At 38.0% G+C, this 57,671-nt stretch carries 57 protein-coding genes and 1 pseudogene (1 of these 58 running past the window's edge); 37 read left to right on the top strand and 21 right to left on the bottom strand.

The window, feature by feature from the left end:
• Window positions 1-465 carry the beginning of a DUF1822 family protein gene (locus tag F6K23_RS01640; RefSeq protein WP_293149906.1) on the bottom strand. It extends 471 nt beyond the left edge of the window, so 465 of the gene's 936 nt are visible here — the first part of the coding sequence; the start codon lies at window positions 463-465; its stop codon lies off the left edge, out of view.
• Window positions 466-684: 219 nt separating this feature from the next.
• Between F6K23_RS01640 and F6K23_RS01635 the strand changes: the two genes are divergently transcribed.
• The 3 genes from F6K23_RS01635 (at window position 685) to F6K23_RS01625 (ending at window position 2,011) form a co-directional block, all read left to right on the top strand.
• Window positions 685-930 carry a hypothetical protein gene (locus F6K23_RS01635; RefSeq protein ID WP_293149904.1) on the top strand — a complete coding sequence of 82 codons (246 nt, stop codon included), beginning with the start codon at window positions 685-687 and terminating at the stop codon, window positions 928-930.
• Window positions 931-1,193: 263 nt separating this feature from the next.
• Complete coding sequence (locus F6K23_RS01630) at window positions 1,194-1,571, top strand: hypothetical protein (protein WP_293149902.1); 378 nt, start codon at window positions 1,194-1,196, stop codon at window positions 1,569-1,571.
• A 68-nt stretch (window positions 1,572-1,639) separates the two neighbouring features.
• Window positions 1,640-2,011, top strand: coding sequence for a hypothetical protein (locus tag F6K23_RS01625; protein ID WP_293149900.1), 372 nt, complete (start codon window positions 1,640-1,642; stop codon window positions 2,009-2,011).
• Between the two features lie 116 nt (window positions 2,012-2,127).
• On the opposite strand, the gene purB is transcribed toward F6K23_RS01625, so the two are convergent.
• The gene (gene purB / locus F6K23_RS01620) at window positions 2,128-3,423 is read right to left on the bottom strand and encodes an adenylosuccinate lyase (protein WP_293149898.1); all 1,296 of its coding nucleotides are present in this window, start codon (window positions 3,421-3,423) and stop codon (window positions 2,128-2,130) included.
• Between the two features lie 810 nt (window positions 3,424-4,233).
• A complete protein-coding gene (locus F6K23_RS01615; protein ID WP_293149896.1) occupies window positions 4,234-5,001 on the bottom strand; it encodes a proteasome-type protease in 768 nt (255 codons plus the stop codon).
• 763 nt (window positions 5,002-5,764) lie between these two features.
• On the opposite strand from F6K23_RS01615, the gene F6K23_RS01610 reads away from it, so the two are divergent.
• The 9 genes from F6K23_RS01610 (at window position 5,765) to F6K23_RS01570 (ending at window position 17,632) form a co-directional block, all read left to right on the top strand.
• The gene (locus F6K23_RS01610) at window positions 5,765-6,721 is read left to right on the top strand and encodes an RNA polymerase sigma factor, RpoD/SigA family (protein ID WP_293149894.1); all 957 of its coding nucleotides are present in this window, start codon (window positions 5,765-5,767) and stop codon (window positions 6,719-6,721) included.
• A gap of 1,295 nt (window positions 6,722-8,016) precedes the next feature.
• Window positions 8,017-8,358, top strand: coding sequence for a DUF760 domain-containing protein (locus tag F6K23_RS01605; RefSeq protein ID WP_124144411.1), 342 nt, complete (start codon window positions 8,017-8,019; stop codon window positions 8,356-8,358).
• Between the two features lie 72 nt (window positions 8,359-8,430).
• On the top strand, window positions 8,431-8,832 hold the full coding sequence (mutT, locus tag F6K23_RS01600; protein ID WP_293149891.1) for an 8-oxo-dGTP diphosphatase MutT: 402 nt from the start codon (window positions 8,431-8,433) through the stop codon (window positions 8,830-8,832).
• A gap of 571 nt (window positions 8,833-9,403) precedes the next feature.
• On the top strand, window positions 9,404-10,630 hold the full coding sequence (locus F6K23_RS01595; RefSeq protein ID WP_293149889.1) for a hypothetical protein: 1,227 nt from the start codon (window positions 9,404-9,406) through the stop codon (window positions 10,628-10,630).
• A 519-nt stretch (window positions 10,631-11,149) separates the two neighbouring features.
• On the top strand, window positions 11,150-13,762 hold the full coding sequence (gene priA / locus F6K23_RS01590; RefSeq protein ID WP_293149887.1) for a primosomal protein N': 2,613 nt from the start codon (window positions 11,150-11,152) through the stop codon (window positions 13,760-13,762).
• A 453-nt stretch (window positions 13,763-14,215) separates the two neighbouring features.
• Window positions 14,216-14,794: a Uma2 family endonuclease gene (locus tag F6K23_RS01585; protein ID WP_293149885.1), complete on the top strand. Its 579-nt coding sequence runs from the start codon at window positions 14,216-14,218 to the stop codon at window positions 14,792-14,794.
• A gap of 452 nt (window positions 14,795-15,246) precedes the next feature.
• Window positions 15,247-16,062 (top strand): hypothetical protein, encoded by an 816-nt coding sequence (locus F6K23_RS01580; RefSeq protein ID WP_293149883.1) that lies wholly within the window; start codon window positions 15,247-15,249, stop codon window positions 16,060-16,062.
• A 136-nt stretch (window positions 16,063-16,198) separates the two neighbouring features.
• Window positions 16,199-16,420, top strand: coding sequence for an FG-GAP repeat protein (locus F6K23_RS01575; protein WP_293149881.1), 222 nt, complete (start codon window positions 16,199-16,201; stop codon window positions 16,418-16,420).
• 447 nt (window positions 16,421-16,867) lie between these two features.
• Entirely contained in the window at window positions 16,868-17,632 is a 765-nt protein-coding gene (locus tag F6K23_RS01570; protein ID WP_293149879.1) for an alpha/beta fold hydrolase, read from the top strand.
• 376 nt (window positions 17,633-18,008) lie between these two features.
• On the opposite strand, the gene F6K23_RS01565 is transcribed toward F6K23_RS01570, so the two are convergent.
• Complete coding sequence (locus tag F6K23_RS01565; protein WP_293149877.1) at window positions 18,009-18,227, bottom strand: hypothetical protein; 219 nt, start codon at window positions 18,225-18,227, stop codon at window positions 18,009-18,011.
• Here F6K23_RS01565 and F6K23_RS01560 point away from each other — a divergent pair.
• Window positions 18,215-18,376 (top strand): universal stress protein, encoded by a 162-nt coding sequence (locus tag F6K23_RS01560; RefSeq protein ID WP_293149875.1) that lies wholly within the window; start codon window positions 18,215-18,217, stop codon window positions 18,374-18,376. The genes F6K23_RS01565 and F6K23_RS01560 overlap by 13 nt on opposite strands.
• Before the next feature lie 810 nt (window positions 18,377-19,186).
• Window positions 19,187-19,852, top strand: coding sequence for a hypothetical protein (locus F6K23_RS01555; RefSeq protein WP_293149873.1), 666 nt, complete (start codon window positions 19,187-19,189; stop codon window positions 19,850-19,852).
• On the opposite strand, the gene F6K23_RS01550 is transcribed toward F6K23_RS01555, so the two are convergent.
• Window positions 19,841-20,194: a four helix bundle protein gene (locus tag F6K23_RS01550; protein ID WP_293149871.1), complete on the bottom strand. Its 354-nt coding sequence runs from the start codon at window positions 20,192-20,194 to the stop codon at window positions 19,841-19,843. The two genes, F6K23_RS01555 and F6K23_RS01550, sit on opposite strands and share 12 nt — an antisense overlap.
• A 584-nt stretch (window positions 20,195-20,778) precedes the next feature.
• On the opposite strand from F6K23_RS01550, the gene F6K23_RS01545 reads away from it, so the two are divergent.
• The 4 genes from F6K23_RS01545 to F6K23_RS01530 all read left to right on the top strand — a co-directional run bounded on the left by F6K23_RS01545 (window position 20,779) and on the right by F6K23_RS01530 (window position 24,325).
• The gene (locus F6K23_RS01545; RefSeq protein ID WP_367267586.1) at window positions 20,779-21,348 is read left to right on the top strand and encodes a ThiF family adenylyltransferase; all 570 of its coding nucleotides are present in this window, start codon (window positions 20,779-20,781) and stop codon (window positions 21,346-21,348) included.
• Between the two features lie 208 nt (window positions 21,349-21,556).
• Complete coding sequence (locus tag F6K23_RS01540; RefSeq protein ID WP_293149869.1) at window positions 21,557-22,945, top strand: AAA family ATPase; 1,389 nt, start codon at window positions 21,557-21,559, stop codon at window positions 22,943-22,945.
• 2 nt (window positions 22,946-22,947) lie between these two features.
• Window positions 22,948-23,865: a DUF4435 domain-containing protein gene (locus F6K23_RS01535; RefSeq protein ID WP_293149867.1), complete on the top strand. Its 918-nt coding sequence runs from the start codon at window positions 22,948-22,950 to the stop codon at window positions 23,863-23,865.
• Between the two features lie 223 nt (window positions 23,866-24,088).
• Window positions 24,089-24,325, top strand: coding sequence for a hypothetical protein (locus tag F6K23_RS01530; RefSeq protein ID WP_293149865.1), 237 nt, complete (start codon window positions 24,089-24,091; stop codon window positions 24,323-24,325).
• A gap of 202 nt (window positions 24,326-24,527) precedes the next feature.
• Here F6K23_RS01530 and rd read toward each other — a convergent pair whose 3' ends face one another.
• A complete protein-coding gene (rd, locus tag F6K23_RS41355; protein ID WP_367267578.1) occupies window positions 24,528-25,241 on the bottom strand; it encodes a rubredoxin in 714 nt (237 codons plus the stop codon).
• Window positions 25,242-25,441: 200 nt separating this feature from the next.
• Here rd and F6K23_RS01515 point away from each other — a divergent pair, with 200 nt between their 5' ends.
• From F6K23_RS01515 to F6K23_RS01505, 3 genes are all read left to right on the top strand, one after another.
• On the top strand, window positions 25,442-25,837 hold the full coding sequence (locus F6K23_RS01515; RefSeq protein WP_293149863.1) for a Fur family transcriptional regulator: 396 nt from the start codon (window positions 25,442-25,444) through the stop codon (window positions 25,835-25,837).
• A gap of 131 nt (window positions 25,838-25,968) precedes the next feature.
• On the top strand, window positions 25,969-26,151 hold the full coding sequence (locus F6K23_RS01510) for a hypothetical protein (RefSeq protein ID WP_293149861.1): 183 nt from the start codon (window positions 25,969-25,971) through the stop codon (window positions 26,149-26,151).
• A 376-nt stretch (window positions 26,152-26,527) separates the two neighbouring features.
• On the top strand, window positions 26,528-26,914 hold the full coding sequence (locus tag F6K23_RS01505) for a VOC family protein (RefSeq protein ID WP_293149859.1): 387 nt from the start codon (window positions 26,528-26,530) through the stop codon (window positions 26,912-26,914).
• Window positions 26,915-27,088: 174 nt separating this feature from the next.
• On the opposite strand, the gene F6K23_RS01500 is transcribed toward F6K23_RS01505, so the two are convergent.
• Window positions 27,089-27,223, bottom strand: coding sequence for a hypothetical protein (locus tag F6K23_RS01500; protein WP_293149857.1), 135 nt, complete (start codon window positions 27,221-27,223; stop codon window positions 27,089-27,091).
• 22 nt (window positions 27,224-27,245) lie between these two features.
• Here F6K23_RS01500 and F6K23_RS01495 point away from each other — a divergent pair, with 22 nt between their 5' ends.
• The 8 genes and pseudogenes from F6K23_RS01495 (at window position 27,246) to F6K23_RS01460 (ending at window position 37,649) form a co-directional block, all read left to right on the top strand.
• Complete coding sequence (locus F6K23_RS01495; protein WP_293149855.1) at window positions 27,246-28,511, top strand: tetratricopeptide repeat protein; 1,266 nt, start codon at window positions 27,246-27,248, stop codon at window positions 28,509-28,511.
• 705 nt (window positions 28,512-29,216) lie between these two features.
• Complete coding sequence (locus F6K23_RS01490; RefSeq protein ID WP_293149853.1) at window positions 29,217-29,555, top strand: RNA polymerase sigma factor; 339 nt, start codon at window positions 29,217-29,219, stop codon at window positions 29,553-29,555.
• A gap of 15 nt (window positions 29,556-29,570) precedes the next feature.
• A pseudogene (locus tag F6K23_RS01485) lies at window positions 29,571-30,161 on the top strand (RNA polymerase sigma factor); the annotation flags it as partial.
• A gap of 309 nt (window positions 30,162-30,470) precedes the next feature.
• Complete coding sequence (locus F6K23_RS01480; protein WP_293149851.1) at window positions 30,471-30,884, top strand: hypothetical protein; 414 nt, start codon at window positions 30,471-30,473, stop codon at window positions 30,882-30,884.
• Window positions 30,885-31,133: 249 nt separating this feature from the next.
• The gene (locus F6K23_RS01475; protein WP_293149849.1) at window positions 31,134-31,280 is read left to right on the top strand and encodes a hypothetical protein; all 147 of its coding nucleotides are present in this window, start codon (window positions 31,134-31,136) and stop codon (window positions 31,278-31,280) included.
• A 696-nt stretch (window positions 31,281-31,976) separates the two neighbouring features.
• The gene (locus tag F6K23_RS01470; protein WP_293149847.1) at window positions 31,977-34,715 is read left to right on the top strand and encodes a DUF4347 domain-containing protein; all 2,739 of its coding nucleotides are present in this window, start codon (window positions 31,977-31,979) and stop codon (window positions 34,713-34,715) included.
• 52 nt (window positions 34,716-34,767) lie between these two features.
• Window positions 34,768-34,962 (top strand): hypothetical protein, encoded by a 195-nt coding sequence (locus F6K23_RS01465; RefSeq protein ID WP_293149845.1) that lies wholly within the window; start codon window positions 34,768-34,770, stop codon window positions 34,960-34,962.
• Window positions 34,914-37,649 (top strand): hypothetical protein, encoded by a 2,736-nt coding sequence (locus F6K23_RS01460; protein ID WP_293149843.1) that lies wholly within the window; start codon window positions 34,914-34,916, stop codon window positions 37,647-37,649. Before F6K23_RS01465 ends, F6K23_RS01460 begins: the two co-directional genes overlap by 49 nt.
• 280 nt (window positions 37,650-37,929) lie before the next feature.
• Here F6K23_RS01460 and F6K23_RS01455 read toward each other — a convergent pair whose 3' ends face one another.
• The 3 genes from F6K23_RS01455 to F6K23_RS01445 form a co-directional block, all read right to left on the bottom strand.
• Window positions 37,930-38,817 (bottom strand): aldose epimerase, encoded by an 888-nt coding sequence (locus tag F6K23_RS01455; RefSeq protein ID WP_293149841.1) that lies wholly within the window; start codon window positions 38,815-38,817, stop codon window positions 37,930-37,932.
• A gap of 197 nt (window positions 38,818-39,014) precedes the next feature.
• Window positions 39,015-39,218 carry an isopentenyl pyrophosphate isomerase gene (locus F6K23_RS01450; protein WP_375340720.1) on the bottom strand — a complete coding sequence of 68 codons (204 nt, stop codon included), beginning with the start codon at window positions 39,216-39,218 and terminating at the stop codon, window positions 39,015-39,017.
• A gap of 4 nt (window positions 39,219-39,222) precedes the next feature.
• Complete coding sequence (locus tag F6K23_RS01445) at window positions 39,223-40,473, bottom strand: histidine kinase (RefSeq protein WP_293149837.1); 1,251 nt, start codon at window positions 40,471-40,473, stop codon at window positions 39,223-39,225.
• A 445-nt stretch (window positions 40,474-40,918) separates the two neighbouring features.
• On the opposite strand from F6K23_RS01445, the gene F6K23_RS01440 reads away from it, so the two are divergent.
• On the top strand, window positions 40,919-42,589 hold the full coding sequence (locus F6K23_RS01440) for a DUF2079 domain-containing protein (RefSeq protein ID WP_293149835.1): 1,671 nt from the start codon (window positions 40,919-40,921) through the stop codon (window positions 42,587-42,589).
• 419 nt (window positions 42,590-43,008) lie between these two features.
• Here F6K23_RS01440 and F6K23_RS01435 read toward each other — a convergent pair whose 3' ends face one another.
• Window positions 43,009-43,404 (bottom strand): hypothetical protein, encoded by a 396-nt coding sequence (locus F6K23_RS01435; RefSeq protein ID WP_293149833.1) that lies wholly within the window; start codon window positions 43,402-43,404, stop codon window positions 43,009-43,011.
• Between the two features lie 201 nt (window positions 43,405-43,605).
• Here F6K23_RS01435 and F6K23_RS01430 point away from each other — a divergent pair, with 201 nt between their 5' ends.
• Entirely contained in the window at window positions 43,606-43,890 is a 285-nt protein-coding gene (locus tag F6K23_RS01430; RefSeq protein WP_293149831.1) for a hypothetical protein, read from the top strand.
• Between the two features lie 736 nt (window positions 43,891-44,626).
• Here F6K23_RS01430 and F6K23_RS01425 read toward each other — a convergent pair.
• The 4 genes from F6K23_RS01425 to F6K23_RS01410 all read right to left on the bottom strand — a co-directional run bounded on the left by F6K23_RS01425 (window position 44,627) and on the right by F6K23_RS01410 (window position 48,332).
• Window positions 44,627-46,336 carry an NAD(P)/FAD-dependent oxidoreductase gene (locus F6K23_RS01425; RefSeq protein WP_293149829.1) on the bottom strand — a complete coding sequence of 570 codons (1,710 nt, stop codon included), beginning with the start codon at window positions 46,334-46,336 and terminating at the stop codon, window positions 44,627-44,629.
• Between the two features lie 172 nt (window positions 46,337-46,508).
• On the bottom strand, window positions 46,509-47,105 hold the full coding sequence (locus tag F6K23_RS01420; RefSeq protein WP_287242281.1) for a proprotein convertase P-domain-containing protein: 597 nt from the start codon (window positions 47,103-47,105) through the stop codon (window positions 46,509-46,511).
• Window positions 47,106-47,701: 596 nt separating this feature from the next.
• Window positions 47,702-47,953 carry a hypothetical protein gene (locus tag F6K23_RS01415; RefSeq protein ID WP_293149826.1) on the bottom strand — a complete coding sequence of 84 codons (252 nt, stop codon included), beginning with the start codon at window positions 47,951-47,953 and terminating at the stop codon, window positions 47,702-47,704.
• 58 nt (window positions 47,954-48,011) lie between these two features.
• A complete protein-coding gene (locus F6K23_RS01410; protein ID WP_293149824.1) occupies window positions 48,012-48,332 on the bottom strand; it encodes an NAD(P)/FAD-dependent oxidoreductase in 321 nt (106 codons plus the stop codon).
• Between the two features lie 41 nt (window positions 48,333-48,373).
• On the opposite strand from F6K23_RS01410, the gene F6K23_RS01405 reads away from it, so the two are divergent.
• The gene (locus tag F6K23_RS01405) at window positions 48,374-48,565 is read left to right on the top strand and encodes a hypothetical protein (protein ID WP_293149822.1); all 192 of its coding nucleotides are present in this window, start codon (window positions 48,374-48,376) and stop codon (window positions 48,563-48,565) included.
• Window positions 48,566-48,935: 370 nt separating this feature from the next.
• Here F6K23_RS01405 and F6K23_RS01400 read toward each other — a convergent pair whose 3' ends face one another.
• Window positions 48,936-49,802 carry a nidogen-like domain-containing protein gene (locus tag F6K23_RS01400; RefSeq protein ID WP_293149820.1) on the bottom strand — a complete coding sequence of 289 codons (867 nt, stop codon included), beginning with the start codon at window positions 49,800-49,802 and terminating at the stop codon, window positions 48,936-48,938.
• A gap of 1,289 nt (window positions 49,803-51,091) precedes the next feature.
• Between F6K23_RS01400 and F6K23_RS01395 the strand changes: the two genes are divergently transcribed.
• Both F6K23_RS01395 and F6K23_RS01390 read left to right on the top strand, forming a co-directional pair.
• Window positions 51,092-51,220, top strand: a complete 129-nt coding sequence (locus tag F6K23_RS01395; RefSeq protein WP_293149818.1) for a hypothetical protein — start codon at window positions 51,092-51,094, stop codon at window positions 51,218-51,220.
• A 405-nt stretch (window positions 51,221-51,625) separates the two neighbouring features.
• Window positions 51,626-51,769, top strand: coding sequence for a hypothetical protein (locus F6K23_RS01390; protein ID WP_293149816.1), 144 nt, complete (start codon window positions 51,626-51,628; stop codon window positions 51,767-51,769).
• On the opposite strand, the gene F6K23_RS01385 is transcribed toward F6K23_RS01390, so the two are convergent.
• The 4 genes from F6K23_RS01385 to F6K23_RS01370 form a co-directional block, all read right to left on the bottom strand.
• Window positions 51,760-52,065, bottom strand: coding sequence for a hypothetical protein (locus F6K23_RS01385; RefSeq protein WP_293149814.1), 306 nt, complete (start codon window positions 52,063-52,065; stop codon window positions 51,760-51,762). The genes F6K23_RS01390 and F6K23_RS01385 overlap by 10 nt on opposite strands.
• Window positions 52,066-52,251: 186 nt before the next feature.
• Window positions 52,252-52,449 (bottom strand): hypothetical protein, encoded by a 198-nt coding sequence (locus F6K23_RS01380; RefSeq protein ID WP_293149813.1) that lies wholly within the window; start codon window positions 52,447-52,449, stop codon window positions 52,252-52,254.
• Window positions 52,450-52,816: 367 nt separating this feature from the next.
• Window positions 52,817-53,005 carry a cyanobactin biosynthesis PatC/TenC/TruC family protein gene (locus tag F6K23_RS01375; protein WP_293149811.1) on the bottom strand — a complete coding sequence of 63 codons (189 nt, stop codon included), beginning with the start codon at window positions 53,003-53,005 and terminating at the stop codon, window positions 52,817-52,819.
• A 75-nt stretch (window positions 53,006-53,080) separates the two neighbouring features.
• The gene (locus F6K23_RS01370) at window positions 53,081-53,281 is read right to left on the bottom strand and encodes a cyanobactin biosynthesis system PatB/AcyB/McaB family protein (protein WP_293149809.1); all 201 of its coding nucleotides are present in this window, start codon (window positions 53,279-53,281) and stop codon (window positions 53,081-53,083) included.
• A gap of 305 nt (window positions 53,282-53,586) precedes the next feature.
• Between F6K23_RS01370 and F6K23_RS01365 the strand changes: the two genes are divergently transcribed.
• The gene (locus tag F6K23_RS01365; RefSeq protein WP_293149807.1) at window positions 53,587-55,734 is read left to right on the top strand and encodes a PatA/PatG family cyanobactin maturation protease; all 2,148 of its coding nucleotides are present in this window, start codon (window positions 53,587-53,589) and stop codon (window positions 55,732-55,734) included.
• Between the two features lie 492 nt (window positions 55,735-56,226).
• Here F6K23_RS01365 and F6K23_RS01360 read toward each other — a convergent pair whose 3' ends face one another.
• Entirely contained in the window at window positions 56,227-56,601 is a 375-nt protein-coding gene (locus F6K23_RS01360) for a hypothetical protein (protein WP_293149805.1), read from the bottom strand.
• Between the two features lie 928 nt (window positions 56,602-57,529).
• Between F6K23_RS01360 and F6K23_RS01355 the strand changes: the two genes are divergently transcribed.
• Together F6K23_RS01355 and F6K23_RS41350 are read left to right on the top strand one after the other, a co-directional pair.
• Window positions 57,530-57,637, top strand: a complete 108-nt coding sequence (locus F6K23_RS01355; protein ID WP_293149803.1) for a helix-turn-helix domain-containing protein — start codon at window positions 57,530-57,532, stop codon at window positions 57,635-57,637.
• Window positions 57,624-57,671, top strand: a 48-nt coding sequence (locus F6K23_RS41350; protein ID WP_367267585.1) for a hypothetical protein, incomplete at its 3' end; no start/stop codon positions are given. The genes F6K23_RS01355 and F6K23_RS41350, both read left to right, overlap by 14 nt.

The following is a 57,671-nucleotide window of genomic DNA, read 5'->3' as shown; positions in this document are numbered from 1 at the left end:
TTCCTTTAATTCTCCTGCTTGAAACAGAGATTCAATTCGTGTCAATCCTTCATTAGAACCATCTATAATTATAATGACACTACCTGGTTTTATTATGCGTATAGTTATTGTTTTATCCCCCGATGTTTTTCTTAATAACTCAAGTATTTCATCTAGTTGTGGTTTAACTTCATCAATCTCACCACTCAAGGTAATTTGCGTTCCATTTTGATGATAATCTTCTAGATCGACAACTTCAGCCAATTTTAAACCTAGTGTTTCACAGATAAGTTCAGCATTCTCTGTAAAAACTTTCTCTCCTCTAAAAAAACGCTTGACTGTGGTTTCTTCTACATAAATTTGTTCAGCTATTTTCGGATAACTTAAACGTCCTTCATTTTTAGCTCGTCTATCTTTCTGTGCTTGTTTAAGTTGTTCTATTCCTTGGTAATTTGCCCTAACGCTACGAGGTCTATTTTTTTTCATAATCTAATCCTGAAAAAATGGCATTAATAACATTTTAAATCATTATTACTTTTCCACCAGGGCAGATAAAGCATTTGATTTTTGGAATAGTTTATTAACTAAATTATACTTTTTCGTCAAGGGCAGTTAGGGCAGTATTAATGCTATCAACTGCCCTTTCTTTTCACTAATAAACGATAGAAAATGAGTTCATAACAAATTCAAAGGAGTAATGTTTTTATGAGCTATCATCATATCGCAGCCGCAGGTAGCGCATTAGCTGGAGCAGCAACAAGAGGCGGTACATTAGCAACCCTTACCGGAACAACTGCTACGGGTATCGCTACCACAACTGGTGGTGTTGGTATCACAACTCTGGCCACAACAGCAGGTACGGCAACTTCAGTAGCGATCGCTCCAGTAGTTGCAGTAGCAGCACCAGCAGTAGCTGTTGGTGCATTAGCTTGGTATTTACTGCGTGATTAATTTTCACTAGACGATATTTAGATTTTTAGGGTGCGCCCAATGCGCCCTACAACAAAAAAATTCAATGTAGTTATTTAAGAGAAAATCATCCAATGGAATTTTTAGTAGCAGTCTGGATTTGTTGTGGTGTCTGCTGTGCAATCATTGCATAAAAAAATACCGAGACCAAACTCTCTGGTTCTTTTTAGGTATCCTCTTTGGCATATTTGCTATCGTCACTATTGCTCTATTACCGTCAGCTTAAAAAAAGGAGTCATTCTATAATGAACAAAAATTTGTCAACTATTCTTGCTGTGTTTGTAGCTATTTATTCTACTCTAATTACTACTTCACCTGCAATATCTTCAAGTACCAGTGATCTACAGACTATCCAAGTCACCCCAGAAAATTTACCAAAAAATACCATTGCTCAGACAGGAAGATATGCCTTTAGTATTATCTGGTTGTCTTCTACTAGAAGAAGAATTACGCTGAAGAGCGTTTCTACAGGCAACAGGTTTGACGTTTATTATGCCAGTCCAATTAGTCCAAAAGTTGGTGATATGATTACTGTAATTATGGATAACGGTAGATGGAATACTCTCATCAATGAACGCACAGGTAAATCTTCAGCGGTGAGCAGCGTTCAAAGGAAATACTAAACTAAAACGAAGATTGCCATAGACAGTGGTTCGGGACTTACGGACTCAAAAAGAAACCTGATTTCACCTTGAGTGGTATAGACATTCTAGCATTAGAGCCAAAGTTTTTTTTAAAAGGTGATCGCTTACTACTGATCGCCCATACCAATAATATCAAATCTGAGGAATTTAGATTATGTCTGCATCTAAAATCTTTATACATCAGATGTTTGCTGAAGCTGTTGCCCACTATCACCCCCTTTGCTGAATATCTTGGATATCAAGAGGCCGCAGATGGATTTATTATCTGTTATGAAGGCACGAATGGTCAACAATATATAGCAATAGATACAGAAGGAAATGTCCTTGGGGATACGACCTTGGGAACAACCAGAACAATTGGAGCTTTCGCGGCGGGAGCTGCAATTTTTAATAGTTTCTTGGGAGGTTCTTCTTCCTAGTTTTCTTCATCAAGATATTGGTTAAATGGCAAAGTCTTTACAACTTTGCCTACCGCTCAACATTTGAAAGTCACTATCAAGGGAGAAAAAATCTCTATATACTCAAATATCAAACTTCAAATACCTAATCTTTGATACACATCATCCAAATGTTTCAAATGATGTTTCGGGTCAAAACAAGCTGCAATTTCTGCCTCAGATAACTTACTTTTAATTTCTTCATTCTTGCAAATAAAATCCTGGAAATTACCATTAGGTTGATTCCAAGCTTGATGAGCGCAAGACTGCACAATTTGATAAGCATCCTCTCGAATCATACCTTTTTCTACTAAAGCCAAAAGCACTCGCTGACTAAAAATAACCCCTCCATAAACATTCATATTTCGCTTCATGTTTTCTGGGTAAACTAACAAATTTTTGACTAAATTAGTAGTTTCTTTCAGCATAAAATGAGTTAAAATGCAAGCATCTGGCAAAATAACCCTTTCAACCGAACTATGAGAAATATCCCGTTCGTGCCAGAGAGCAACATTTTCCAAAGCAGCAACAGCATGACCCCGCACAATTCTCGCCATTCCCGTTAACCTTTCCGAACGAATGGGGTTACGTTTGTGAGGCATAGCACTCGAGCCTTTTTGACCCTTAGAAAAATATTCCTCAACCTCCAAAACATCAGTACGCTGGAGGTTACGAATTTCCACAGCAAAACGTTCTATAGAAGCAGTCAGCAACGCTAAAATTTGCACATACTCAGCATGGCGATCGCGTGAAATTACTTGAGTAGATGCAGTATCCGGTTGAAGTCCCAGTTTTTGGCAAGCGATCGCCTCAACTCGTGGGTCAATATTTGCATAAGTTCCCACTGCTCCAGAAATCTTACCCACAGCAATATTATCCCGCATTTGCACTAATCTCTGGCGGTTGCGACAAACCTCTGCCAACCATCCTGCCAACTTAAAACCAAAAGTCATAGGTTCCGCATGAATACCATGGGAACGACCCACCATCACAGTTTCCCGATGCTGTTGTGCCTGATAGCGAATTGCTTGTCCCAACTCTTCAACACATGACAACAACAGATCCAGACTCGCAACCATCTGCAATGCTAATGCAGTATCCAAAACATCGGAACTTGTCAACCCCAAGTGAATATACCGCCCAACATCACCAACATATTCATTCACATTTGTCAAGAAAGCAATCACATCATGGCGCACTTCTGCCTCAATTTCCAGAACCCGCTTTGGGTCAAAATTAGCCTTGGCCTTGATTTCTTCTACAGCCTCAGTAGGTATATAACCAAGTTCTGCCTGAGCTTCACACACAGCTATTTCTACTTGTAACCAAGTTTTTAGTTTGGCATTATCAGTCCAAAGTTCACCCATTTCGGGCAAGGTGTAACGTTCAATCACACTCTATAATAAAACTAAAACAACCGTTACATTGTACTACTGGCAACCACAAATGGGGAAAACTTGAAAATTATAGCCTACGCGCTAGGGAATAGGGAACAGGGAATAGCAAACTTTCAATAATTGATAATTGATAATTACCTCTCCCTAAAAGGAAGAGGATTGAATAAAAGGAAAATTAATTTATTGTTTCTCCACGGCGAGTGAGAGGATTTTTACCTTAATTATTCGGTAAGAAGGATGTTAGGATTGAAAAATGTCCGTGCCCAATTCTTGTAGTGCTATAACGTATGTGAATGTTTTTAACCAACGATCGAGATTTATAGCCCAAGAAGGTACTCCCCCATAGGGGTGAAGCTACATAAGAGGAATAGAATACTCTTCTACTTGCGCGATCGCTTAATTCCATCTAAATTTATACCAATTACCATGTATTAATGCTTAACTTTAGGTAGCACTTCAATTATCAGGAGTTACGCAAATTGACTGTTAAACCACCATCTGTAGGGGCGAATGGTATTGGCGTTCCGCCAAGCTCCGAATGGCGCCCTCCCCATAAGTAGAGTCTCTGCGTAAGTCCTGTTATTAAGTAATTAATACAGACAGAATTACCTCTTTGATAATTAGCACCCTAGGAGCGCATTAATTATTCTTATGTTTACTTCTCGCTCTCGGACGTTCCATGCAACGTCCCTACCCACTCCCCCACTCCTGTACGGGCGAACGGCCGTTTGCTTCGCATACTCCTCTACTCCCCTACTCCTCTACTCCTCTACTCCTCTACTCCCCTACTCCCCTACTCTCCCACATTCAATCAATCAAAATATCTTCCTGAGATTCTTGAGAGTCATGTAACCAGTTTAAATCTGGCATTTCATCAAGAGCTTGCTTAATAGACTCCTCCCATAACTTTCGCACTTTAGCTAAATAAGGATCGCCCAGACGCATTTGCAGGCGATGCCGAATTTGAAAACTATCCTTTTCATACATCACCAAATTAATCGGAGGTCCCACAGAAAGATTAGATTTCATTGTAGAATCTAGAGAAACTAAAGCACATTTAGCAGCAGCTTCTAGAGAAGTAGAGAAACTCAAAGCACGGTCTAAAATTGGTTTGCCATACTTAGTCTCACCTATCTGTAAAAAAGGTGTTTCTTTTGTAGCAGAAATACAATTCCCTTGAGAATAAATCAAAAATAATTCTGGGTCTTGTCCTTTAATTTGACCCCCCAGTAAAATACTGCATCCTGTGTCAATTCGATCTTTTTGTAGCCAAGAGCGGTCTTTTTCTTGAATCTGTCTAATTTTACCTCCAATGTAGCGAGCAATTTCGTAAAGGGTAGAAATAGTATGAAGATTAGTATCCTCAGAAATCTTGAAGTCTTTTTTTAATTCAGTGATTACTCCTTGAGTAATTGACAAATTTCCAGAAGTGCTGATGAGGATAACCCGCTCTCCAGTCAGAGAAAAATCAAATAGCTTCAGGTAAGTGGAAATATAGTCTACTCCCGCATTAGTACGAGAGTCAGAGGCCATTACAATACCAGATTCAGTAATAATACCAAGGCAATAAGTCATATATTAAGTAACTCAACCGCTTCGCGGAAGCCAAAAACGAGTAAGTAATTCTGAGGAAACTTTTCAGTGCGAAATGTTATGCAAACAGAATAATGACAATCTCAAGATAGTCAAAAGTTGAAAATTGAAAGTCAAAAGTCAAGTAAATATACTTCATAGTACTCTTTTTTTGACCTTGTTCAGTATTTTTGCAAAATTTTTGTGATTTTGTTGTGCAGGATGCAATTTTTTTAAGAATTTATGATTACCCTCTTATAGATAATTTAACTAATTTAGGTAATTAAACTCATTCATCCGAAAAATCATCCTTTAGGTATAGCCATAAGACGTAATAAATGTTAACATTTCTAACATAGTATTGAGTAGTGTAAAGGCCATAGTAATTATCTGAATAGATAAGAAACGAAAAAGCTCTACTTTAGGCCAATCGAATCTGGATTCTGTACTAAAGCACTTGAACCTTAGTCAAAATCTAAATCTAAATTCTCAAAAAATAGTAAAACTTCTTTTATTGTCCACAAATTCTTACAAATAGATTCAAAAGATAAAAGATAATTTGGTTTTTTGACCAGATATAAAATCTCAGAAATCTCAAATTTATAATTTAGAATTTCTGTCGGCCAGATCAACTAGATCAAATGGCCATAAAATAAACTTCTTAAAAAAAATCCAAGGAAAGCGCAATACCCGCCCGCTTTTCTTGCTAACTCAAAACATGGGCCTCGAAACCCTACCAGTAGAGATATCTAGCGGGAGAAGAGTTATGAAGACAAAAACCTCAGACACCGATTCTGTACGCACTTACCTCAGAGAAATTGGCCGTGTACCCCTATTAACCCACGAAGAAGAAATTCTTTATGGAAAACAAGTACAACGCTTCACAGCTTTGCATGAAGTAAATAAGACCCTCACGGAAAGTTTAGGCCGCCAACCGACAATAGTAGAATGGGCAGAGGCAACAAACTTATCGACTTATGAATTGCAGCGAATTATTCGCGAAGGTGAAAGAGCCAAACGAAAAATGGTGGAGGCCAATCTACGATTGGTAGTATCTGTTGCTAAAAAGTATATCAAACGAAATGTAGATTTGCTTGACTTAATACAGGAAGGCACTATCGGTATGCAGAGAGGGGTAGAAAAATTTGACCCTACCAAGGGCTATAGATTTTCCACTTATGCTTATTGGTGGATTCGCCAGGCCATAACTAGGGCCATAGCAGAAAAAGGTCGTACAATTCGTTTGCCGATCCACATTACAGAAAAGCTGAATAAGATAAAAAAAGCCCAACGCCAACTAACTCAAGAGTTAGGACGCTCTGCCACTACCCATGAAATAGCAGAAGAACTAGGTTTCACTCCAAAACAAATTCGTGAATGTTTGGAACGCGCTCGCTTACCTCTTTCTCTGGATTTACGAGTAGGGGACAATCAAGATACGGAGTTAGGAGACCTACTTGAAGATACAGGAGCTTCTCCAGAAGATTATGCTCTCCAATCTTCCATGCGTACTGATTTAGAATCAATTATGACTGACCTGACTCCCCAACAAAAGCAAGTTTTGGCCTTAAGATTTGGCTTAGAGGATGGACAAAGTATGACTCTCTCAAAAATTGGCGATCGCCTAAATATTAGTCGTGAAAGAGTACGACAAATAGAAAGAGAAGCTCTAAGTAAACTTCGTAAAAGAAAACAAGATATGAATGATTATTTAGCTAGTTAACTTTTCTGGCGGAAAGTCCTCACGCTATAATATTTGATTCAGGACCCTATGGGAGAGCCATAACATGGAATACTAATGGACACAGGGGGAAGACATTACCTCTATACAAGCTGCAACTCTTCTGCGGGTTGAATAATCCCGCGTTGTCTTGTCGCTTAAGTGTAGCGTCGGGAGTTTATCAAAACCTATCTAAAATGAAGCTAGAGGACTCCCGGTATAATCTTAGATTTACCGAAAAATTGGGTTTAAAGCCTCGCCCTTGTAGGGCGACTTTTTATTTGAGCATGCAAGTGAATTGAATATATGCTATTGTGTCATTAGTTGCCGGGGGGCACTCGGAAACTCGTGCGCGGACGTGGAGGGAAGCGTTAGACTACCGCCAAGGAAGCAGCACCCTGTGTTAGCGGTAGCTATGCGAAGCAAAGCGTCAACCCGCCGAGGAGCTACGGCTTAGTAGGAATCCCCGTGCCTTTAGGCCGGGGAGGATGTCAAAGATAGTGGTTCAACAAATTGACTGTGTAGGCGCACTGTCGGGGGTTGGAAACAATCTAGGTAAGTGCCACTCAAGCAGTAAACCTAAATCATGAGGTTTGGGAATTCCTCGTTATAATCGAGCGATTTAACGAGGGAGGATGTCAATAACCCTGTAAAGAAATACCACAAGAGGCAGAGGAAATAAAATACTTTTTCTCTGCTTTAGGTTTCTCAACTTCTAAATCAATTTATCTCTCATATCATGTCCATTGGTATCGTTTGTATAAAAACTGGGTAAATCTCTACTTTTTCTTTCTTCCTTATAGTTCATAAAATATTGCTACAGTCACAACATAAAGAACAGGGAACAGGGAAAGAAAAACAGGATTAAAAAGAGTAAAAAGTGTTGAATTTTTATAATTTATGGAATTGATGATTTTTTCTTGTCGGAATCAATTACCAATTAAGATGTCACTACCTTTTTTGAATTTGTTATTACTTGCACTCGATCATACCGATGCTGTTGGACTTGAGTTATATTGACATTTAAAGCTTCAAAATGTATTATTACATAATATATACTTATAGAGCCTATTAAAATGATATGCAAATTTTGTCCCAACCAATGGCTAATATTCTAGCTGTCATAATTTCTACGCACATTTTAAGCTAGCTTTTAAATAATGGACATTGAAAATACCTGAAGTAATAATTTCGGTTATATCTACTTTGATCTGACAATTATGCTGTTACATTAGTTTATAGGAAGTAAGAATATTAACAACCCCAATATATAAAGTTTCTGAAACGGAGTTAGTAAAGTGACCAATAGAAGAAATCAAACCCGAGAGTTTTTTGAAGAAAGTTCAGAAGGAAGTAATTTACTCTGGGAATATGTCCAATCTATGAGTTCAGACACAGTTTCTCAATTATCAAAGCCAAATTCTCAAGAAGTTTTTCAAGTGATGGAAAGAAACATTGTTGGACTTTTAGGCAATCTACCCTCAGAACAATTTAATGTAAGTGTAACAACCAGTAGAGAAAATTTAGGTAAGTTATTAGCTTCAGCAATGATCAGTGGTTATTTTCTCAGAAATGCTGAACAGAGAATGACATTTGAAAAATCTTTGCCAGGAAATCAAATCAGCAATAATGAAGGTTAATTAATTAAGTTTTGATCGTCCTCTTGGTTAATTAACCAGGGGATTTTTGTTTGAAATAGAAAAGATTAAAATATGGTATTGCCTCATAAGTTAATTGGTGTTGCTGTCATCTGGAATGAAGCAGGAAAAATTTTAATTGATAAACGACTACCTGGGGGTACATTTGGCGGTTTATGGGAATTTCCAGGTGGCAAAATAGAAGCAGGTGAAACAATAGAAGATTGTATTAAAAGAGAAATCTTAGAGGAGTTAGGAATTGAGATTGCAGTAGAAGAACATTTAATTACTATAGAACATAGTTATTCTGAAGTTAAAATAACACTTCATGTCTATCATTGTCGCTATTTGCGGGGAATACCAAAAACTATAGAATGTGATGAGTTTAAGTGGGTGACATTAGATAATATCGAGCAATTTACATTTCCCCAAGCAAATAGTCAGATTATTACTGCTCTGAAAAAAAATCCACATTAGTTGAGATACTCTACGGTCTGTTTTGACTGTCATCGACATATTTTACGGCAATTAAATTAAATATAAGAAGCAAATAGTTTAGCATTGCAGATTAAATTATGACCTGAATACCATTTTCTAGAAAAGTTGCAACCGCTCATCAAGCATTGCCTTTCATGTGATGCAGAGCAGTTATACTACAGATGATTTTCCCTTAGCTAAGTTAGATGAGCAAAAACTCAATAAACTCTCCAATTTGCTGTGTCAAAGCGATCTGCTGTAACATCATCTCCAGTAGCATTACTGTAAAAAAGAAGAAGGAAGAGGACTGAAGTTAGAAAAATCTTTCATTGTCTGAGTTTTCAGCTTTTGATATGTTCTAACCTTTGTTGGTGACATCTAGGTATGAGGATTAGGTTTACCGGTATAGGGTCATTCTGCATTTTTGAGAATTGGTATAATTTAATAATAGAAAATACGATAATATTTGTACCATTGTTTACCCACTGTGTATTAACAAAAGTGAACCTTAAAAAAGGTTTGACTTGTCAGATTAAATATTCCCATAGCTCAACAAAATTATAATGTAATAATGGCAAAAATACATCTTTGGCCAGAAGTTCCCAACATAATCGATGATTTAATTCATGTAAGTACAACTATCGAAACAACAAATCAATCTAAATTTAACCTTTGGTATCGTTTTCCGATTAAATATCAAGATTGTCTGACAGATAGCTGTGATCCTTTTGTTATTGCTACTATTTTCTTAGCAATGAGTCAAGGTTGTGATTTAATCGTTCATGGTCAAGTTTCTCCATCTTTACTAGATAATTTAAACGAATTTCAATTGGCATGGTCTTCTTGGAAACCTAAAATTTATCAGAAAATAAATATTACAGCAGATGTAGAAAAAGAGACTAAGAAAAATCTTGAGCAAGAAGTTGCCATTTCTGCTTTTTCTGGTGGTGTTGACAGTTGTTTTACTGCTTTATGTAATACAAAAGGAATTAATCTCGAAAATAAAAAGAATTTACAAGCTTGTTTAATGGTACATGGTTTTGATATTCCTATTAAACAACAAGAAGTATTTGCAAGAGCTTTTCTCACCTCTCAAAGAATTACTGCTAGTTTAGGATTAGAATTAATTCCTATGGCTACTAATTTTCGTCAGGTAATTAAACTTAATTGGGAAGATGTACATGGAGTAGCGATCGCTTCTTGTTTTTATTTACTGACTAAAATGTATAATACAGGAATTATTGCTTCGAGTTATTCTTCTTTTGACCTTAAAGGTTACAATATAAACACTCTTCCTTCTAGTTACTCTCATAAAAATGCTCACTTAGCTTGGGGTACAAATCCTTTAACAGATTTATTTTTATCGAGTAATTCACTAAAAATTGTCGATCATGGAGATGGATATAGTCGCTTACAAAAAATTGAACAAATGTTAGATTGGCAAGAATTTCTAGAAAATTTGAGAGTTTGTTGGCAAGGAGAAAGAAAAGATGTTAATTGTGGACATTGTGAAAAATGTATACGCACAATTCTCTGCTTTCGCGCTTTAGGTTATGGATTACCTCCTTGTTTTGAAGAAGATATTACAGATCGGGAAATTTTAAATCTTAAATTAAGAGATTACCATATCAGTGAAATGGAAAATTTGATTACCCACATTAAAATAACACAGCCTGGTATACTATCATCATCTTGGCTAAAAACTTTACAAAAAACGATTAAACGCAATCGAATTTTAGACTTTTTTGACAAAAAAATTACTTTTCAAGTAAAACAATTTATTAGACAATTTAGATAAATATTACTTAACTACAACTACTATTAATAAAAAAAAATTTTCTTGCCAACAAACTCTTAAGTTTACTAAAACTTCATCCCAATTATAAATATCTTAGGACTTATATCCTATCCGCTGGGGCGCGTTTGTGTAAAACCAAGTAAGAAATTATAAACAGATATTATATAGAACCCATTCTTGATCTGTTAAACTGCTTGAATATGGCATTTGTCTAACTCTTGTTTAGGATAATTGGCGATCGCTACTTAGTATAACCTTGGACGGAAAAGATACCAAATGGGTTCTATAAAACATCCATTACCGAATAATTAAGGTAAAAATTCTCTCCTTTAAAGGAGAAACAATGAATTAATTTTCCTTTTATTCAATCCTCTTCCACTTTTAGGGAGAGGTCTATTATCAATTATCCATTATTGAAGTTGCTAGCAAAATCTTGCCAGATATAGTAAGCTAGTGCAAACAAATTTAGGGAAATACATTAGCAAAACACCCTAATTGTACCCTAGTTAATTTGACAAAATGTCCCAAACTACTCAAACACTCTCAAAACCAATATTGGCTGAACCTGGATCGTCTTACATGAACAACCATCCTCAAGAGTCGCAAGAGTGGGTGGAAGTTTTAGTTGATGTTCCTTTCAAAACTTCAACAGATGATGCTCAAGAGGAGGAAAAGTTATTTACCTACAAAATACCTCCCGATCTGGACATTCAACCAGGAGACATTTTAACAGTACCCTTTGGCAGTCAACAGGTAGGAGCGATCGCCATTCGCAAAACCTCCCAACTACCAGAAGGGTTAACAAGCGATCGCCTCAAAAATGTATCGGATATTATTACTAGAGGTTTTTTCCCTCCCACTTATTGGCAACTTATAGAAAAAATTGCTAGTTATTATCAAACACCTATTATTAGAGTTATTCGCACAGCTCTACCACCAGGGTTACTCAAACGTAGTCAACGACGCATCCGCATTATAGAAGAGGCAATACCAACAGGTGCAGAAATTTTCCTCAATGCTACCGCTAAAAAAATTCTGGAAGTTCTGCAAAATTCCAAAACCAAAGATTACACCTGGCAATACATTCAACGTCAAGTCAAAGGTGCTAACCGAGGATTAAAAGATTTACTCCAACGAGGTTGGGTAGAAAGTTATCTCGAACCTCCTTCCCCACCAAAACCAAAATTGAGACAAGCTGTAACTTTAGTTGTTCAAAACTTACCGCGAGATTTAACCCCACGTCAACAAGAAGTTATGGAAGTGCTACGGCGAAAGGGTGGGGAAACATGGTTAACTGAATTGCTTAACAGTTGCAAAACTAATTCTTCTGTAGTCAGAAAACTAGAAGAAAAAGGCTATGTCATCATAGAAGCACAGGAGGTGTTGCGACGAGAAGAAGGTAGGGGCAATATCAGAGATGAAATCAAAATGCTGACCCCCTATCAAGCAGAAGCACTAACAACTATTACCCAGATTCAAGAATTTGCTCAAATATTGTTACATGGAGTTACGGGGTCTGGGAAAACAGAAGTATACTTACAGGCGATCGCTCCCATCCTGGAAAATGGCAAATCTGCTCTTGTACTTGTTCCTGAAATTGGTCTAACACCCCAACTCACCGATAGATTTCGCGCTCGTTTCGGAAACAAAGTTTACGTTTACCATAGCGCTCTATCTCCGGGGGAACGTTACGATACCTGGCGTAATATGACATGGGGTATTCCTCAAGTTATTATTGGCACTCGCTCCGCTATCTTTGCTCCATTACCAAAATTAGGTTTAATTGTATTAGACGAAGAACACGATAATAGTTTCAAACAAGACCGCCCCGCGCCTTGTTATCATGCTCGCACTGTAGCAAAATGGCGAGCAGAATTGGAAAACTGCCCATTAATATTAGGTTCCGCAACACCCTCTTTAGAAAGTTGGTTAGAAACAAGAGAATACCACCCAGAAAACTTGAGTCAAGCATCTCCTAATCTACCAGAAAATGTAGATGAAAATGTTTCCCCAAAACCTAACACCCAAAACCTAACACCTAAAACCTACTACCTGTCATTACCAGAGCGCGTCCACTCACGACCAATGCCACCTATAGAAATAGTGGATATGCGCCAACAACTGCGACAGGGAAACCGCACAATGTTCAGCTATCCTCTACAAGAAGCACTGCAACAATTACAAGAAACAAAACAACAAGGAATTTTATTCATCCACCGTCGCGGTCATAGTACATTTGTGTCTTGTCGTAGTTGCGGTTATGTAATGGAATGTCCCCACTGTGACGTTTCTCTTTCCTATCATTATACCCACGAAGGTGCGACTCAACTGTTACGTTGTCATTACTGTAATTACACCCAACTACAACCCCAACGTTGCCCTGAATGTGATTCTCCTTTCTTTAAATTTTTTGGCAGCGGTACTCAAAAGGTAACTCAAGAGTTAACTAGACAATTTCCCGATTTACGATGTATTAGATATGATAGCGACACTACTCGCACCAAAGATGCACATCGAATATTGTTAACTCAGTTTGCTAATGGAGAAGCAGATTTATTAATCGGTACTCAGATGTTGACCAAAGGTTTAGATTTAGCTCAGGTGACATTAGTAGGAGTTGTATCCGCTGATGGGTTACTACATTTTTCAGATTATCGTGCTAATGAGCGTACTTTTCAAACGTTGTTGCAAGTAGCGGGACGTGCTGGTCGTGGAGATAACCCAGGGCGAGTAATTATTCAGACTTATACTCCCGAACATCCTGTGATTCAAGCAGTGCAACGTAATGATTATGAGTCTTTTGTGGAGACTGAATTACAAGCAAGAGCAGAATTGCGATATCCTCCTCACGGGCGATTAATTTTATTACGTCTGAGTAGTTATGATCCGACTGAAGTAGCGGTAACTGCTCAAAAGTTAGCAAGTGTGCTGATGGAAAAAGCGGAGGAAGGAAAATATGATTTATTAGGTCCTGCACCCGCTCCTATTGCGAGAGTCGCTAATCGTTATCGGTGGCAGATTTTGTTAAAGTTATCGCCTGGATGTGAAGATGTACCAGATTTGACTAAGTTGATTAATCTTTGTCCGCCAGCGGTCAGTTTTACTGTGGATATCGATCCTATGAACTTGTGATAGTTTGTAGTAGGGCTTTAGCCCGAACTATTTATGTGGCTAAAGAGTAGTTTTTCGCTATTCCAAATATTTCAGTGCGTTACTATTGTCCAATAGTTACAGTAGTTTCCACGCGTTATTGTTGTACATATGCGCAGCAAGTAAAGAACAACTTTTTCTGATTGTCAAGGGATTAGGGTTTGGAGACCAAACCCCTACGGTTATTCAGACTCTAAAAAAAGAGCCACTATTTTCCTATAATACTAATCTAATTTCAGAATATAGCAACTTTTTCTAGTTGTCAAGGTGCGATCGCTATTAAATCACCAAAAATTCCTGGAGTAATTTCAATATGTTTTATGTTACACTTATGAAGAAAAAGACGTTGCATAGAACGTCTCCGCAGAGCAGGAAGCAGCAAGAAAGAATTTATAATTTCTGTCTGTTCCCTGTTCCCTAAAAAGGAGAAAAATTATGATTGCTGAACCTCAAAATTATCGAAAAATGAGTCCTGAAGAGTATCTCGAATGGGAAGCAAAACAGGAACTTCGTTATGAATATATTGATGGTGAAATTTTTGCCATGACTGGGGGAACTATTCCTCATTCTAAAATTTACCTCAATTTCTACAGAGCTTTGTTTCCTCATTTGAGTCAAAGAGGTTGTGAAGCGTATGTTGCAGATGTGAAAGTTCAGGCAAATGAAAATAGTCGTTATTTCTATCCCGATCTAGTGGTTACTTGTCACCCTGACGATCTAAAATCCCGTGACTTTATCCAACATCCAAAAGTAATTGTTGAGGTGCTTTCGCCAAGTACAGCAAGTTACGATCGCGGCGATAAGTTTAAATATTATCGTCAAATTCCTAGTTTGCAGGAATATGTATTGGTAGACTCGGAATCAAATTCAGTGGAAATTTATCGTCGAAGAGAGGGGAAAATGTGGCTTTGCAATTTTTATGAAGCGGGAGAGGCGATCGCTTTAGAAAGTATAGAGTTTGAATGTCCGATGGAACTTTTGTATGAAGGAGTGACATTTGAAGTCAGAAGTTAGACTTGATAATTACTATACCATAGTCATTGCGACTTACACTCCGTGGAAGGAAGCAATCTCAGGGGTTATGTGAGATTGCTTCCTATCGTTGCTGGACTGTTCAACCAGGTAGGAGTAATAATTCAGAATTTAGGATTCAGGAGTAATAATTTAGGAAAAACTAGGAATTATATGAGGAAGGTAGGAGGAAAAATTATTTATCCCTTGATTTTTCTGCCCTTATCTGTCTAAAATACTAACTTTTTGCACCTTGGTAGACCACAGTAGGGCGAATGGCTATCCCCCCTACGACTCTCTGTTCCCTATTCCCTCTCTCAACTAGGAAACTTATTTTGCACAACTAAAGAAAATCTTAAATATTTTTATGAAGCAGCAAATTACTTGTAAAAACAACTCAACACAAAGTATAATCCTTTCCGTAAAAACTTAATAAATGGGAACAAACTAAAAATATGGTAGAGGTTAATATTAATCCTTGGGGCAATGGTGAAATAGACGAAGATCGGCCTATAGACACAAGCGACCCTACTTATGTAATCGTACATGGTTTCACAGAAACGGGTGGAAATCCAGGTAATATATTCAGAAAAAGACCCACACGTTGGATGTCAGAAATGGCAGACAATATACGAAATTTGGAACGCGATGATGCTAACATTTTGCTAGTAGATTGGCAAGATGCTAGGACTCTCAATTATCCTGCTGCTGCTGGCAGAGTTGATGATGTGGGAGTTGAGGTAGCAGACTATTTGTTGGAGGAAGGTGTCAACCCTGCTACTACCACTCTCATTGGTTTCAGTTTAGGTGCTCATGTAGTGGGTGAAGCAGGTGAAAGACTTCGTGAATCTAGTGGCAAAGTCGATCTTCTTATTGGTCTCGATCCAGCAAGAAGTATGTTTGAAGAAGGAGCGCCACTCTTTGATAATAAATTCACAGATCCAAATGATCGCCTAGATGCAAATGATGCGGACAGAGTTGTTGCTCTCCACACTAGCCGTGGAATTGGATACAACGGCGAATTAGCTGACTTAGATTTATACATTAACTGGGATGATCGATTACAACCAGGTTCCTCTGGTCCTATAGGTAATCACAGATACGCTCACGATTTGTATATCGATCTATTAGATGGAGCCACATTCCTGCAAAGTAACGATACTACTTTGCCAAACAATATTTTCTCACTCGATACTATTATGAATCGTGATACTATTATGAACCATGAGATAACAAATATAGATGGATCAGGATTAGAGATAGATACTTAGGAGGGATGGTTTTTCTAATCAACGCAATAACAACTATAGCGTTAGCTATGCTTGGCCTTAAAAACTAACAACTTTTGACGACGACAATGGATACAGGAGTGGTTCAGCTTACCTATTTGACACTACTACTGGCAATTTGCTCCATAAATTTACTGCACCCGACAGTTCTGCATCCGACCGCTTCGGATGGTCAGTAGCTCTAAGCGATAACACAGCCCTCATTGGTTCTGTAGGAGACAACGACAAAGGAACTAACAGTGGTTCAGCCTACCTGTTTACCACTAACACTAACACTAAATCAACACCAGAACCATCATCGCTCTTAGGAATAGTAGCCACAGTCGCGATCGCCACCTGATCCCGAAAAAAGCAGCAGAAAAAATAACTATAAAAATATCTCATAACTAACTTATCAAGCAAGGAATTCAGCCTCTAAATCTTTGCTTGATTTTTTTTGAGAGTTCTACTTACATTTTCATAACTTACGCACGGACACGCTTATCCAGTGAGGGCAACATATAAAGCGGAGCTTTGCGGAACGCAAATGCCATTTGCCCCTACATATGGTATTTTCAAGGTGAATTTGCGTAAGTCCTGAAAATGCTATAAAAAACTTGTAGATAATTATAGATGGAAAAAATCCATCAAAACTGGACATAGCCATAATTCCTAGCTTTTTTGCCCAGTAATAGCTAGTGGCTATATAGCAAAAGTTTGTAGGATGATTGTAGCAGTTCCATTTTGGAACTCAACACAAAGCATAATATTTTCAGTAAACACTTATACATGGGAACAAACCAAAAATATGGTAGACGTTTTCTTTAATTCTTGGGATAATGGCGGATTAGATAATTCACGCTCTATAGACACCAGCGATCCTACTTATGTAATCGTACATGGTTACCGAAGTACGGGTGGAAATCCAGGTAATAATTTCACCCCTCAAAGTTGGATGTCAGAAATGGCACAAAATATACGAGATTTGGAAGGCAATGATGCTAACATTTTGTTAGTAGATTGGCAAGATGGCGCTGATACTCTCAATTATTTTGCTGCTGCTGACAGAGTTGATGATGTGGGAGTTGAGGTAGCAGACTATTTGTTGGGTCAAGGTGTTAATCCTGCCGATACTACTCTTATCGGTCACAGTTTAGGTGCTCATGTGATGGGTGAAGCAGGAGAAGAATTTCGCGAACGAAGTGGCGAAGTCGATCAACTTATTGGTCTCGATCCAGCAGGTCCTGAGTTTGAAGGAGGTTGGTTCTCTAGTGCTAACCCCACAGACGATCGCTTAGATCCAAGTGATGCGGATAGAGTTGTTGCTTTCCATACAAGCAGTACATTGGGATACGATGACCCATTAGCTGACTTAGATGTATATATTAACTGGGACGATCTATTCCAACCAGGTTCCTTTAGTTTTGTAGGTAATCACGGCTACGCTCACACATTGTATAACGATCTATTAGATGGAGCAGCATTCGCGCAAAGCGACGGCACCACTTTCTCACTCTCGACTGTTGATGGTAACACGACAGGTTCAGTATTTGTAGATACTTTTGCTGTATAGTCTAATGGATAAGGTGACACTGTTTTCCTAATCAAGGCAATAATACCAATTCAATAAATGTTTGCTACAAATAGCTAGGGTACTTTTTAGGAGTTAACCCACCCCTCGCCCCTCCCCCTCCCAGGAGGGGAAGTCAGGAGTCATAAGTCATAAAGAATTGCTTCAATACCATTTTTTAAGCCGTAAATCATCTTTTTTCTCAAAAGGACATCTCCTACAAAATATTTTTATCGCCCTTACTATTCGTAACATTCTTTTTTCAAAATGGTATAACAACTGTAGCATTAGCAATGCTTTGCCTGAAAAACTAACAAAAAAATAGTGGTTTGCATATAAATTAATCACAAACCGCTATATTTTTTTACCTATATTTCTCTTAAGATTCTGCTTGAATTCTTTGTATTGCTTTCTCGATTTTTTCTGCATCTTCTCCTTTACCTTGCTCTTTTAATAAGTCTCTAGCTTTCGTAAGAGATACTAATGCTTCAAGTCGTTTATTTTCCAAGTATAATGCTACCCATAGTTGATAATGAAGCACTGCTAGGTCTGGTTTGAGGCGAACAGAATTTTCAAATTGGGAAATTGCTTCTGACAAATTATGCTGTAGTTAATTTTGCTGATACTCATAACTGTGACGTTGTAGTTATTGGTGCTATCAAGGAAGGATTTTTGAAACAAGCAATTAATGGCAATATTACAGAGGCGATCGCTCGTGGTTGTTATTGTACTGTAATTCTGGTGTAGACTGCTTGTAGTAAATGATATCATGTCCGCTGTGGACGAGTCAAAACAAGAGTAGCAGGAATGGTTTATATCATGTTAGGACGGGTCAGTTATAAATCAAATTTAATGATTGACAGTATGGACAGTACCAAATAAATACTGAAATTCTCTTTATTTTTCTCCAGTATTTCCTCTTTTCCTTCTTTATTCACTCCTGAATCCTGACTCCTGACTCCTCACAACAGGTATTTATAAGTATTCAACCGAAGATGATATTATACCTTTCAAACTCAACCAAACAAATTTGAAGGTTGGGGGATTTTTCAACCAATTAATGACAAAATAGCAAAGTTTGTAGAAGAACAAAGCTTACCTCAATTAGAGGAATATTTCCAACTTTTAAAACCTCTTAAATTATTCCTTGCTTGTCAATTAAAAGGGCAAAAATGGCTAGCATATCCAACTAATGAGTCTGATGCTAAACAACGTTTTGGTTTTGCTAAACCTATAGCAGTTCATATCATGTCCGGCAGCATCGGTCTTGTATAGCAAAGGTCATTTCAGTTATCAGTTATCAGTTATCAGTTATCAGTACCGACCACTAAAGCTGGAGGCTTGAAATACTGAACTGAATATTTTTTCATCCCCTTAAAAGGGGAGGCTTTGGACCTCATTTTTTGGTAAGGAAGAGGGAAGAAGGAAGAGGGAAGAGAGAAGAGGAAGAAAGGCTACCCTCGCAAGAAAAAAACCATTATTTCCTGTAGATATTCACCCTTGGGTTTACACAAACGATATAAACGGACATGATATCATCTAGTAACAGAAGGAGCTATGTTTGAGCCAATAATTGCTAGATTTGATGGTAGTTCCTGGTGGTTTGAAGATATCGATCGCCGTGCTGACCTTTTTGTTGCGGAACAGTTACGGGAAGCGTTGAAAAATATTACGCCACTCAAAGAAGTCAGGTTTAAGGGGATAACTCCAGAAATGAAAACAGTTTATGACTTAGTAGCGCGACAAAAAGAAGAGTTTATGAAACAAATGCAACAACAAAGGGATGAAAAACAACTGCGTGAAGCGTTAGAAATGGGAGGAGGTGAATTGCAGGATTTTCGCGATCGCTCTACTTATTGGCAAGTAGAATGGGTGACAAGGGATGGAGAACGTCATACTTCTGCTATTGATAAAAATGATTTGACAGTGGTGAGTGCTGGTATTTTTTTGAGTGGGGGCGATCGACATTTTGACTTACAGTCTTTAGTGGGTGTTGTTAAAGAAGGAAGAAGGAAGAGGGAAGAAGGAAGAAGGGAAGAAGGGAAGGAAGGAGGGAAGAAGGGAAGAAGGGAAGAAGAGAAGAAGGGAAGAAGGGAAGAGGGAAGGAAGGAGGAAAGACCGAATCAAGAAAAAGGAAGGAGGAAGGAAAGACTGAAGTTACAAGGAAGTAGGAAAAAGGAAGGAAGAAAGAGGAAGGAAGAAAGAGGAAAATTATGCTTCTAATTTGCGAATAGTGGCTATAATAAGACGTTGTCGTTCATCAACTTCTTGAATGATAGAATTAAATAGTTCTGGTTTAGCTAAATTTACTGCTTTAGCAATAATTAATTGGGTATCTAACTCTCTGAGGGAACCTAGAGCAATTCTGAGAAAACGTATATATTCAACTTTACTTGTTCTGCCATATCCTTCAGCAATATTTGAAGGAACTGAAACACAACTACGACGAATTTGACTGGTTAAACCGTAAAGTTCAGAAGTGGGAAAATGTTGAGTTATTTGGTAGCAATTAATAGCCATTTTAACACCTCTTTTCCATATATATTGTTCTCGATGACTACCCATAAATTAAAATACCTTTAATAAGTAAGAAGGAAGAAGGAAGAAGGAAGAAGTAAGAAGTAAGAAAGAAAAAGTAGATAGGGATAGTCTCCTACAAGCTGCTCCATGTCTACAAACTCCAATTAATAAGTAAGAAGGAAGAAGGAAGAAGGAAGTAAGAAGGAAAAAGTAGATAGGGATAGTCTCCAAAAAGCTACTCCAAGTCTATAAACTCCAAGCAATCTTTACCCCTTCTTACTTCTTCCTGATAAATTATATCCCTTCTTCTTTCGAGTTGATAACTTTTAATTTTCAACTTTAGTCCTTCCTACTTATTCTTTCCTTCCTTCTTACTTCTTATTTCCAACTTTAGTCCTTCTTCCTTCTTCCCTCTTCCTTCTTCCTTCAAAACATTGATAACTTTTAACTTCCAACTTTACCCCTTCTAACTTCCCCTTTCCTTCCTTCTTACTTCTTACTTCCTACTTCCAACTTTAGTATTTCTTCCTTCTTCCTTCTTCCTTCTTCCTTCTTCCTTCCAAACTATGTTTTTTCACGAACAACTTTACCGCAGTCTAGAAGTTATGACAAAGCTAAAAAATTTGTGAATAACTATTTGTGGTGCAGGTGCTTTAGGAGCAAATATTACTGAAAATTTAGCTCGTTCTGGGTTTAGTAAATTACGAGTTATAGATTGCGATCGCATTGAGGAGCGTAACTTATCTACTCAACCTTATTATCGTTCTGATGTGGGAGCTTTTAAGGTTAAAATTTTGACTAATAGTCTCTATCGTGCTTTAGGAGTAAAAATTGATGGTCAAGCTCAAAAATTAACTGAAGAAAATGTGGGTAAACTATTAGGAAAAAGTGAGTTAGTGATTGATACTTTTGATAATAGTATTAGTCGGAGTGCTGTGAAAAATTATTGTGCTGATGCTAATATTTCTTGTCTTCATGTAGGGTTAGCTTCTGAATATTCAGAGATAATTTGGAATGAAAATTATCGAGTTCCTTCTCCAGTCAATGATGATATTTGTGATTATCCATTAGCGAGAAATTTAGTAATGTTAACTGTTGCTGTTGCTTGTGAAGTTGTGGTGAATTTTGCAGCGACAAAACAGCAGGATAATTTTACCGTTACTTTAGGAGATTTTGCTGTTAGGTCTATAGATTTTTAGAAGGGGAAATAAAAAATAATCTCAACATTTAGTAGAGTGGATGGTTTTCAATGATGACTATTTATACCTGTTAAAACCAGTAAAATTTGTCAAAGTTGATTTTTCCTAAAATAATGGGTGTGTTTTCTACTAGAATTAAATGTAAAGTGATGCAGAATAACTCAACTTGCTGTCATAGGAAATATTTAATAAACTGAGGAAAATAGATATGTCAATCTCAATTACAGAATTTACAATAGAGGAGTTATGGGGTTATCAAACATTTAAAATTCCTATTAAGGATAATAAGCTCGTTTTAGTCGGTGAGAATGGTACGGGAAAAAGTACAATTGCTAATTTGATTTTCTTTTTATTGACTTTTCAATTAAAAAAAATTAATCAATATGATTTTAAAGAAATTTCTCTAGCTACTGATCAGGAAAAGATTGTTTTATCTAAAAAACAGCTCAATATTATTATCAAGCAAATCAGAGAATCTAAAATTCTTTTAAAAAAATTTATTCCAGAATATATAGATTTAGAAGATAGAAATAATCTCAATTTTTTACTTGATATATCAACATTTATATCTGAATTTTTGAGTGAATTTTCAAGAGGAAATACAAGAGAATATAATCTGTTAGACTTTCAAAGAATTATAGAGATAGATAATTCAATAAGAATCGTAAAAAACGAATTTAAAAAAATCACAAAAATAGTTAAGGATAAAGTTTTATATCTGCCAACCTATAGACGAATTGAGCAAGATTTAAAAGCAATTTTTCCAGATTTTTATTCAGAATTATATGAAAAAAAAATCTCTAGGATAACTAAACAAAAAGATTATGTAGAATTAGTTGAATTTGGTATGGAAGATGTTGAACAAACTATAAATAGAAAAATGGATAACTTAAAAAATAGTGTGCGTAATCAGTTAGAAAATTTAATTGCCACAGTTCTAAAAGACTTAATTAATAAAATTTATCAAAAAGCTGAGGTGGAGGAATTAAAAAACTTAGATAATGAAACTGTTGAATCAATTTTTAGTAGGATTGATGAAAAATTTCTTCCAGAAAAAGAGAAGAAAGAATTACGGGATATGCTCGAAAAAATCAAAAATGAAGGAGAAATAGAAGAAGAGCAAAAGGTTACTGCTCATTTTCTAATCAAATTACTTAAATGGCATAAACAACAACAAGAACAAGAAAAAGATATTCGCAGTTTTATCAATGTTTGTAATAATTATCTAGTTGGCAAACAACTACGGTATGACAATATTAATTTGAGAATTTATATCACCTTAGACCGACAAAATATCAAGAATGAAAATAATCAAAAACTAGAGAATGAAGAAATTGAATTGAAAATGCTATCCTCTGGAGAAAAGCAAATTGTATCACTTTTTTCTCATCTATATTTATCAGATACATCAGATTATTTTGTAATTATAGATGAACCAGAACTTTCTTTATCAGTACCTTGGCAAAAACGTTTTTTACCAGATATTTTGCATAGTGGACGTTGTAATGGTCTAATTGCAGTAACACATTCTCCATTTATTTTTGACAATGAACTAGATTCATATACTCATTCATTAACCGAATTTATTTCTCAATAATTATGAATTTTCTCGACCAGTTAAGAGATGCTCGTGAACCAGGAAATACTTATCTGCAATTCATCAAAGATTACAAAGAGCATCAAAAAACTGTTCATTTATTCTTTGAAGGAAATGATGATGTTTCCTTTTATAATCACTTTATCAAACAGATGCTTCCCCAAAATTACTCTGATTTTAAATATATTTGTGGGGGTAAGCAAAAAGTTTATACATTGTATGAAAAAGTAATCAAGCGCGTATCTAATAAAAGTAGAACTTTATTTTTTGTAGATAAAGACTTATCTGATCTTATAGATGAAGTATTACCTAAATATCAAAATCTTTATGTTACTGATTACTACTCTATTGAAAATTTCATAGTCACAGCAACTATGTTCAGAAGAGTTTGCGAAGATTTTTATCATATTACTGACTCAAATCAGCTTGCTGATATAGAAAACCAGTTCGAGCAAGAATGGCAAACTTTTTGTCGCTATCTTTTGCCAATTATGTCATGGATAATTTATCTTAAAAAGGAACAATATCAACCTAATAGTAATAATCTTAAAATGAAGAATTTCTTCAAATTAACAAATGACTTGAAAATAGTCAAAATCATGTATAAAAAACTATTTTATTTAGAAAAACAGTGCAGTGTAGAAACACCTAATAATTGTTGGATTCAGATAAGAAAAATTGTCTATCATCTCAAAAAATATGAAGCCAAACAATATATTAGAGGCAAGTATGAATTATGTTTTTTTGTTACCTTCCTCAATAAACTTACAAATTTAAGAGATTCAGAAGGCAAGTCTATTTTTAAAACTCGTACTCAGATTACTATAGAAAATGCAGTAGAAATTCTAGCGCCTCGCGTTCCCTTTCCTCAGTCACTCAAAGATTTTTTAGAGTTTCATTTCAAGACACTTCAAAAGTAATTATTTAACAGTTATATCATGTCCGGTAAATCAGTTACGATATGTCATTGCGAGGGGAACGAAGTGAAGCGTTTGCGGAGCATTCCGGAAGGGAAAGCAATCACAGTACTTTTTTGCGATTACTTCACTCCGCTATCGCTACGTTCGTAATGACAACTGTTCAACCGAATATGATATTACATTTATAACAATTAGAACTAAATTAATTATTAATGTCTAAATAATGATTCAACCTCCTAATTTTCACAGACAATTTGTCATCTGCATTAACAACAAAAACTACCCAACCTCATTAGAAATTCGCAAAATTTATCAAGTCATCCCCGACACTACTGCCACTAAACATCAAATGATTCGAGTTATCGACGAATCAAACGAAGATTACCTCTACCCCAACAATTATTTCATCCCCATTGAATTACCAAAAGCAGCAGAAATTGTCTTTTCCAACATAAATTAAAATCATGCAAAATCTAATATGGAAAAGCAACCCCAAAAACTATTGGAGATTACTTTCCTATGGCAATGATTTTATAGTAAGTTATCAGTCAGATTTGATATATAGCAGTCGAAGGAAAAGTTAGAATAGATAAAAAGCTTAAAACTAAGACAAAGCAATATTCTTCCTTCTTCCCTCTTCCTTCTTCCTTCAAAAAAAACACTTAAGCTGCAACCGCCTCTTCATAAGGAACAAAAGATTTCTTCTGCGCTCCACAAATAGGGCAATACCAATCTTCAGGAATATCTTCAAATGCTGTACCAGCAGCAATACCAGAGTCAGGGTCGCCAACAACTGGATCGTAAATCATCGAACACACCCGACAGATCCATTTACGGGTTGCAGCTTCCTTTCCAGCAGCTTTTTGTTTCGGTGCAACACCATTCAAACCTTCGAGAGCTTCTGTATATTGATCCGCGTGGTGATGCTCAATGCTAGTCAATAAACCAAACTTATGAGTTGCTTGGCGAAACATGGAAGCGTGTTCGCGAGACTCTTCCTCTTGCTCCTTAAATTCTGCTGCTGCTGCACTATCACGATCTACTCGTGCTTGTTCAGCAAATTCTGGGTACATAGTTGTATATTCGTAGGTCTCTCCTTCAATTGCTAACTCTAGACAACGAGAAGCGATCGCTTTTTTCTGCTTTTCAGTCAAAGTAGATGGGTCGTCTACCACTAACTCTGGGTGAAGTAGGCGAAAGTGAGAAAAGGCGTGTTGAGTTTCTTGGTTAGCTGTTTCCCGGAAAAGTTTGGCTAAATCTTCCATGCCCAATTTCTTGGTTACTTCGGCAAAAAAGAGATATTTACGGTTAGCCATTGATTCCCCTGCAAAGGCGTCAGACAAGTTTTTGGCGGTGTTAGAGTTGGACAAGTCCATGGTGTTCTCCTGAATTATTTCTTTGACTCTGTTGTTTCTAAGAATAATTCTGATTTAAGAAAATGTCAAGGAAAAGATTGATTTTAATTTAACAACCAATATTTGTTGAGATGTGTTATAATCTGAGGCTGGTATAAAATGTATATAATAAGCTTAAGTTAATGAACAGTAACTATACTGCAACAAATATTAAGGAAAAAATGCAATCTAAAGGGCTGAGAATTACCCCTCAGCGGTTTGCGGTTTATGCTAATCTCTTATCTCGTTCAGACCATCCCACAGTTGAGGAGATACTGAGTGAAGTCAACCGTGAGTTACCAATTTCTTCCAAAGCAACTATTTATAGCGCCCTAACTGTGTTACGAGAAGTAGGGTTAGTTAAAGAAGTATTGCTGGAAGAGGGAGTAACTCGTTATGACGCTAACGTTAAACCTCATCATCATTTTTGCTGTCAAAACTGTGGCGCGATCGTTGACTTAGACTGGGAAATTTTTAGTAATTTACAAGTAGATCGCTTACCACCAGGAATTTATCCTGAAAGTTATGAGGTTATTGTTAAGGGTAAATGCAGTAATGAAAGTTGTCATAAATTATAGGCATTGAAGAAGGAAGAAGGAAGAAGGAAGAAGGAAGAAGGAAGAAGGAAGAAGGAAGAAGGAAGAAAGAGGGGATATTAAAAAGTTGCCATGACCCTCGATCAATCTCCAACCAATTCTAGACACCGCAGTTGACGTTAGGGTATTACACCCATAAGAGAAAAGATAAATTTGATAGTGCGAGCATCTTGCTCGCGAATATTTTAGTATTGCTAAGGAAGAAGGAAGAAGGAAGAAGGAAGAAGGAAGAAGGAAGAAGGAAGAAGGAAGAAGGAAGAAGGAAGAAGGAAGAAGGAAGAAAGAGGGGATATTAAAAAGTTGCCATGACCCTCGATCAATCTCCAACCAATTCTAGACACCGCAGTTGACGTTAGGGTATTACACCCATAAGAGAAAAGATAAATTTGATAGTGCGAGCATCTTGCTCGCGAATATTTTAGTATTGCTAAGGAAGAAGGAAGAAGGAAGAAGGAAGGAAGAAAAAATCGATAGGGACTCAAACCTCAACCAATTGTAAACACGGTCTAGACGCTGGGGTATTAAACCCAAAAGAAAAAGATAAAAACAGAAAAAATTATAGACATAGATAGGCGATAAAATTGTGGAATTTCCTTTGATGGAGCATTTTTAAACTCTAATTTTTATGATTTTATTTTTGTTAATTACTATTGCCAACCACAGGATTACTCTATGAAAATCAAAAGCTTTAATCATGTTGCAATTATTTGCTCTAATTATGAAAAATCAAAACATTTTTATGTGAAGATTTTAGGGTTTGAAATTATTCAAGAAACTTGGAGAAAACCACGCAATTCCTATAAATTAGATTTACTTGTAGGAAGTGGCGATCGCATAGAGTTATTTTCATTTCCCAACCCTCCAAAAAGATTAACTCGTCCAGAAGCTTGTGGTTTGAGACATTTAGCTTTAGAAGTAGATAATATTGATGAATCTGTCGATTATTTGAAATCCCACAATATAGAAGTAGAAAATATTAGAATTGATGAAATAACTGGCAAACGTTTTACTTTCTTTCCCGACCCAGATGGGTTGCCTCTGGAAATTTATGAAAGTTGAAAAAGGCAATTAACAATTAATAATTAATAATTAATAATTAATAATTAATAATTAATAATTAACAATTATCTCTCCTTGAAAAGAAGAGATAATTATTAATTGTTTACTTCCCCTCCTGGGAGGGGTTAGGGGTGGGTTCTCTCCCTGTACGGACGTTGCATGCAACGTCCCTAACTACTCAAGAAGGGGTTTGAGTACCCATCCACTTCTTCCTTCTTCCTTCTTCCTTCTTCCTTCTTCCTTCTTCCTTCTTCCTTTTTCCTTCTTCCTTCTTTCTTCTTCCTTCAAATAAATGCTAGGATTGTTCATAAAACAATTAATTTAGAGTGTAATGGAACAAGAAATCTATAAGCAAGCAGTAGCAAAATCTCGTGCTAAAGACTATGAGGCAGCAATTCAATATTTTAGTCGAGTTATAGAAATTAATCCTAACTTTGCTGAAGCTTATTATGGCCGAGGTTTAGCAAAGTTTGATTTAGGAAAAAACAAAGAAGCGATCGCTGATTATACTCAAGCTTTAGCAATTAATCCTAATTATATAGATGCTTATTTAGCTCGTGGTATTGCTAAATTGGCAGTAAAAGATATTTCGGCAACTATTGCAGATGCAAATCAAATAATTGCTATTAATAATCACTATGCTCCGGTATATAAATTGTTAGGTAATGCTTATCGTCAACAACATAATCAAGCAGATGCCATAGATAATTTTAAGCGAGGAGCAGAATTGTATTTAGAACAGAAAGATGCAGTTAATTGTCGGAAATGTTTGGATAATATTAAACAAATGCAATCTGTATCTACTACTGCTGTAAAAATTGAAAATCATCTCCAAAAAGATGATAATAAAACATTTTTAACTAAGATTTTAATAAAATTTGAAAAAGGCGATCGCCAGGGAGTAATAGCAGATTTAAACTGGGCTTTACAAGTAGACCCTGAAGATGCTCAAGCCTATTGTTGTCGAGGAATTATTCGTTATAAACAAGGAGATAGTTTAGGCGCAATATCAGATTTTAATAAAGCTTTGCAATTTAACCAACGAGATATTTTAGCTTATCAAAATCGAGGGATAATTCGCAGTAAAATGGGAGATTTTAAAGGAGCGATCGCTGACTTTGATGCAGCTTTAAAATTTGAACCGAATAATTCACTTACTTATGTAAGTAGGGGAAATACTTATCGGGATATGGGGGCGTATCAAGAGGCAATGATAGATTATGAACAAGCATTAAAAATTAATCCTAATGAAGCTAAAGCTTTTTATCATCGAGGCATTATTTATTCTCGTTTAGAAGAAATGAAAAAAGCCATAGATGATTATCAGAATGCTGCTAAATTATTCGGCGATGCTGAAGATTGGAAGAACTATAAAAAAACCTTAGATAACTTGAAGAAAATTCAGGGAACTGTTCCTAGTCAAAATCAGAATCTTAACGAAGATAATCAATATAAACAACTACAACAAAAACTTTTAAAAATGGTTGGTGGGCATTGGGAAATGGCAGAAAGATTAATCGCAAGAGTCCGAGAAAAATATCCTGGAAGAGATAGGATTTGGTATTTGGAAAAAGTTATATCTGATTATCAGCAATAGTAAGGTAGTGGGGGAGTAGGGGAGTGGGGGAGATTGAAGTAATTATAGAATTTTAAACATATATAGCAGATTGCAGGTATATGAGATATAAAAATGAACGTTCAAGTCTTTGTAGTGCGGGCATCTTGCCCGCGACGGGTGTATTGATCCTTGATGAAATATCCCGTGATTTTGACATTAAGCTGGGGAAATAGTAATTATTATACACGAAATAGTATGATATAAAATATGATAAATAATCCGACGCTATCTCCCCTTATATAGCGATCGCTGGAATAACAAATATTATCTTTTTAAGAATAACTTCTCAGATATCCTCCGAGAAGTTTTTTGATATTGAATTTTGCCCCCCTAGCCCCCCAACTTTGGGGGGAACAAGAGTCAATTTGCTTCTCAAAGTCCCCCAAAATTGGGGGATTTAGGGGGCTTAAAAGTCCCCCAAAATTGGGGGATTTAGGGGGCGAGTGATGTAGCAAATGGGACTTATCAGACAACCTCTCAGTAAATTTACCCAAATAACCTCTATCTATAACTTCACTAAATCTTTAAAGTTCTTATCCTGACAAGAACAATTAAATTAGTAATATGTTAACAAAAGTTAAAAATTAAACTATAGGAAACGCTCGTTAAATAACAATATACTTCCGATTGAAAAAAACCAGGGTGCCTGCCCAAATGTGTTGTTTTGAATAAAAACGTAAAATTTTGGATAGGCACAAAAGAACTGCAGATATTGATTCAGTATTTTGGCAACAATGGCAAGAGTATCAAGACTATCTCTACCGTTGCTGTATCAAATGGATGGGAGGCAACTCCACAGAAGCAGAAGATGCTCTGAGTATGGCCATGCTCAAGGCTAGGGAAAAAATACAACAGTCCGCCAAAGTAATTGAGAATTTTAAAGCTTGGCTGGCTAAACTAACTTATAACCTTTGCATGGATCTACTTAAGCAGCGTACTCGCTACGATCTAGAAGTAGAGGATGTAGACTTGGTTCTTTCTAATGAGGTTTCTCAAGCAGAAAGTCCAATTCTTGCTGCGTAGCAGCAAGAATTAGAAAATTTTTTTTGTCTGGCCATTGATGATTTACCAAAGAGACTACGGGAAACTTTTGTTCTCTATTTTGAGAAACAATACTCTTACCAAGAAATAGCTACAGAGTTGAACATTTTTTACGATAATGTCCGCAAGCGAATTTCTCAAGCACGAGCTACTTTGCGAGATAAATACCAGGAATATAAAAAAGAAGGAGAAATTCCTGTTATTGAGTCTGGAAAAGTAGAAAACTTTCCACCTCCAGAGTCGGCAACAGAAATTGTGACTGTTGAGATACCCCAGGAGACCGTTTTGTCTGAAGAGAAAACTGAGTCTATTTTAGTTGAGGCAACCGTTGAGGAGAAGTTGCCCGAAATAGAGAATGTTGGAAATAGAAAACAACAGCTCGTTGCTCTGTCAGTGTTAGTGGAATTATTGAAGGAGACTAAGCAAAAGGCAAAAGGTTATTTCAGTTATCAGTTAACAGTTAACAGTTATCAGTGGTCAAAAGGTTTTAGCCAACCACTTAAATTAGTTAATAATTCGCCTCCGGAATATTATTGGTGGAATATAGAGTCAAGAAAAATTGCCATCTCACTCAGGAATTACTTTTGACTTCTGACTTTTGACTTCATAACTGGGCGATAGTATAGCTTTTTTGATTAAAAATTCGCCCTTAGAATACCTTTGACGCAATATGAGTCAAGGGAAATTTGTTGTGGAAAAAAAGTTAAAAGCCCCTTGATAAGGGGGGGGATAGACTGTAAATTCCGTTCGTTGGTGGAATATTTGGACACCGAAAAATTTCTGGTCAGATGACTTCTCAGTTGCACCTAGCGCCATACTCTCCTAAAAAAAATTCACAATTTCCCACCCAAAACAGTCTTACTAATAGAAGACAAAAAAACAATCTTGGAGTTCAAAATGAAAAATACAATTATTCGTCGTTTAACTGTAGTTGGTGGCCTAGTTATTCTCAATGCTTTGGGTTTTGCCACTGTAGCTCGTGCTGGTGAAGGTGGTATCGCTGGTAGTGCGGCTTTCACTGTTGTCAATGATGCTGTTACAGGTGTAGCTGTGTCTGCTGCAGTAGGTAAGGAAAATGCTTCTGCTGCTGCTTTTAACTACGAAGCAGGTACTGGTTTGCAGAACTCTGCTTGGGCTTTAGGTAGTGCTGGCATACAAGGATTCGGTGGTGTGGGCGATCCTACTGGTTTCAGCGTTAACCCTGTTGAAGATACCGCCCGGGGTACTACACAAGATAATACCTTTAGTGCTGGAACTGTTACCGTACAACTTGGTACTGCTGCTGGTGAGGCTGTGGTTGAAGCTCCGTAGTAGTTGAGTAGTTGGGTAGGTTGGGTTGAGTGAAAGGAAACCCAACACCAAATTATTGCGTTCCAAATTTATTCCCAAAGCAAAAGCCATTTCATTATCGTCCTTTGAGAGCGATCGCCTGACGCTCATCGTCCAAAAAACAGTTGGAGGGGGATGCATTCTACCTTATCTCTACTACCTACAAAATATACAATCCCGAACTGATATTTATCACTGATGTTGAAGCGAAAATTAGTTGAGTAGGTTGGGTTGAGTGACCAACGAAACCCAACAAAAAATACTCTAGTGTTGGGTTTTTCCGTTGGAAATGCTCCGCAAACATGCTTCAACCCAACCTACAAATATCCATCCATTGCCATGACAAAAGACTGTCATTGCGAGGCGATCGCTCCCTAAAGTTGATTGTTGAACAATAGCTTAAATGAGCCGAAGCAATCTCATGGAACAGATGGCCACAATAAGACTGTCATTGCGAGGCGATCGCTTCCTCAAGTTGATTGTTGAACAATAGCTTAAATGAGCCGAAGCAATCTCATGGAACAGATGGCCACAAGAAGACTGTCATTGCGAGGCGATCGCTTCCCAAAGTTGATTGTTGAACAACAGCTTAAATGAGCCGAAGCAATCTCATGGAACAGATGGCCACAAGAAGACTGTCATTGCGAGGCGATCGCTCCCTAAAGTTGATTGTTGAGCAACAGCTTAAGTGAGCCGAAGCAATCTCATGGAACAGATGGCCACAAGAAGACTGTCATTGCGAGGCGATCGCTCCCTAAAGTTGATTGTTGAGCAACAGCTTAAATGAGCCGAAGCAATCTCATGGAACAGATGGCCACAAGAAGACGGTCATTGCGAGGCGATCGCTTCCTAAAGTTGATTGTTGAACAACAGCTTAAATGAGCCGAAGCAATCTCATGGAAGAGATGGCCACGGGGGGGATAAAAATTGAAGCGATGAAATCAGACCTACCCACCCCCCTCGCCATGACAGAAGGTTGTCCCGGACTGCTCCGCAAACCCTATCGGTCGCAATGACGAAAATACGTTGTATTGCGTAAGTCCTATAACAAACAAGTTTTTTGAGGTAAAAAAAATGAACAATACTACCAAAACTTTCAATCAAACTTCTACTCTAGTTTTTATCGACACCGGAGTTGACAACTATCAACAATTATTTGACGGTGTAGTTGCCACAGCTCAACCTTTTATTCTGGATACTGCTACTGATGGTATCGAACAAATAGACGAAATCTTACAACAATATCCAGGGCAAAAAACTGTTCATATTATTTCCCACGGTGCCCCTGGTTGTCTGTACCTGGGAAATAGTCAACTGAGTTTAGATACTCTCAAACAGTATGCACCTCAACTGCAACAGTGGAATATTGATAACTTGCTGCTGTATGGTTGTCATGTAGCTGCTGGGGATGCAGGAGAGGAGTTTGTCAGTAAGTTGCGGGGTTTGACAGGGGCAGATATTGCAGCTTCTCATACTTTGACTGGGGCAGCTATTAAAGGTGGAAATTGGGAGTTGGAGGTAAATACAGGTCAAGTTAACCAACCGAGGGCACTACAAACAGAAGTCATGGAAACCTACAGTGGTGTCTTCAACTATCAGTTGCAAGTAGCCCAAAATATCGGCGGTAGCAGTTTTGACCGTGGCAATGGCATAGCCACGGACAGCAATAGTAATGTCTGGGCTACAGGATATTTCCAGGGCAGCATCGACTTCAACTCTGATGGCATCGATGATTTGACCAGTAATGGCAGTACTGATAGCTATGTAGCCAAATTCGACAGTGATGGCGATTTCCTGTTGGCTCAAAATATCGGCGGTGGCAGTTTTGACCGTGGCAATGGCATAGCCACGGACAGCAATGGTAATGTCTGGGCTACTGGATTTTTCAGTAGCAGCATTGACATCGACAGAGATGGCATCGATGATTTGACCAGTAATGGCAGTGATGATAGTTATGTAGCCAAATTCGACAGTGATGGCAATTTGCTGTTGGCTCAAAATATCGGCGGTGGCAGTTTTGACCGTGGCAATGGCATAGCCACGGACAGCAATGGTAATGTCTGGGCTACTGGATTTTTCTTTGGCAGCATCGACTTCAACTCTGATGGCACCGATGATTTGACCAGTCATGGCAGTTTTGATAGCTATGTAGCCAAATTCGACAGTGATGGCAATTTCCAGTTTGCTCAAAATATCGGCGGTAGCAGTGATGACCGTGGCTATGGCATAGCCACGGACAGCAATGGTAATGTCTGGGCTACTGGATTTTTCTTTGGCACCATTGACATCGACTCTGATGGCAACAATGATTTGACCAGTAATAATGGCAGTCGTGATAGCTATGTAGCCAAGTTCGACAGTGATGGCAATTTCCAGTTTGCTCAAAATATCGGCGGTAGCAGTAGTGACTATGGCAATGGCATAGCCACGGACAGCAATGGTAATGTCTGGGCTACAGGAGGTTTCGAGGGCACCATTGACATCGACTCTGATGGCAACAATGATTTGACCAGTAATGGCAGTTTTGATAGCTATGTAGCCAAGTTCGACAGTAATGGCAACTTGCAGTTTGCCCAAAATATCGGCGGTGGCAGTAGTGACTGGGGCTATGGCATAGCCACGGACAGCAATGGTAATGTCTGGGCTACTGGATATTTCCAGGGCAGCATCGACTTCAACTCTGATGGCATCGATGATTTGACCAGTAATGGCAGTAGGGATAGCTATGTAGCCAAATTCGACAGTGATGGCAATTTCCTGTTTGCTCAAAATATCGGCGGTAGCATTAGTGACTGGGGCTATGGCATAGCCACCGACAGCAATGGTAATGTCTGGGCTACAGGAGATTTCGAGGGCACCATTGACATCGACTCTGATGGCACCGATGATTTGACCAGTAATGGCGATCGTGATAGCTATGTAGTTAAATTTTCTGAGAATGCCTCCCCTACTGACATCACCCTTGACAACAACACTATCGACGAAAACGTAGCAGGTAACAGCGTAGTCGGCACACTTACTACCACCGATCCTGACTCTGGAGATACTACTTTTACCTATAATTTAGTCTCAGGAGATGGAGATACAGACAACGCCGCCTTCACCATTGGCGGTACAAACAACGACGAACTGCTAATCAAAGCATCCCCAGACTATGAAGCCAAGGATAGTTATAGTATCCGAGTTCAAACCACTGATGCAGCCGGAGCAACTTATCAAGAGCAATTTACGATCAATGTTAACAACCTTGATGAAACTCCCACAGAGTCAGGAACTCCAGGCAGGGATATATTCCGAGGTGATAACACAGCAGAAAATTACTCAGCATTAGATGGTCACGACAGAGTATACGGTAACGGCGGTGAAGACAACCTTGACGGCGGTGACGGCAACGACATAATTTATGGCGGTGACGATAATGACACCCTTAATGGAGGTTTACTTCACGATCGCCTCAACGGAGACAGTGGTGACGACTTACTCCTGGGTGACAGTGGTAACGACATCCTCAACGGTGGTGCGGGAAATGATACCTTGAATGGAGGTCTTGGCAACGACAGATATATTGGCGGTGCAGGAGATGATGTATTTATCATTGGTCCGGGATTAGGTATAGACCTGATTCAACGGTTTGAGGATGGCATGGATAAAATTCAATTAGAAGGGGGTATCGGTTTTGATGACTTAGTGCGACTCGAAAGTGGCAGTTCCACTTTGATTAAAGTTGCTGCCACTGGGGAACTTTTGGCTAGGTTATCGGGTATTAATGTTGGTTTGGTTGGTGCCGATGATTTTAGTCAGAGCGCAACCTAACCCGCCTTCGCCATAACAGGAAAGCGTCATTGCGAGGCGATAACCGGAAAAGTTGATTGTTAAGCAACACCTTAAGGGAGCTGAAGCAATCTCTAACATGAGATGGCCACGGGGGGGAGTGTCATTGCGAGGCGATCGCTTCCCCAAGTTCATTGTTAAACAACAGCTTAAAGGAGCCGAAGCAATCTCTAACATGAGATGGCGACAAGAAGACTGTCATTGCGAGGCGATCGCTCAATCAAGTTAATTATTGAGCAACAGCTTAAAGGAGCCGAAGCAATCTCTAACATGAGATGGCCACGGGGGGATAAAAGTCCTAGTCATAAAATCTCAGCTACCCACCCCCCTCGCCATGACAGGAGGGAGTCATTGCGAGGCGACAACCGGAAAAGTCGATTGTTAAGCAACACCTTAAGGGAGCTGAAGCAATCTCATGAAAGAGATGGCCACGGGGGGGAGAAAAATCCTAGTCATAAAATCTCAGGTACCCACCCCCCTCGCCATGACAAAACACTGTCATTTCGCAATGACAATTTTCTATTATTCGGATACAAAGTTTTACCTGCCGTATTAATAAATAGACTCCTTCCTCAATTTACGGCATCCTCAATAATGAGCAACTTTTCCCAATTCACCGCAACTCTCACCAAAAACTTTGCTGTCATTTCCACCATCCTAACCACAGCATACTCAACTCCAGTATTAGCAGAAATTCCTACATGGTCTACCTCAGCAACAGACCTCCAACCTACAGCACCTAAAGCGTTGCTGAATACTGGGATGATTGAAGCTGACACGGAGACACGGGGACGCGGAGACACGGAGACACGGAGACACGGAGACGCGGAGATACGGGGACGCGGGGACGCGGGGACACGGGGACGCGGGGACACGGAGACACGGGAATTATGCTCGATCTTCTCTAACAAAATCATCCCACAATTATGCAATGCCACACCTTCATTAAATAAAAAGCCCAAAAATTCCACCACACCCGCAGACCCAAATTATATTATTCCCCCACGCATTGCTGCCGATGAAAAAATTAGCCCCTTCACCACAAGTTTTCCCCTCAACAATATTCCCATCAGTCACCTCACAGAATGGCAGTTTAATACTTCCCAAACTTTTGCCGACACTGCCAACAACAACACCTTTTTCAATGGCACTCTCAAACTTAATGGTAGAGTCATCGAAAGCTTAACCCGTGATAACATCTATACCGTAGACCAAAAAGCCACTTATTTCCAACTACGAAGTGTTCCCCTAGACAGAAAAGTTACCACCAGAACAATTGAACCTAGCACCCTCACAGGAACAGAAATTCAACTGAGCTTAACAGCAGCTTGCTTTTTTCCCGATACCCCCAACGACCAACAATGTACTTACACCCCTGGTTTAGCCATAGACCGCAACAGCATAGATCCAGAATTTTTAGTACCCACTCGTGTCTTCCAAAGATCCCAATTAGGAGATGTTGTCGAACCAGAAACTTTAGCATTTATCAAACTTCCCGGTTTTCAAGGGGGAACAAGCAGTCAACCCATAGGAGTAGACTTGTATTTTCCCAATGCAGGTGCTTTTCCCGGAAACACCCAATCTCAAAAAACAGAAATTGAACGTGAAGAAGAAAATGACTACACGATTGCTACCACAATATCACGAGTTCGTCAAGTAGTCAAAGCCAACGATACAGAAGCAGTTTTAGGCAGAACAATTCATGGTTTTACCGTGTTTTTTGACGATGAAAACCGGGGGTTAAATACAGCAATTCAAGCAGGAGCGCAATTTTTACCCGATGTCATTCCGGAGTTAAAAGGTAGTGAAAATTCTGTTAACTCTAATATCAACCGCCATTTATTTTTAGCAGCAAATAATACTCGTTTACCAAGCAGCAGTTTTACCATCTATTCCGCTGGAGTTGGAAGAGCAAAAAGTTTAACACCCGACGTTACTAGCTTAAGTGAAGTTCCCAGAGGAAGTTATCATAGTATTTGGTTAGGTCTTTCCCCAATCATTGAGCGCAGTATAAACGAAGGCCGGACATTCTACGACCCCACTGGCCCGCAATTAGCGATCGCCACAGCAGGATCGGAAGGCGGAGCAGAGAGCAATATCGAATTAGGATCAGCAGTTAATCAAGACACATTTTCTACTGCCAACCTCCAAGATTTTTATGCCCAAGTATATCTCAGCTTTTTACAACAAGATGCCAACTTTGTCAGAGAAAGTATCTATCAGGAGGAAACCAGTTATTCTCCCCATCTGAGCTTTACCGGAAATTGGACGGGTCCTCAAGATGTTTTCCGTTACTATACTGGTGTCATTGCCTCTGAAAAACCCAAGTTCTACCTTGGTGCTGATTATACAAAAAGCACGGTAAATGGTTGGAGTTTTCGTGGTGGTGCCATCGGTTATATTAATCCAGACCGAGATTATTACAGTCAAATTTTTGGCAATGTGGCTAAAAGATTTCGTATTAGTAAAAATGCTAATTTAACCTTCTCAACATTCTTCAATTATGCTATAGATAGAGACACTAGAATTGGGGATACTGTCAATAATTCACCTGCTAGTGAACTTGCTGCTAGCGCTCGTTTGAATTGGAGAATAGCTTCTGTTGGTGTCACCTACTATTTTGGGGATATTTTACCCAATTCTTTTGAAGACCGTTTATTGCTAGAGTTCAGTATTCGTCCCCTCAAAACTGTTACTTTCTCTACTTATTTCGCACCAGTTGATGAAACCTCTAGCCGCTCCGTTTATGGTGCCAGTGTAACTTGGCGACTGAACAATAAATATAATAGTCCGACCCTATCTTTGAATTGGCAAAATCAGGAATATAATTATGGAAAAGATCCTTTTGGAAATAATCTTATAGTAAATGATAATACTTTTACAGTGCTATTTCGCATGGGAAAATCTGTTAGATAGTTATACAGCAGATTGCAGGTAGATGAGGCATAAATATAAATGGTAAAGTCTTTGTAGTGCGGGCATCTTGCCCGCGACTGGTGTACAGATACATCAAGCCAGGCAATTCCCGGTAAAAGTCGGGAAAACCGTTCATAGCAATGTGACGGCACCACTAATATGAAATACACTGTATCATCTTGTAGGGGTGAATGGCATTCGCCCCTACTTGAGTTTAACTCCCCTTCTAAACCTTTACTGCTGAAAGCTGAGTGCTGAAATGCTGACCGCTTTTTTAAAGCTAGCCAATTTCCGCAGTCATACTAATAACTGTTTCCACAGTTTTACCAGGTTCAGCAATTAATAAACTTTCCCCAGTATTCATAGCATTCCGAGGTGCAGTCCAAGGTTCTAAACAATAAAAATCTTTACCTTTCACAGTCCAAAAAACTAGAGTAGAGTAATTACTATCGTAGTTAATAGTTAACTTTAAATTACGACTTTTATCAGTAACTACCGCTGATTGTTTCGACAAATTTACAAATGCCCAATCAATTTCTTCGGCATTAAAATCAAACTCTCCAGAAAAAGTATTAACAGTTTGTTCGCCCTTAAGTTTATACTCATTGGAAGGTAAATCAAACTCTAATTGACTCTTATCAGTCACAGCAAAATAAGGATGAATTCCTGTAGCAAATGGCATAGGTTTCTGAGACAAATTCGTGTGAGAATATCGCATCTCTAGAGTATTTCCTTTGAGAATGTAGGTATAATTCAACGCAAAATTAAATGGATATACTGCCCTAGTTTCATCACTGCTGCGGAGAGTCACAGTAATACTTGCACCATTTTCAGTAGACTGTTGTGTAACTTCCCAAGGGAGGGTACGAGCAAAACCATGTTGCTTGATTTTGTAGCTTTCTCCATCTAATGTGTAGGTATCGTCAACCACATTGCCACAAATAGGGAACAATAGAGGAATACCACCGCGCACCGAAAGAGTGGGGTCAGCAAAACGTTCCTTATCAAGGTAAAATATTTTTTGGTCTTGAGTACGCCAGTCAGTAATAATGCCACCTCGTTCAGGAACAACAACTACCATAGACTGAGTAGTTTCATCAGAAAGAATATAGGGTTGATTTTGTCCAATATTAGCAGGCATAGATAATTTACCTAAAACAACTGCCATTAAAATCTCATAAAATAGTCTGAAAAACTATCCATTTTGGACATAATGTGGAATTTAAAGTCAAAAGTCAAAAGTCAAAAGTTAAAAGTTAAAAGTGATATTCTATATCAAATACGCTTAATTCGGTATCAAAAAATGTTCCATCTCCTCATCTCCCCATTCACTAAAGTCAAAAGTTAAAAGTTAGAAGTTAAAAGTTAGAAGTGATATTTTATATCAAATCTGTTTAATTCGGTATCAAAAAATGTTCCATCTTCAACTATTACCAAATATTTCCCCATCTCCCCATCTCCCCATCTCCCCATCTCCCCATCTCCCCATCTCCCCATCTCCCCATCTCCCCATCTCCCCATCTTCCCATCTCCCCATCTCCCCATCTCCCCACCTCCCCATCTCCCCATCTCTTCACCGATAAACTGGTAAAGTAAACTTAAAACAACTACCATTATTTGGACTAGACTCTACCCAAATTTTGCCATAGTGGGATAAAATAATCCTCTGACATAGAGCTAGACCAATACCATAACCTTCTTTTGACTCATCACGCTTGAGCCTAAAACTATCTTCAAAAATACGACCGTGATTTTCTTTAGGAATACCAGGACCACTATCACAAATTGTCACTTGAATCTTTTGAGTCGTGCGATCGAGGATTAAAACCTGTATTTTTCCTTGTTTAGGAGTATACTTAATGGCATTATCTAGCAAATTAACTATTACCTGACGTATTCTTTCTCGGTCAGCATAAACTAACGGTAAATCATTAGGAATATCCGTTTTCAACTGCAAATCTTTTGACTTAAGTCGGTCTCGAAAACTAATTATCACCTCGCTACACAATGCCCCCAAATCTAATTTTTCGGGCTGAATTTGTAACCGCGTACTTTTGCCTTTTGGTTTCTCCAGAATATCTGTAATCATTCTGTCAATCACACGAACTTGGTAACGTGCCTGCTTAATTAGCCTTTCCATAAGAGTTGGAGAGCTTCTAGGAAACTCACTATTAGCAGTTTTTTGAGTTGATTCTAAAGTTTCTAGAGCCAATGAAACTGCTGTCAGAGGGTTGCGTAAATCATGAGCCAACATGGCCACAATACGGTCTTTAAATCTTAGTTGAGCTTGAAGTTGTTCCTTTTCCTGTTTGAGACGAAAAATCTCATCTGACATTTGCATTAATTCTGCAGCACAGTCGATGGAACTAACAGATAATTTTTGATTAACAACCTGTTTAGACTGAGGTTGAGAGTTATGAGTGTGCCAATATTCGGCGATGGAACGTTGCCAGCGTGGCCACCAATATTCCAATTTGGCAATCAAATCTGTACCAGTTAGAGTTTGTCTCGGTTCAGGATAAATTTTGAGTAGGGCAGGAGTAGCAATTAACTTGAAGTGCTCTGCCATATAGGGTTTTTCTTCTACGTCAATGACTTGAAATTCAAAAGGATAATCATAATCTTTTTTTAAATTGTTGAGAGACTTACGAATGGCTTGAATTTGCTCTTGAGAGCCAGGACGTTTATTGATAAACAATAAAATTTGTAAAAATCCCTGCTGATTACTATTATTATTAGATTTTTCTGAAGACACCTGTACAAAATCTCTAGGTAAGTGGGATAGGCTATTAGCATCTCTTTTGCAAATAGAATAATTTACCATTTAGTAGTAATCCATATTGAATATTCCCGCCTACCTAGATACTTGGCCCTATGCTGTAAGCGGGGCGGGGTTTACCACTTACGATTAAAAAACTAATTGGATGAATTTTATATTTTTCTATTAATGGCCTAGAAAAGAAAATTAGTTTCTGAGATAATTTAATATCTATTTCATATTGTGACACTAATACTTTCAATTCGCCTTCTAGAGTATATTGAGATTATCTAATGCTTACTTGACATAATTGATATTTTATAGTACTAGAATACAGATAAATCTTACCAGTGGCTATGATGACTCAAGTGAGGGATAATTTTCTGGTAAGTAGTATACTGCAAGCTTAAAGTTTATAGCAGTTGGAGGTTTGCTGAGGATACTCTCAGAACTTCGTGTCTCAGTTATCAAAAAAAATGTAATTTTAAATTTTGAATATTGCTAAAAGTGGATGAAGTTGGTTAGCTGGCAAAAAAATCAGTCCCTCAGAGTGGTGCTTGTGGCGGCGATCGCCTTCTTTGTTCTCTGTCTATTATTTAATTTGCACCGCTATTATAGTTTTTACGCCTCTTACGACCAAGGTATATTTAACCAAGTCTTTTGGAATAGTATGCACGGTCGTTTTTTTCAAAGTTCTCTCTCTTCTGCTCTTTCTACAAATGTAGTCCACCAAGGCCAAGTACCAGAAGTATACTATCACCGCTTAGGCCAACATTTTACTCCCGCTCTATTGCTATGGTTGCCAATATACGCTTTATTCCCATATCCTGTAACTCTCACTTTTTTACAAGTCACATTAGTGACTGGTGCTGGTTTAGTTTTATACATTTTATCTAGGCATTATCTCCAGCCACCTTTATCAGCCATGATTACCATTAGCTTCTATTGTGCTAATGCAGTAATTGGCCCTACTCTCGCAAATTTCCATGATATTTGTCAGATACCTATATTTGTATTTAGCCTACTATTGGCAATGGAAAAACGCCGATGGTCTCTATTTTGGATTTTAGCAATATTAATCTTAGCAGTAAGAGAGGATGCGGGAGTAGTTTTATTTGGAGTAGGATTCTATCTAATTTTGAGTAAACGCTACCCCAAAATAGGTTTAGCTATTTGTACTCTCAGTTTTGTTTATATGGTGGCTTTAACAAATCTGATTATGCCTCTATTTTCCGAAGATATTTCCCAGAGATTTATGATGGAAAGATTCGGTCAATATGCAGAAGGAGAGGAAGCTTCTACTCTAGAAATTATTTGGGGTATGATTAGTAACCCTTGGCGTTTAATTGGAGAAATTTTTACCCCATTCTTTGGCACAATTAAATATTTATTAGGTCAATGGTTGCCTTTAGCATTTGTGCCTGCTGTTGCTCCCGCTTCTTGGATGATAGCAGGATTTCCTTTGTTAAAATTATTTTCTGCTCAGGGTTTGTCTGTACTGTCAATTACTATTCGCTACGCAATGACAGTAGTACCTGGATTATTCTACGGTGCAATTTTATGGTGGGCAAAAAAAGAATCAGAAGTTGAAAGTTCACAAATACCATCACCAAAGTTTCAGCGTTTTTGGGTAGTTTGTATTTGCTTATCACTATTTTTTACCTTTACTTCTAATCCTAATCGCACCTTCTATTTTTTAGTACCAGATTCAGTACAACCTTGGGTTTATGTACCTGCACATCAGCAATGGCAGCACGTTAGTCAAATGCGACCGTTGTTAGCAAAAATTCCTGATGATGCTAGTGTGGCAGCAACAACTTATATTATTCCTCACTTATCAAGTCGTCGAGCAATTTTGCGGTTCCCCAGAATGCAATTTAGAAATGATGCTAGAGAAGTTGAAAAAGTAGAATATATTATTGTTGACTTATGGCGGTTGAATAGATATCGGGTTGCATTTAAGAGCGATCGGCAACGACTAGAAAAAATTGTACCTCGAATTGAAGAACTTTATAATTCTGGTGAATATGGAATCACTGGTTTTGCAGATGGTGTGGTTTTGATGGAAAAAGGAGTTGTTTCTAATCTTGATGCTGTTGGTGGATGGGAAAATTTTGAAGAAGGAGTCAGGAGACAGGAGTCAGGAGACAGAATGAAGAAGGAAGAAGAAGGAGTCCAGTAGGGTGTGTTAGCGGAGCGTAACTGAGCGAGATATTTGAGATAGCTACAAACTACTGAATGGTGCGTTACGGCACAAAGTAACATTTGACAGTTCAACCTTAGTTTGTAGTAAGCGCCTAATATCATGTTCCCCTCCGGGGGAGCTACGCTAACGGATAATCAGTTATAATAAAATTTAAGGACTCCGGGTACCGACAGTACCAAAAAAATACTGAAATTATCAATACCCTATCTCCAATATTTCCTGTGTATTCCTCCTTTCTTCCCTCCTGAATCCTGACTCCTGACTCCTGACTCCTAACAACAGTTATTTATAAGTATTCAACCGACCATGATATAACGCACCCTACTGGATTACTAAAATTAAACCGGGGCAGTTACTAACTCTTTGTCTGTTGTTTCTGTTGCTTCTGGAGGTGTTTATGCTTCCATATCTATGAGTGCTTTTATCCTTTTAAATAAATCTACTTCTGCAGGTTCTTGATCTGTTAATTTCTCATAAAAATAGGTGTCTTTCAACCAGTGGGGAAAAGCTATTTCTAATAAACCATTTTCCCAGAGTTTAAAGCGCCAGTATTTGGATACTCGGTCATCGACTACCTCAAATAATGGGGCGCAATGTTTCTGAGGATAATAGATAAAATTATCGTCGCAAATGTAGTACCAAACATTTCCTTCTGCTTCATCAATAGCATAAACAACATATTCTTTGCCTACTGTTAATCGAAAGACTGTTTCTGTGGTTCGGTTAACCGCAGGATCGAGATAATTTTCTGGAAGAGATGTGCCAGTGTTGGCGATACAACGAATTTTCATAGTTGGTTTTCCTTATTTCAATATAATAAAAAGTTACTGCCAAAGTCCCATAACAAAACCTGATAAGTAATTATTCATTACTAATTGCTGATAGCTGACTGCTGATAGCTGAATGCTTACATATTACCAGACAAGAAAGAGACGATTTTCTCTCTCCTGTGGAAATATATAAAATCAGCTCATTAAAGCTGGAAAACTAGCTTGTCTGAAATAGCGATCGCTTGTTCAAGCTTCAGGATCGAGGAGCAAGGAAAATCAAAATTAAATTTTGCGGGATGGAGCGATCGCCAACGACTAGAAAAAATTATACCTCGAATTGAAGAACTATATAATTCTAGTGAATATGGAATTACTGGTTTTGCAGATGGTGTGGTTTTGATGGAAAAAGGAGTAGCTTCTAATCTTGATGCTGTTGATGGATGGAAAAATTTCCGGCAGTTGTTGTCAGGCTCGTACTTGGGATTTAGCCCATTCATAATATTGTAAGGACTGATATAGCAGTCGAAGCAAAGGTTAGGACAGATAAAAAGCTTAAAACTCAGATAACGTAATACTTTTCCTTCTTCCTTCTTCCCTCTTCCTTCTTTCTTCTGCTATATCAAATCCTGATAATTACCATATCCAAGTCCGCAGCAACTAGAACCGCAGAGAATCTCAGGGGCGCAGGTCGATTGCTTCCTATCGTCGCCATCACAACTATTTGGGATTCTATAGTTCTGCGATGCAGTTGTGATTTTATATGTTTACCTTGCTTATAGGCGATCGCTAGCTTGTAGTTGGGCTATAAAGTATTGTAAGGGCTAAAGCCCAACTACAAACAAAGACTTTCTACAGCTAATGTAAATAAATCATTATATCGGTTTTATGAAGCAGGAGCAGTGTCTAGGGGAGCCGTCGGATTGGCGACGTACTGTGGAGCGCGCTTTTAGACCCGAGGGGAGTAAATCTCGTTTATGGGGGTGCGTTAGAAACAGAAAGTCCCTAACAGTGATGCTAGGCAATCCGGCGCTGTCTCGTGAGAGCAGCGTCGGGAGGATGTCAAAGATACTGTAGTTTTCAACAGACACGAAGTACATATATTGATGAAAATAGGTAGGGAAGTTGCATACAAGGTCGGTCAGTCCTACCGAAGATGGGCAGTAGGGTCTAGAACAAGCAAAAAATATTTACCCCATCAATTGTACCACATTAATCCCGAATCTGCTACATACTCTTGAGATTACTAAGAATGAGCATGAATTAAAGCTCCTTCTCTAGGAGTAGAAAGTTGTAATTTTGGTTTTTTCTTGTCTATTTTTGCTGTTACCCATCCTTCAGAAACCATGACTTCTAAACATTGTAAGGCATGGTTAAAGGCAACTTGAGCGTGTTGTGGTGAATATTGAGAACTTAAGGATTTTTTTAATAAGGCTGATATTTGTTGAATATCGGAAGTACGTTCTAATATTTTCACTAATGCTGCATAAAAACCTGTTAATGGTAGTCTTTGTTCATCTTTAACATAAGATTTTATCTTCTCAATGCGACCATTATTATATACAGGTAAATCTTCTTGTTTTGCACCCTCAAGATTTAGTTTAAAGATGTTGTAACCGCTAATTTCCCAAGATGAATCTTTTTGGGCAAATCTTTGCATTACTTGTTTCATAGAAGTAGGGTCAAAACCACCAATAACTGCTTGACCTAAAATATCGTTCGTAAAACCACCTTGAGATAACCAACGAAAAGCTGCTTCAGGAGTTAATTTTAGTCCTGCATCTTTAGCAATATCTCGACAGTGTTTTTGTAAGTCGCTAAACTGACCATTAGCAGCATACCAATAATCTGCAAAACGAATATGTTGTTTAATGCGTCGTTTTTGGTTATCTTCGTAATGTTGCTTTAACCAAGTAGCATCGTGTTTTCCCTGCTCTAGTTCTAAAATAGTATAAGCTGCTTCTTTAGCGCTCACATGAGTTAAAGTCATACCCGCAGCTAAAATCGGATCGGCAAAACCTGCTGACTCTCCTACCAAAAACCAATTTTCTCCTACTAACTTTTCTGAGAGAAAAGACCAATCTTTTGTTGTTTCAATCTTACCTCTGCTAGTAGCATTAGCAATTAATTCACTAATACGAGGTTCACTTTTGAGGGCTTCTTGATAAATATCTTCTGGTCGCTTTTTGAGTTTTTTGTAATGTTCTGCCGGACAAATAAAACCAATACTTGTACGAGTGGGACCTAGAGGAATAAACCAAATCCAACCATGAGCTAAACTCATAACTTGAACTCTTGTACCCCCTACACCAATTTCATCCGCCCATTCTGCATTTGTCCAGTAGTCCCAAATAGCTATATTTTGTAATCTTGTGGGAATAGTTGTTTCTACTCCTAAAACTCTTCTTAAAACACCAATATGTCCTGAAGCGTCAATATAATAACGGGCGTTAATTTGTTCTCCACTACTTAAATGTAAACTTTTAATTTTGTCTGTTTCTATATCTACATCTACTTTGGTAACTGCTGTTTCTTGTCTAACTTCGCAACCATTATCTTGAGCATGGTCTAACAGAATATTGTCATATACTGAGCGATCGACTTGAAAAGCTGTTTGTTTGCGTTGTCCTTTGTATTTAGCTGGGCGGGGTTCATTTTGAAATTCTGTTGCTGCGAGAAAATCAAAATCCCACAGTTGAGAAGTTTTTCCCCAACGATAAGTAGCTCCAATTTTAATGGGAAAGTTAGCTGCTTCTACTTTATGCCAACATCCCATTTCTTCTAGAATAGCACTAATTTGAGGCAGTTGACTTTCTCCTACATGATCGCGGGGAAATTTGGCTTTTTCTAAAATTAATACTTCTAAATTAGGGTTATATTTTTTGAGCAAAGTTCCGGTGGTACTACCTGCGGGTCCACCACCTATAATTGCCACATCATAATTTTTATTGGACATGATTGTTATAGTTGTAATTCATAGTAATGTATGGGCATAAGTAAATGATACCCATACATATTTCGCGTACAAATGCTTTGTAGATTTCACCCTTACAAACAAATGTTTGATGATATAATTTAGCTAGGTTTTATTTGATGAGGTAGGTTCGCAAAAAATTAGACCTGTGAACCTACACTTTTTCTTTTTGTTTACGTTTCAGGGAAGTAGCACCTAAAGCACCTATTCCGAATAAAGCGAACAAGGAAGCAGGTTCAGGAGTTGAAACTGGTTCAACATTCAAATCCCAACTACCTAGAGAACCACTATCGCCACCAAATTGATCGAGAATACTTAAAGTCCAAGTACCTGCTACATTAATACCAGCGAAAGCATCTAAGAAGCTATCATCAGGAGAAGAAATTCCTCCAGGAAGAGCAGGAGAAAACTGACTACCACCATCAGCAAAAGTGTAATTTCCATTCAAATCAGTAGGGCCACCAACACTATCAAATACACCTGCTGTAATAACAGTTCCTGCACCATCATCGTAAGTTAAATCTACAATTAAATCACCACTCCATGTATGAGTAAGGTCATTAAAATCAATAGAAATATCATCAATTGTTATATCGTCTGTGACAGTAATGGAACTTTCAAATAAACCAGAAGTACCAACAGGAGGAACTAGACCACCAGAACCTGAGAAACTAACAGCATTAGCACCAGAAACAGCAGTCAAAGTAGCGATTGCAGAGCCAGCAGCAGCAATTGAAAGCTTTTTCAACATGATTAAATCTCCTTGGAAAATTTATTTTTATTGCCTACAACATTAATCTACACTCTCCCCAGAAATTTCCGCAATAACTATGTACTCAACTTTACAGAATCTTTAAAAGTATCTACGGTGTTTTTGGTAGTGAAAATCAGCCAAATCTATTACGAGTGGAGATTCTAGTGTATTGCTATGGAATGGGTAATTGTTAAGTTTTTATGAAGCTACATAACTCTTTCCGGATATTAAGGTACAATAGTGGTATTATTACGTCTTTAAGTTAATTATCAGAAATTTTTATTGGGTAGTACATCTAGGAAGTCTAGGAGTTGTGAGATATTAGTATAAGTATAAAAAGTAATATTTACAGACCTTTTGAAGATGGTGAGGTACACAAAATTAATATCTCTTAGCTCTTCCCTACTCTCCACTCCCTTCTCCCTACTCTGAAGATGTCTAAAGCTTTTTTGCATTGACAAAAAAAAGAGGTTTAAGGAAAAATATTTCCCCAAACCCTATTTATTGAAGTAGCACTCAGCACTAAGCTAGCTCGCAATCAGCTCTATAACTGTTTAACCGGATTTGAGATCAGACCTTAACGAAGTCAGAAGTCAGAAGTCAGTAGGGGCGAATGGCCATTCGCCCGTACAGAAGTTATTTTTGTAACGGGGATTTAAGCCCCGCTCCAAAAACCCGATCGCCTTAAAAGGCGGGGTTGCGCGACCCATATTATTTTGATAAAAGCTATGATCAGTGGCAGACTTGCACAAAAAGATACAGCTACAGTCATTCCTTCTACTTCCCACCCAGACCACACTTCCCACCCGGAGCACACTTCCCACACTTCCTTGACCCACTACCAAAATTTTTTCAGGATGATTGAATTTCTGGTGTTACGGCGGAGATTTTCAGTTGTAACCGCTAATTTCCCAAGATGAATCTTTTTGGGCAAATCGTTATTTGAACTCTTGTACCCCCTACACCAATTTCATCAGCCCATTCTGCATTTGTCCAATAGTCCCAAATCGCAATATTTTGTAATTTTGTGGGAATTGTAGTTTCTACTCCTAACACTCTTCTTAATACGCCAATATGTCCTGAAGCGTCAACATAGTAACGGGCGTTAATTTGTTCTCCATTGCTTAAATGTAAACTCTGAATTTGGTATGTTTCTATATCTACTTTGGTAACTGCTGTCTCTTGCCTGACTTCACAACCATTATCTTGAGCATGGTCTAACACAATAGTGTCATATACGGAGCTATCGACTTGAAAAGCTGGGTGTGATCGTTGTATTATTACCTCTTCAAGTTAGTCCTATAGATGTAGTGGCGACTTCCGGAACTGGCGTTGCTGAATTAGGGTATGATATTAATCTTAATTACTTAGGAGTCAGGAGGACCGAGTCAGGAGTCAGGAGGGAAGAAAGAAGAAGAAACCCCAAGTATAAGGAGAAAGTTTTTTTTGTGGGGTAAGCGGAACGGAGTTCTATCGCACTCTGATCCAGACAGATATCATACCTCAAATCACCAACGCCCCGGAACTTAAGGTGTGATCGTTGTCTTATTACCTCTTCAAGTTAGTCCTATAGATGTAGTGGCGACTTCCAAAAGTTAGGTTAGTAACGGATGGGTTATTGGTGGAGCGATCGCCTTCTGGGAAGAAGAAAGCGATCGCTTTAAAGCATTGGTAATATTTTTAGCCTACATAAGGTAAAGAAAGAAAGTAAAAAGATGCCCCATAATCTTTTTTTTAGGTGCATCTGTTGACAATCAAATATTTGTAGGTATAATCAAGTTAGGTTTTAAAATTGACGTAGGTTTGCCAGAAATTAGACCTGTGAACCTACTTTTCTTCTTTTTGCTTACGTTTCAGGGAAGTTGCGCCTAAAGCACCTATTGCTAACAAACCTAAGATAGAAGCAGGTTCAGGAGTTGAAACTTGATCTGAAAATTCAACTTCTCCATCCCGTACTGAGAAGACATAGCGCCCTAGCACATCACTATTGAGGCTATTGCTGACTAATGCCTGACTTCCTCCATCAATAAAAGCTCCGTTAACTGCGGAACCAGCTAACTCAAAAAATGATCCTGGGTTACCAGTACCATTTGAGAAACCTGCACGAGCAGAGTTACCACCTAAACCTTGTGAATTACCACCACTAGCTGTACCACTTTCCCAGAGAATTTCATCGTAGTTGAACTCAAAGTCAAAGTTGCCAGCGCCAGTTTCAGAGCGGTCTATCAATACCAACTGAAAGCTATTTAGTGGCTCATTTTGTAAGAAAAAGCCAACATCAACCCAGTTGACACCAAAGGCAGCACGACCATCTACAGTACCACTACCGTAAGTTACAGCTTCGCCTGGACCACGAGTATCTACATCTCCAAAAAATGGCGCAATGATTTGTTGACCTGTGCTAGTCAGATCAAATGGTGTGAAACTACTCAAAGTTGAGTCAAATGTAATGTTTCCGTTGTTGTTGACATACAACTGGTCGAACATAAGACCGTAGAAATCAACATCAAAACCTATTGAAACTTGACCTGTTGAACCGTCATCATTTCGTTGCAGGGTATTTGAGTCAAATCCAGATCTGATAGCAGCGGCATTAGCAGTTTGGGTATGAGCGAAAGTAGCTCCTACAGTCATTAACCCTACTGTTGCTGTAGCTATTGATAGTTGTTTAACAATGGAAAGCTTTTTCAACATGATTGAATCTCCTTGGAAAGTTTATTTTGATTGCGTACAAATCTAATCTACCTCCCCCTCCGAAAAATCTGCAACCCCTTTGTGCTCTACTTTACCGAATCTTTAAAAATGTCTACGGTGTTTTTCGTAGTAAAAATCAGCCAAATCTATTAGGAGTGGAGATTCTAATGTATTGCTATGGAATGGGTAATTATTAAGTTTTTATGAATCAACATAATTCTTTCCGGATATTAAGGTATAATTTTGGTATTATCACATCTTCAAATTAATTATCAAAAATTTTTATTGGGTAGTACATCTAGGAAGTCTAGGAGTTGTGAGATATTGGTATAAGTATAAAAAGTATATTTACAGACCTTTTGAAGATGGTGAGGTACACAAAATTATCTCTTAGCTCTTCCCTACTCTACACTCCCTCCTCCCTACTCTGAAGATGTCTAAAGCTTTTTTGCATTGACAAAAAAAAGAGGTTTAAGGAAAAATATTTCCCCAAACCCTATTTATTGAAGTAGCACTCAGCACTAAGCTAGCTCGCAATCAGCTGTATTGCTATGGAATGGGTAATTATTAAGTTTTTATGAAGCGACATAACTATTTCCGGATATTAAGGTATAATTGTAGTATTATTACCTATTCAAATTAATTATCAAAAATTTTTATTGGGTAGTACATCCAGGAAGTCTAGGACTTACCACAAATCTAATTAAAACGCTTTCAGCGCTTAACTGGTAAGCAAGCTCACTTTTGATTAAAGTAAATGTGATATTTGTTACCATACCTAGGAGTACGCAGCCACCCTCAAGCACTAACGAATATGTTGTTTACAGCGCTTTTCGCTCTTGATGAACCACATCTTCACAAGCAAAACTTTGTAGGGGCGATTTCCTACGGAATGCTCCGCAAACGCGAATCGTCCCTACTGTGGTCTACCCAAATGAAAACCGCTGTAATACGTCGCTTTTGGTGATCTTCGTAGTGGTGTTTTAACCAACGTCGGATCGTTTTTTCTCTGGTCTAGTTCTAGAATAGTGATACTTATTGTACCTAGGTCGTTGCCATCAAAACCATGCAAAGCAGCAAGAGATCCATCTGTGGGAGCGCTTTTCAACAATTAATAATGAATAATGAATAATGAATAATTACCTCTTCTTTTCAAGGAGAGGATTGACAAATTCATGAAAAATTTTTTTTATTATCCCCTATCCAAGGGGAGGCGCATACCCACAATTTTTCGGTAAACAAACCAAAACCTGGTGAAACACCCGCACCATTAACAGTCAAAGGAAAAAATGTCTACGGTTAGGTCTTCTGTTATCCATCAATTGAATCCTGCTTCAAAACTACCATTGACAATTGCACTAGCACTAGAAACAGTAGTGAAAGTAGCAACAATTGCAGCACTACTAACATCAGGGTAATCATATTCAGTCTGCTTGAATAGTTGTTATTGCGATTGATCACGAAGCCATCTCTAATATCATGTCCGGATAAGAGCGATCTGGAAAAAACTTATCATGAGTGCTTCAACAGTAAATCTTTCTATTTTCCCGGCCTCCCCTACTCCCCTACTCCCCCACTCCCCTACTATCTTAATTATAAGTATTTAACCGGACTATAATACATTAAGACTGCGTATCCACTCAAAATACTCTCCAAATCGTCTACTTTGTTCCAGTCGCGATCACTTCTATTTAGACAGGACTTACGCAAAGTGACTTTTAAAGCACTATTTGTAGGGGGTGAATGGTATTGGCGTTCCGCCAAGCTCCGAATGGCGCCCTCGCTATATGTAGAGTCTCTGCGTAAGTCCTGTTAGAAATAAAATGTACCCAGAAACTACCATCTGGCATACAAACACTTTGCCCCCACTCAGACAAATACCAGCACTCACCACCGTCAAATCATTTTTATTAATAGCAGAAGTATGGCGTTCCCCATCCCTTGTCACCCATTCTACCTACCAATAAATAGAGCGATCGCGAAAATTTTGCAACTCATCCCCTCCCATTTCTAACGCTTCACGCAGTTGTTTTTCATCCTTTTGCTGCTGAATTTGTTTCATAAACTCTTCTTTTTGTCGTGCTACTAAGTCATAAACTGTTTTCATTTCTGGAGTTATCCCCTTAAACCTGACTTCTTTGAGTGGCGTAATATTTTTGAACGCTTCCCGCAACTGTTCCGCAACAAAAGGATCGGCACGGCGATCGATATCTTCAAACCACCAGGAACTACCATCAAATCTAGCAATTATTGGCTCAAACATAGCTCCTTCTGTTACTAGATGAACTGCTATAGGTTTAGCAAAACCAAAACGTTGTTTAGCATCAAATTCATTAGTTGGATATGCTAGTCATTTTTGCCCTTTTAATTGACAGGCAAGAAATAATTTCAGAGGTTTCAAAAATTGGAAATATTCTTCTACTTGAGGTAAACTTGGTTCTTCTACAAATTATCCTATTTTATCATTAATTGGTTGGAAAATTCCCCAACATTCAAATTTTTTGGGTTGAGTTTGAAAGGTATAAACTATTCCTGCTACTCTTGTTTTAACTCGCCCACCTCCTACGCAAGGTGCTAGAAATTGAATATTATTTAACTGTGCTTCTTTAGCGGCTAATTGGTTTAATAAATTCCGAAGATCTGTCATAGTTTTTGATGTATTGAAGAAGGAAGAGAGAAGAAGGAAGAAGGAATAAGGAAGAAGGAGGAAATTTGGAAGTTAAAATTTATTAACTGGAAGGAAGATAGTAATATTTAATTTCTGGGAATGTCTATTTAGCAACAAATAAATAGTTTGGCATCAAGATTTTAAGTGTTAATTTATTAATATCAAATCCGTTTGCTTGGTGAGTAATACCATGTTTGGATGATTAGTTATAATAAAATTTTTGTTTGTAGTTTTGCTCTAGCCCTTTAAATACTTATCTTAGGGCTAAAGCCCAACTACGAGCCTAATTTTGACTGTTATTTTTTAATTTCAATACTGAATTATACCAATGCTACTGGATTCAATATTAAGCCCAAATGCGTCCGCGACGGAAAGGTTTATCGTCTTCCCTCTTCTGGTCTTTGAACATAATTTTCCAACGTACGTAGTCTTCCAGACCAGTTGCCAGCATCATAATTTTTTGTTCTTGCTCAGATAGATCTTGATTTTCGCTGTTACTGAAGTTTTGAGAAGCTTGGGATGTTTGCTCTGACATAATTATCCTTATTTAACAACATTATAAGTTTTTTCAAGATTAGCGATCACCTGACTATACAGGTGAAAATAACTCTCAGCAATTCCAACCAGAGAACTTGAGCTGATTGTAAGTCGGATAATTATAGGGAGCTGGATCGTTATAATTAGCCCCATGCATCAATTCCATACGAATTTTTACTAGGTCTTCACCGCGACCATGAACCACATCTACTGCTAGACTGGGAGAAATCAGATCGGGTCTTTTCACTGGAGGTGTTTGTTTAGGTAATCTCATATTTATGATTCCTGACTATACATTCAATTTAACAATTATAATAGACATTTGCGATAATCAAAAATCAAATCAATTATCATACAGAAATTATCATACAGAAATTATCAATTATTTCCCCCTACTGCCGTACGGGTGATTCGCGAATCGCCCCTACTGCCTACTGCCTCTTTTCTGGAGATGTCTAATGTTAACAGCAATAGAATCAGGGTGACAATTATTAAAATTTTTTTCCCAAAAATATTCTCAAGTATTATGTTTAGGTGTATACTCAGTCTGAAAATATAATTAAAAATTAACTTTAAATTGTGCCAGATTTTGCAGATATCCCTGGACTAAAGGAACTTTGGAAGCATACCAGAGGCGAGGATCGCATCACTGTAGTTCTCCTAGATGGAGCTGCAGATCTAGATAGAGGTTGCTTTCAAGGAGCTAACGTCACAAAAATCAACTCTTATTGGCAACAACCAGTAGAATTTGACTCCAAATATATAGACATTTTTCGAGAAATCCAAAATTCGGATGAAAAGAATGATGTCAGAGAGGCAAAACTAAAAGAAGCTATCCCAGACAAACTCACCAGAGAAGTCCTTGGGGCAGCTTTCCACGCTACTCATGTTTTTAGTAACATTTTCGGACAACCAGGTACTCCTGTCGAAGGTATTGCTTACAAATGTCGGGGTATTAATATTCCCATAGGTTATGGTAATGACTACTACGTCGATCCTATAAATTTAGCTCGTGGCATTAACCTGGCCGTAGATTTAGGGGCAAATATTATTCACTGTGCTGCCTGTCGCCCTAGCAAAACTGGCGTTGCTCACGAACTACTGGAAAAAGCAGTACATCAAGCTCTGGAAAAGAATATTTTAATCGTTGCTCCGACTGGAAACAATAAAGGGGAATGTTGGTGCCTTCCCGCTATCTTGCCTGGAGTAATGTCAGTAGGGGCAATGAAAGATAATGGGCAAGTCTTCAAGTTTAGTAACTGGGGTGGGCAGTACCAAAAACAAGGTATTATTGCTCCCGGAGAAAATATTCTTGGTGCTCAACCAGGAACAGAAGAAACTGTTCGTAATAAAGGTACCAGTTGTGCTGCACCAATGGTAACAGGTATTTCGGCACTTCTAATGAGTTTGCAATTACAGCAAGGAGCAGCTCCAGATGCAGAAGCAATACGAGCAGCATTAACAAATACTGCTATTCCCTGTACTTTGGAAGATACTGAAGAGGTCGAACGCTGTATGTTAGGTAAGCTCAATGTTGCTGGAGCGTTTCAACTTTTGACAGGAAAGCAGTTAGCAGCAGTGGAAGTTTCTACCGCCGAGGTAATATCAGAAGATATGGCGGTTTCTGCTTCAGAAGTTATTCAAGATGAAGTCTCTGTAGTTACTGCTCTAGTAGAAGAACATAAGGAGAAGCTGACAAATGCTCAAACAAGTATTACTGCCTCAGAAGGAAGAAGGAAGGAGGAAGAAGGAAGGAGAAAGGAGTGGATAGGGACTAAAACCACAACCAATGACCCTGTAGATGGCAGGGTATTAAACCCAAAAGAAAAAGATAACGACCAAACAACAACCACTCAACTTACTAATGGTATTACGCCCAGTACTACTTCCAACAAAATTTATGCTTTGGGAACAGTGGGTTATGATTTTGGCACAGAAGCACGGCGCGATTCATTTAAACAGTTAATGCCAGCAAGAGTTATTTCAGGAGTTCAAGTTCCTGCGAACCCTGATGATGCTCGCCAGATGACAAATTATCTAGATGCTAATTTATATGAAGCCAAATCTTTAATCTGGACATTAAATATAGAATTAACTCCTATTTATGTTCTCCAACCTGTAGGCGCATTTGCCGAGGATATTTATGAAACTCTGCAAAATATGTTAGCAGGAGAGGTTGAAGCAGAAGACAATGAAGGTTACATCGAAAGGGTTAGCATCAGTGGTAGGTTGAGCGACGAAACTGTGAAATTATTTTCTGGGCAAATTCTACCTGTGGTAAAAATATATAGTCCCAGAGGAATGTACGGTTGGACAGTGAATATGCTGATTGATAGTGCCCTCGCATCAGTAAGTGCAGAGCGAGAAGAAGCTGAAGAGGAGGCAATACGAAAATCTCTAAGAAGTTTTCTGCAACGGGTTTATTATGACCTCCGCAATTTGGGACAAGCAGATCGTGATCGCGCCATCAACTTTGCTGCGACAAATGCTTTTCAAGCAACAGCTTCTATTTCTGAAGCAGTAGCAGTTGGTATGGAGTTGCACAGTATAGAAGTAGAAAAAAGTCCTTTCTGTCGTTACAATAGCAACTGTTGGGATGTGAAGCTCAAGTTTTTTAATCCAGACAACACTAGGAGGGCAAAAAAAGTATATCGTTTTACTATTGATGTATCTGACTTGATGCCTGTAACATTAGGTAAAGTGCGGTCTTGGTCTGTTCCGAACTAATAGAGTATCCGCATAATTAGTTATTGCATAATTCAGGAATCAGGACTCAGGACTCAGGAGAGATAATTCTAATAAGAAAATTCTGATAGCCGATCATAAATAAAGTTAACTTTGAAGAGGATAAGCTACACTAAATCTGGCTATCTATCTATGAGTATCTTTATTACGATGGTAAACCAGAGGGCAGAAAAGTTAGAGAGGATTGAAAAGTACCTTTTGCTCGGCGGATTTAGTATCATAGGTATGGTATGATAGATCTATTAGGAGAGCCATAGAATTGGCTACATACAGAATTCCGCCCAGGTTTGGAGAAATTTACAACATCCGTATATTTTACGTTTAATTTTGCTAACCTAATTACTGAGGGTTAAAAGCATTTATTTAAGTCTATTTAATATAAAACATCTCAATTTAGTTTAGGTTTTTAACTCATTTGTAGTCCCCTATTTTACCCTTTTTACCCTACCTACATATCTAATTTACCTTATATATCTAAGTTTTAATTCTTCTTGAAAGTAATTGTTCTTCTAAAGCAGCAATTCTATTATAAGCAGCCGTCAATTGAGCTGTTAGCCGTTGAATTTGAATCTCTGATGTTAATTCTCCATCCATATTTTGACTACCTTGATTCATATAGTCATCATCTACTAGCACATCTTTGTGTTCTAATTCTAGATCAAAACCGTTATATTTTTGTTTTAGCTCATTGACCTGTATCAGATTAGAAGTAGTTTCTGTAGATGGATGTTTATTTACCTCCTGTTTAATTATAAAGGTTGATACCTGATCATTCAGTTTTTCAATAATGCTGTGTATTGCTTCAATTTTTTTACTCAAAGCAATAATTTGCTCTTGCAATAGTTCCATATATTTCTTCACTACCCGAAAATTAAGTTTACATTCTTCAATTTTAATAAACATTGAGTATAATTGGCTATTATTTCCAATTTCTTAACTTTATAATAAGAATTAATTCCTTAAAAAAAGATTAAATTTTGAGATGTTTAAAGAGATGTTCAAATCAAAAATAACTCTCTACGTCTATTTGATAACTTTCGGGTTTACCATTCTGTATCATGCGACCCTTGGAACAATAAATTTGCTTTGTAAAGGAACACCGGATCTGGGAACAGAGGAATGTCAAGAGTGTATTTGCGTAGGGGGCGTTGCTGATTTGAGTTATGAGATTCAACTAGTGGTAAATTTCCAACCAAAACAATAATGCAAATTATACCTATTTCTTCCTATTTAATCACCGAAAAACTCCTTTCTACCTACTCTGCTGATTCCTGTGAAATCATACATTTATTCAGCAACGCCACGTAGCGCTATACTGATCATAAGCACCATCTCCTGAAACTTGACAAATGTCACCTTTTAGAATCTCTAGTCAGTCACAAAAAACTTCCAAATCACTAATACCAGTTTCATAAAATATTGCTACAGTCGTTTGGTTTGCTGGTGAAAATCTAGAGATTAATACTGTAATATCATGTCCGGATAATTAGTGATAATTAATGATAAAAAACTTTTTCCTCCTCCTTCTTCTTTTTCCCCTCCTGAATACTGACTTCTGAATCCTTAATAGTTATTTATAAGTATTCAACCGGACATGATATAATCACCTTTTTTGAATTTGGTATAACATCATTGGTACTGACCACAGCACTAACAATCTCTCCAGTGGCCTCATTGACCGAAAAAATGGGTCTCAAGCCTCGCCCATAAGCGGGCGACTTTTTATTGCTTGCGGGTTGATTTTTTTCAATAAATATGTTATCATGTTGTTAGTTTGATGCGTCAAGTTATAAAAGCTAGATTTAAGTACCGTATATATCCAACGCCGGGACAAAAATACCGAGAGCGCCAAGCTATTTGGCTGTGTCCGTGTGGTTTGGAATGATAGTCTAGCTTGTTGCCAACAGAAGTATAAATCG

The organism is Okeania sp. SIO2C9, assembly GCF_010672455.1.
Taxonomy (GTDB): Bacteria; Cyanobacteriota; Cyanobacteriia; order Cyanobacteriales; family Microcoleaceae; genus Okeania.
This window is presented reverse-complemented; position numbering and strand designations above follow the sequence as displayed.

Coding starts and splice junctions, on each gene's coding strand:
- F6K23_RS01635 (WP_293149904.1), top strand. CDS start 685: ATGAGCTATCATCATATCGCAGCCGCAGGTAGCGCATTAGCTGGAGCA.
- F6K23_RS01630 (WP_293149902.1), top strand. CDS start 1,194: ATGAACAAAAATTTGTCAACTATTCTTGCTGTGTTTGTAGCTATTTAT.
- F6K23_RS01615 (WP_293149896.1), bottom strand. CDS start 5,001: ATGACTTATTGCCTTGGTATTATTACTGAATCTGGTATTGTAATGGCC.
- F6K23_RS01610 (WP_293149894.1), top strand. CDS start 5,765: ATGAAGACAAAAACCTCAGACACCGATTCTGTACGCACTTACCTCAGA.
- mutT (WP_293149891.1), top strand. CDS start 8,431: ATGGTATTGCCTCATAAGTTAATTGGTGTTGCTGTCATCTGGAATGAA.
- F6K23_RS01595 (WP_293149889.1), top strand. CDS start 9,404: ATGGCAAAAATACATCTTTGGCCAGAAGTTCCCAACATAATCGATGAT.
- priA (WP_293149887.1), top strand. CDS start 11,150: ATGTCCCAAACTACTCAAACACTCTCAAAACCAATATTGGCTGAACCT.
- F6K23_RS01585 (WP_293149885.1), top strand. CDS start 14,216: ATGATTGCTGAACCTCAAAATTATCGAAAAATGAGTCCTGAAGAGTAT.
- F6K23_RS01580 (WP_293149883.1), top strand. CDS start 15,247: ATGGTAGAGGTTAATATTAATCCTTGGGGCAATGGTGAAATAGACGAA.
- F6K23_RS01570 (WP_293149879.1), top strand. CDS start 16,868: ATGGTAGACGTTTTCTTTAATTCTTGGGATAATGGCGGATTAGATAAT.
- F6K23_RS01555 (WP_293149873.1), top strand. CDS start 19,187: ATGTTTGAGCCAATAATTGCTAGATTTGATGGTAGTTCCTGGTGGTTT.
- F6K23_RS01550 (WP_293149871.1), bottom strand. CDS start 20,194: ATGGGTAGTCATCGAGAACAATATATATGGAAAAGAGGTGTTAAAATG.
- F6K23_RS01540 (WP_293149869.1), top strand. CDS start 21,557: ATGTCAATCTCAATTACAGAATTTACAATAGAGGAGTTATGGGGTTAT.
- F6K23_RS01535 (WP_293149867.1), top strand. CDS start 22,948: ATGAATTTTCTCGACCAGTTAAGAGATGCTCGTGAACCAGGAAATACT.
- F6K23_RS01530 (WP_293149865.1), top strand. CDS start 24,089: ATGATTCAACCTCCTAATTTTCACAGACAATTTGTCATCTGCATTAAC.
- rd (WP_367267578.1), bottom strand. CDS start 25,241: ATGGACTTGTCCAACTCTAACACCGCCAAAAACTTGTCTGACGCCTTT.
- F6K23_RS01515 (WP_293149863.1), top strand. CDS start 25,442: ATGCAATCTAAAGGGCTGAGAATTACCCCTCAGCGGTTTGCGGTTTAT.
- F6K23_RS01505 (WP_293149859.1), top strand. CDS start 26,528: ATGAAAATCAAAAGCTTTAATCATGTTGCAATTATTTGCTCTAATTAT.
- F6K23_RS01500 (WP_293149857.1), bottom strand. CDS start 27,223: ATGAACAATCCTAGCATTTATTTGAAGGAAGAAGAAAGAAGGAAGAAG.
- F6K23_RS01495 (WP_293149855.1), top strand. CDS start 27,246: ATGGAACAAGAAATCTATAAGCAAGCAGTAGCAAAATCTCGTGCTAAA.
- F6K23_RS01480 (WP_293149851.1), top strand. CDS start 30,471: ATGAAAAATACAATTATTCGTCGTTTAACTGTAGTTGGTGGCCTAGTT.
- F6K23_RS01470 (WP_293149847.1), top strand. CDS start 31,977: ATGAACAATACTACCAAAACTTTCAATCAAACTTCTACTCTAGTTTTT.
- F6K23_RS01460 (WP_293149843.1), top strand. CDS start 34,914: ATGGCGACAAGAAGACTGTCATTGCGAGGCGATCGCTCAATCAAGTTA.
- F6K23_RS01455 (WP_293149841.1), bottom strand. CDS start 38,817: ATGGCAGTTGTTTTAGGTAAATTATCTATGCCTGCTAATATTGGACAA.
- F6K23_RS01450 (WP_375340720.1), bottom strand. CDS start 39,218: ATGGGGAGATGGGGAGGTGGGGAGATGGGGAGATGGGGAGATGGGAAG.
- F6K23_RS01445 (WP_293149837.1), bottom strand. CDS start 40,473: ATGGTAAATTATTCTATTTGCAAAAGAGATGCTAATAGCCTATCCCAC.
- F6K23_RS01440 (WP_293149835.1), top strand. CDS start 40,919: ATGAAGTTGGTTAGCTGGCAAAAAAATCAGTCCCTCAGAGTGGTGCTT.
- F6K23_RS01435 (WP_293149833.1), bottom strand. CDS start 43,404: ATGAAAATTCGTTGTATCGCCAACACTGGCACATCTCTTCCAGAAAAT.
- F6K23_RS01425 (WP_293149829.1), bottom strand. CDS start 46,336: ATGTCCAATAAAAATTATGATGTGGCAATTATAGGTGGTGGACCCGCA.
- F6K23_RS01420 (WP_287242281.1), bottom strand. CDS start 47,105: ATGTTGAAAAAGCTTTCAATTGCTGCTGCTGGCTCTGCAATCGCTACT.
- F6K23_RS01400 (WP_293149820.1), bottom strand. CDS start 49,802: ATGTTGAAAAAGCTTTCCATTGTTAAACAACTATCAATAGCTACAGCA.
- F6K23_RS01395 (WP_293149818.1), top strand. CDS start 51,092: ATGTCTACGGTTAGGTCTTCTGTTATCCATCAATTGAATCCTGCTTCA.
- F6K23_RS01390 (WP_293149816.1), top strand. CDS start 51,626: ATGTACCCAGAAACTACCATCTGGCATACAAACACTTTGCCCCCACTC.
- F6K23_RS01385 (WP_293149814.1), bottom strand. CDS start 52,065: ATGTTTGAGCCAATAATTGCTAGATTTGATGGTAGTTCCTGGTGGTTT.
- F6K23_RS01380 (WP_293149813.1), bottom strand. CDS start 52,449: ATGACAGATCTTCGGAATTTATTAAACCAATTAGCCGCTAAAGAAGCA.
- F6K23_RS01375 (WP_293149811.1), bottom strand. CDS start 53,005: ATGTCAGAGCAAACATCCCAAGCTTCTCAAAACTTCAGTAACAGCGAA.
- F6K23_RS01370 (WP_293149809.1), bottom strand. CDS start 53,281: ATGAGATTACCTAAACAAACACCTCCAGTGAAAAGACCCGATCTGATT.
- F6K23_RS01360 (WP_293149805.1), bottom strand. CDS start 56,601: ATGGAACTATTGCAAGAGCAAATTATTGCTTTGAGTAAAAAAATTGAA.
- F6K23_RS01355 (WP_293149803.1), top strand. CDS start 57,530: ATGCGTCAAGTTATAAAAGCTAGATTTAAGTACCGTATATATCCAACG.